We start from the raw sequence: 56,807 nt of genomic DNA, 5'->3' as shown, positions 1-56,807 counted from the left end.
AGGGGATCAAAGAAGGCCTTAAAGAATCAAGCTATACCGAAGGGGACAACTTGACGATCGAATTCCAGAACGGTCAAGCGGATCAAAGCAAATTGGCAACGATGAGCCAGCAGCTGCTAAATAAAGATGCCGACGTTTTGGTTGGGGTAGCAACACCCGCAGCACAAGCGTTGGCGAATGTCACTCAGGATGTACCGATCGTTTTAGGAGCGGTCACTGATCCAGTTGGGGCAAATCTGGTGGCAGATATGGATCAACCCGGCGGCAATATCACTGGTGTTTCCGATAAAGCACCAGTTGCTGCACAAATCAAACTAGCAAAAGATTTGCTGCCAGAGGCAAAAACAGTCGGTATTTTGTATTCTTCGACCGAAGACAATTCGAAATACCAAGTGGCAGAAGCAGAAGCTGCTGCCGAAGAAAATGGCTTGATCAGCAAATCGTATGCCGTTCCTTCAAGTAATGAAATTGCGCAAATGGTGCAAGTGATGGCACGGGAAGTCGATTTTATCTATATTCCGTTAGACAATACGATCGCAAATGCTATGCAGACCGTAGTTCAAGAAGCCAATAAATCAAAAACACCAATCATTACTTCCGTAGACACGATGGTGGAACAAGGCGGTTTGGCAACGGTCGGACAAGATCAATTTACGATAGGCGTGGAAACTGGGAAGATGGTGGCAGCAATTCTTGATGGGACAGCAGAACCTGCGACAACACCGATCTATACATTCAGCGATGGCGAAACGATCATCAATGAAACTCAGGCGCAGTTATTGGGCATCACTATCCCAGAAAACCTCAAAGACGAGGCGAAACTGATTACAACGACGCCAGAAAGCGAAGCAAGTGACGAGTAACAACCAAGAACGGCGACCACCTGCGATCATCGAGAGGGTCTTGAAAGAGAAAACTTGTAAGAATATGGAGGAAGAATGATGATTGTTTCAGCAATAGGGCAAGGACTACTTTGGGGAATCCTGGGATTAGGGATTTTTATGACCTATCGAATTTTGAATTTCCCGGATATGACGACGGAAGGGTCCTTTCCGTTAGGCGGTGCTGTCTGTGTGACAGCGATCACCCATGGGGTGTCGCCCGTCTTAGCGACTTGTTTAGGAGTATTGGCTGGGATGTGTGCGGGCTGTGTGACAGGACTTCTTTATACAAAAGGCAAAATCCCCGTGATTTTAGCTGGAATCTTGGTGATGTCTTCATTGAACTCGGTCATGCTGTTTGTGATGCGCTCACCCAACCTCTCTTTATTAAACCAACCGAAGATTCAAGATTTTTTTACTAGAATGAATTTACCGAACTATTATGATACGGTGATCATTGGATTGATCATGGTCTTGTTGATCGGAGGCGTCTTGGTTTACTTTTTCCATACGAATTTGGGTCAAGCTTACATCGCTACAGGGGATAATGAGCATATGGCAAAATCGATGGGGATCAATACCGATCGAATGAAAATCATTGGATTGATCGTCTCCAATGGCGTGATCGCACTCTCAGGCGCATTGATTGCGCAAAATGACGGCTATGCCGACATTAGCAAAGGTATCGGTGTTATCGTTATCGGACTGGCGTCAATCATCATTGGTGAAGTGTTATATGGGGAACTGACCTTGCTGGAACGTTTGATCGCTATTGTGATCGGCAGCATTATTTACCAATTATTGATCCTATTTGTGATCAAAGCTGGATTTGATACGACCTACTTGAAGATCTTCTCTGCAATCGTCTTGACGATCTGCTTGTTGATCCCTCAATTTAAACAAGCCTTGCATCTACGCACTGGTTTTGAAACGGAGGACGAATAATGTTAGCCTTAAAAAAAGCCTTTAAAGTTGTCGGCAACGGACCAAATGAGAAAAAAGTACTCTTGAATAAAATCGATCTTTCTTTAAAGCCAGGAGAATTTGTCACGGTCGTTGGAGGAAACGGCGCCGGCAAAAGCACGTTATTCAACTGCATCTCAGGCACCATGCCCTTGACGAGTGGGCAAGTGATGATCGATGATCAAAATGTGACTACACTTTCGGAAGAAAAACGCGCACGCTTTTTGGCGCGGGTTTTCCAAGATCCGAAAATGGGCACTGCTCCCCGTATGACAGTGGCAGAAAATCTGCTGTTAGCACAAAAAAGAGGGCAAAAACGGTCACTTGGTCTTCGACAACTCCAAGGACAAAGGGAAATGTTCTTTGCGCTTTGTAAAGAAATCGGCAACGGGTTGGAAAATCATTTGGATACGCCAACGGGCAGTTTATCTGGTGGTCAACGACAGGCACTAAGTTTATTGATGGCAACGATCCAAACTCCAAAACTGTTGTTGCTAGATGAACATACGGCTGCGTTAGATCCAAAGACCTCCAAACAGCTGATGCAAATCACTGCAAAACGCGTGGAAGAACAAAACCTGACCTGTCTAATGATCACCCATCGGATGGAAGATGCATTAAAATACGGAGACCGCTTGATCCTGCTCAGAAAAGGGGAGATCGTCAAAGATCTTTCAGCAGAGGAAAAAGCGCAATTAAGCTTACCTGAACTATTATTGTTCTTTGAGGATGACTTATAAACCCTTGATAGAACAGTGTTTTCAAAAAAAACAATCAAATAAATGAAAAAAATAAGAAAAAATCATTGACATCTTTCAAAGTTAAACCTATACTTAGGTCAATCTTACATCAGTTTGGAGCGAACGACTATGCAAAAATTATTGCTAACGAACCCCACACAACTGAATAAATATTACTTTAGCTATTTTAGATAGGTTTGTATTCATGAAGGCATGGGTACAAACGCTAAGTTTGTATCTATGATGGCTAGAGCATTTCGTAATGAATTCGCAGCCACGTAGATCGTAAAATCTATAGTGGCTATTTTTTATATTCACATATCGGCTCTGTCGTTATGTAATGTTTGAAGGTGTTCACTGTAGATTCTTAAATTTACGGTGGACATCTTTTTTTGTTGAAAGGAATGAACCAGATGAAACAAATGATAACCGGACACACACGGTTGGCGGCACTATTTGCCAAACCAGCCAAACACAGCATCTCTCCAGCGATGCACAATCTTTCTTTTGAAGAACAAGGGATCGACGCCGTGTATCTGGCCTTTGATGTTGAGCCGGATGATTTAGCCGCTAGTATCCAAAGCATCCGTCAGTTGGACCTCTTAGGTGTCAATTTATCGATGCCTCATAAAATGGCGGCTGTAGCGCTGATGGATGAATGTTCACCAGCAGCCGAGTTGATCGGCGCAATCAATACGATCGTCAATCAAGAAGGTCGCTTGATTGGGCACAATACAGACGGCATCGGCTTTATGCGAGCTCTTGAGGACATTCAAGTATCCATCATTGGCGACACCATGACGGTGATTGGAGCTGGTGGAGCGGCGACAGCGATCATTAGCCAAGCCGCACTAGACGGCGTCAAAACGATCCATGTCTTTAACCGCAAGGATGAGTTTTATCCAATCATCCAAGAAAAATTAACACAGATTGCACAAAAAACAGCTTGTGAAATTACCTTAACCGACTTAGAAGATCAGATGGCTTTAAAAACAGCCATCGATCAAAGCAGCTTATTGGTAAATGCCACGGGCGTGGGAATGAAACCAAATGATACCGTAAGTCCTCTGAAAGATAAAACACTCCTGCGGGAATCATTAGCTGTCTATGATGTCATCTATAATCCAAGAGAAACGCAGCTTTTGAAAGATGCGAAAGCAGTCGGCGCCAAAACTGCAAACGGCTTAAGCATGCTACTCTATCAAGGTGCAGCCGCATTTGAACTTTGGACTGGCAAAGCGATGCCTGTTGAAAAAGTCAAAGCACTCATCGAATCCATGTAAAAAATAAAAAACAGAAAAAAACGAAAGTAGGAAGAAAAAATGATCGTAATTATGAAACCAGGCGCTACGCCAGAACAAGTTGAAGTTGTTGTAACAAGAATCAAAAAAGAAGGCTTAGATGTTCAAGTCAACCAAGGAAAAGAACAGGTCGTTATCGGCTTAAAAGGGGATACCCGCCGCATCCAAGATGTTGCTTTTCGCAGCTACGAGGGTGTCGAAGATGCCATTCGGATCTCAAACACCTACAAATTGACCTCTCGTGAGTTCCATCCGCAAGATACGGTTGTGGATGTAGATGGCGTGAAAATCGGTGACGGCAACTTTGTTACGATGGCTGGTCCATGTTCGATTGAAGGCTTAGACCAAATTCGTGAATGTGCCCGAATCGCTAAAGCTGGTGGTGCACAAATCTTACGTGGTGGTGCCTTCAAACCACGCACGTCGCCATACGCATTCCAAGGGCTGGAAGAAGAAGGGCTAAAATACATTCGTCAAGCAGCGGATGAAACGGGCATGAAAGTCATCACAGAAGTCATGGACGAAGGACATATCGATATGGTTGCGGAATACAGTGATATTTTGCAGATTGGTGCTCGGAACATGCAAAACTTCAAATTGCTAGCTGCCGTTGGGAAAACTGGGAAACCAATTGGCCTTAAACGAGGCATCTCTGGCACGATCGACGAATGGTTGAATGCAGCGGAATACATCGCCGTTCAAGATAAAAGTGAAGTGATTTTCATTGAACGTGGGATCCGAACTTACGAAACAGCAACCCGTAATACCTTTGATCTAAGTGCGGTACCAATCATCAAAAAACTGAGCCACTTCCCAATAATCGTTGATCCTAGTCATGGGACAGGTATCTGGGATCTCGTACCGCCTATGGCTAGAGCGGGTGTTGCTGCTGGCGCCGATGGAATGATCGTTGAGATCCATCCAGATCCAGCCAATGCTTGGTCTGATGGTCCTCAATCACTTAATGAAAAAACGTACATGAACATGATGAAAGAAGTCCATATCATGGAAAAAGCGATGAAAGAAATCAAAGCGTTGCAAGACTAAGCGTCAAGACAACCAATAAAAGAGGTGCAAAAATCAATGTTACACATTCATTTAGAAGAACATTCCTATGATATCCTCATCAAACGAGGGGCGTTTCAAAAAGTCGGAACCTGGGTGCAACAGTTGTGGGACAAACAGCGTATTGCCGTCATTACAGACAGCAACGTCGCACCCCTGTATGGCGGACAAATCGTCGATTCCTTAACCGCTGCAGGGTTTGAGGCAACACTGTTAGTCGTACCAGCTGGCGAAAAAAGCAAATCACTAGAGCAAGCAGCTAATTTATATGATGGTCTTGCCCAACTCGGAATGACCAGAAGCGATGGGATCATTGCCCTTGGTGGCGGTGTGATTGGTGATCTTGGAGGATTTGTTGCTTCTACTTATATGCGCGGCATTGATTTCTTGCAGATTCCAACGACGTTATTGGCACAGGTGGATTCAAGTATCGGCGGAAAAACTGCTGTAAATACTGGCAGTGCCAAGAATCTCGTCGGGACATTTGCACAACCAGCCGGTGTAATGATCGATCCAGATTTACTTACAAGTTTGCCCCTCAAACGCGTCCAAGAAGGCATTGCTGAAATCATCAAGTCAGCTGCTATTGCAGATCCTGAGCTTTGGCAAACGTTAGCAGGTTTGAAAGATGAAGTCGATCTTTTGGCACATGCTGAGAAAGTAATCACTGCTTCTTTAAAGGTAAAACAAAAAGTAGTAGAAGAAGATCCTTTTGATCATGGCAGTCGTCTGACACTGAACTTCGGTCATACGATCGGGCATGGCTTAGAAAGAACAGCCGCGTTTGACACCAGTCATGGGGAAGGGGTTGCAATGGGGATGATCATGATCACCCGTCATGCAGAAGCCATCGGATTAACACCAAAAGGTACGACCCAGCAGCTTACAGAAATGGTTGAGAAGTTTCATTTGCCGATCACACCAAGTGAAATAGATAAAGAGCAATTATACCAAGCAATCACTCATGATAAAAAAGCCCGTGGGCAACAATTGAAGATTATTCTATTAGAAGCGATCGGACAGGCGAAAATCGTGACGATCCCGACTGAAAAAATCAAAGACTACCTATTATAAGAAAGGAAGGTAACGGATCATGCGTTATATTACAGCAGGCGAATCACATGGACCAGAGTTGACCGCCATTATCGAAGGTTTACCGGCAGGATTGCCATTAACAGCAGAAGACATTAATTTTGAATTAGCGAGACGACAAACCGGCTATGGTCGCGGGGGACGGATGCTGATTGAAAAAGACCAAGTCCGTATCACTTCGGGTATCCGTCATGGAAAAACACTAGGCTCTCCTGTAACTTTAGTGGTTGAGAATAAAGATTGGAAAAACTGGACCAAGGTCATGGCGATCGAAGAGGTACCAGAAAAAGACCGCAAACTACGACGAGTGGCACGACCAAGACCTGGTCATGCTGACTTAGTCGGCGGCATGAAATACCATCATCAAGATTTACGAAACGTTTTAGAACGCTCATCTGCTCGTGAAACGACCATGCGGGTAGCCATCGGAGCAATCGCGAAGAAAATTTTAAAGGAGCTTGGCATCGATGTGGCGGGTCATGTAACAATGTTAGGCGGCATCAAAGCGGAAATTCCTGAAGGGTTGACCGTCAAAGAAATCGCAGAACGCTCTGAAGCTTCAGAAGTAAGGGTGTTAGATCCGTCAGTCGAAGAAGAAATCAAGCAGCTGATCGATCAAACGAAGAAAAATGGCGATACGATCGGCGGTGTAGTGGAAGTACTTGTTGGCGGCGTTCCTGCTGGTTTAGGCAGTTACGTGCAATGGGACAAAAAACTTGATGCGAAAATCGCCCAAGCCGTGGTCAGCATCAATGCCTTTAAAGGTGCTGAGTTCGGCGTTGGCTTTGAGGCTGGTGTTTTGCCAGGCTCCAAAGTCATGGATGAGATTTTATGGGACGAACAACGAGGCTATACCCGTCGCAGCAACAACCTTGGCGGGTTTGAAGGCGGCATGACGAACGGTGAACCAATCGTGGTTCGTGGTGTTATGAAGCCGATCCCGACCTTGTACAAGCCCTTGCAAAGTGTGGATATCGACAGCAAAGAACCGTATAAAGCAAGCGTCGAACGCTCAGATAGCACCGCTGTACCAGCAGCCAGCGTTGTTTGTGAGAGTGTGGTGGCGACAGTGGTGGCCAATGAACTATTAGAAAAGTTCCCAAGTGATTCATTCGCAGAATTGACCGCATCTGTTCAGGCGTATCGAGAATACTTGTTAACCTACTGATTAAAGAACCAGCAAAAATTCCAGTAGAAATGAGGATTCTTTTCATGAACCAAAATATCTTTGTCGCCGGTCTAGGATTGATCGGCGCTTCCTTAGCAAAATGTATCAAAAAGGCACATCCGCAAGTGCATTTGATGGGCTGGGATTGTCAGGAAACCAATGAGATCGCATTAGCAACAAGTTTAGTAGACGAAGTGCCCCCTTCATTTTCTGAAGGTGCTGTCCGTGCCGACGTGATTTTGTTGGCATTGCCGGTAGAGATCACCAAAAAATATCTTGCCGAACTGGGGGTACTTTCATTAAAGCCTTCGGTGCTAGTAACAGACACCGGCAGTACCAAAGCGGAAATCACCCAATTCGCCGAGTCCTTTTCCTTTGATTTTATTGGGGGCCATCCGATGGCTGGCTCTCATAAATCAGGAATCACAGCAGCCGATGAGAACCTTTTCGAGAATGCTTACTATATCTTCACACCGACGAAAAGTCAGCGGATGGAAGAGCTGCAAGAGCTTTTTCGCGGCACCAGAGCCAAATATGTGGCGCTTGCGCCAAAAGAGCATGATCAAATCACAGGGATGTTGAGCCATTTGCCCCATATTATTGCTTCTGGATTAGTCAATCAGGCAGACGCTTTCAACCAAGCCCACCCCAGAGCGCAACAACTTGCAGCAGGCGGTTTTCGCGATATCACTCGCATCGCTTCTTCAGATCCTCGCATGTGGACCGATATCTTATTGAGTAATCGACAGGAACTACTGCAGCTGATCGATGAGTGGCAAAAACAAATGACGACCATGGCTCACTGGTTGCAGGAAAAAGACGAACGGGCGATCTTTCGGTTCTTTGAATCCGCGAAGGAAACACGGGATCAATTGCCGGTTCATCAAAATGGCGCGATCCCGGCATTCTATGATCTATTCATCGATGTACCGGATCATCCCGGTGTTGTCGCTGAAGTGACGGGGCTATTGAGCGAACATCAGCTCTCTTTGATCAACTTAAAAATTCTTGAAACTCGAGAAGACATCATTGGTGTTTTACAGATTTCATTCAAAACGCAAAATGATTTGCTGCAAGCAGAGCAGCTGATCCAAAACAAGACGACCTATTCGTGTCGAAAAAAATAGGAGGCTGGGATGAAACTAAAAAAAGCAACACATTTAAAAGGGACGATAGCGGTCCCTGCTGACAAATCGATCTCGCATCGCAGTATCATGTTCGGGGCGTTAGCTGAAGGAACAACGACTGTCCGAAATTTCTTACGTGGAGAAGACTGCTATAGCACCCTTCATGCATTTCAATCATTAGGGGTTCCGATCCATGATGACGGTCAGACGATCACGATTGAAGGACAGGGCTTTAATGGTCTTAAGCCTGCTGACGAACCAATCGATATCGGTAATTCTGGCACAACGATTCGTCTAATGATGGGGATTTTGGCTGGACAGCCATTTACAACTACCTTATTCGGTGATGACTCATTGAATAGACGACCAATGAATCGCGTGATGCTGCCATTAAGAGAAATGGGTGCCAATGTGAGAGGGTATGAACAGACGGAGTTCCCACCGATCACCATCAATGGCACGGCTTCATTACATTCCATCAATTATCAGATGCCCGTAGCAAGTGCTCAAGTAAAATCAGCGCTGATTTTTGCGGCACTACAAGCACAAGGTACATCTACGATCATTGAAAAAGAAACAAGCCGCAACCACACCGAAGAAATGATCCGTCAATTCGGTGGTGTCATCACAACACAAGGCAAAACGATCACTGTGACGGGACCTCAAACACTCCAAGGACAAGAAGTAGTTGTTCCCGGTGATATTTCCTCTGCTGCCTTTTTCTTAACAGCTGGCGCGATTATGCCAGAAAGTGAGATCGTTTTAAAAAATGTCGGGATCAACCCCACTCGTACAGGAATTCTTGACGTGTTAGAGGAGATGGGTGCTTCGATTGCTTTTTCTAATCAAGATGATCAGAATCAATCAGCTGACCTTACCGTTCAAAGTTCTACCTTGCAGGCAGTAACCATCGCTGGCGATATTATCCCACGCTTGATCGATGAATTGCCGATCATTGCGTTGTTAGCCACGCAGGCGCATGGCAAAACGGTGATCAAAGATGCGGAAGAACTAAAAGTAAAAGAAACCAACCGAATTGATGCAACTGCCGAAGAGTTGACAAAACTAGGAGCGGACATCACTCCCACCGAGGACGGGTTGATCATCAACGGTCCAACCCCTTTGCATGGCGGACGTGTGTCAAGTCGGGGGGACCATCGCATCGGCATGATGCTGCAAATTGCCGCCTTATTGACAGATGAAGAGGTAGAATTAGAAAAAGCCGAAGCCGTAGCAGTTTCTTATCCTGATTTTTTTGAGGATGTCGCACGTTTGGCTAAAGGAGGAAACAGCGAGTGAAAAAAGTGATATTAATTGGCTTTATGGGTGCTGGAAAAACCACGATTGGTCGTCTTTTGGCTGAAGAAACGAAACAGTCTCATGTGGATTTTGATGACTTGATCGTTGCTGAGATCGGCATGACCATTCAAGACTTTTTCGATCAACACGATGAGGAAGCCTTTCGCAAAATCGAAACGGATATTTTAGCTAAAACTTTGGCAAAGGAACAAATTATTTCCACTGGTGGGGGCATCGTATTAAAAGAAGAAAATCGTCAGCTTTTAAAAGAGATGCCGCTCGTCGTGTATTTAAAAACAGATCCCGAGGAACTGATCCATCGCTTAAAGGCGGATACTGGCAGCATTCGTCCCTTAGTCGTCTCAAAATCACCAGAAGAAATATTGGCTGTTTACCGTCCTCGGATCCCTCTTTATGAAGAAACTGCTTCATTGATCGTTGAAACGACGAACAAAACACCAGAAGAAATCGTACAGGAAATTTTGATCAAAGCAGGTGCATAAAATGAAGATTGGTTATTTAGGACCGAAAAGTTCCTTTACGCATTTAGCTGCGCAAGAAGCGTATCCAGAAAATGCCTGTATCCCTTATGGATCGATTCCACTTTGTATTCAAGCGCTAGCTAATGGTGTGATCGATCGTGCGGTCGTTCCGAACGAGAACTCATTAGAAGGGTCTGTTCATGCCACGATTGATACGCTCTTTCGTCAAAATAAATTGAGCATCGAACAGGAAATTATTTTACCGATCAATCATCAATTGTTAGTTTCTCAGCAAATAGCAAAAGACAACCGTCCTATCACTAAGATAATTTCTCATCCGCAAGCCTTGGCGCAATGTGCCGACTTCATCGAAGCCCGATTTGCTGGAGCTACTGTTGAGGCGGTTGCTTCCACAACGACTGCAGCAGCCTACGTAGCAAAACATCCAGAAGAAGCAGTTGCGGCGATTGCTTCCAAAGAAGCCGCTTTGGCTTATCAGTTAACGATCAAAGAAACCAATATTCAAGATGTTGCCTTTAATCAAACCCGTTTTTGGGCTTTGACGAAGAAAGCAGCAAACACCCAATTACCAGAGCAGACCGTCGAGAAAGCAACGATTTTTGTGACGCTGCCAGCAAATCGCCCGGGAATCTTGCACAAAATCTTAGCAACCTTTGGCTGGCGAGAAATTGATTTAAGCAAAATTGAATCGCGGCCGTCAAAAACCACCTTAGGGGAATACTTTTTCGTGATCGATCTGGTGATGGACAAACCGTGGCAACTGATTGTAAATGCCTTTGAAGAGATTCAGTTGTTGGGTGGTCACGTCCATCTTCTCGGCGTGTATTCCGTAAATGTTGTTGAGGAAGTGACAAAAAATGACTCAAGTCAAAATAAAAATTAGCCAAGATGAAACACTTTTAGCAACGTTTCATAAAGAGATCCAAACACAGCACCATCAATGGTACCCAACGATTTTTAAGTCCTTTGATCAGTCAAGATTTGAACAAGCAATCACACAGCAGCTGCAAGAGCCAAGCCACCACTTTTTTATCGCTTGGTTGGCGGACCAGCCTTGTGGCTTTGTGCATCTTCAAGAGGTCTGTTTTCCACAAAATGCGATGATGCATGAACGAAAGTGGTTAGAAATTGCAGCGATCGCTGTTGACCCTCGGTACCAAGGGATGCATATTGGAAAACAATTGATGGCATTTGCTGAAAACGTTGCGTTGGAAAAAGGCTTCTATGATCTCTCACTAAACTTTTGGTCGGCAAATCAAGTGAAATCATTTTATGAGCAAGCAGGATTTGTGAGCACACGACAAGGAGCATCAAAGCATCTAAGGTAGAAAAATGAAGAAATTTCCTAGAAAAAGGTTAAAATTTCAGAAAATAGCTTTCTTTCTATAAGGTCTAGGGTATCCTTATAGACAGAGAGCTATTTTTTAGTTGGAGGATCAGAAGCAATGAGCAGGATGGAAAAAAATAAAAAACTGCATGAACGGCTAGAAAAGGAATCCAGTCAGGCAGCCAAAGAAAGTATCTTTGCCCGCCGAGAAGCCAAAAGAAGAAACCAGCGCGTCAGACCGAGTGATTCTACTTCGTCTGCTGATGAGCCAGTAAGAGACATTTTGTATCAAAACACCGAGCATCCTAGGGCAAGCGACCCCCGTGCGGCTCAAAGTTCCCGAGAACAGTCACAAGTAGGAATAAAAAAATCTGAGGGACGAAAAAGCGCAATCCCCCCGCTATCTGCTCAGGGACCTGCGATGCATCAAGGCCAGGAACAAAGCAAACAAAAACCGCAAAAGTTTAAGAAGACCAAGCAACCCAAACAAAAGAAAAAGCGGAAGCACCCAGTTCTACGTATTGTGGTTCGGGTACTATTGGTGCTTTTTGCCTATTCATTGATTGCGTTTCTTGTCGGTCAGCAAGTCGCAAGAAGTGACGCTGCTTTTGCTACGACTGATGAAGAGACCTTTAATGGTACGGCCGCTGCTAATGGTGCTCGTAATATATTGCTCATTGGTAGTGATAGTCGTGAAGGAGAAGCTGGACGCGCAGACACTATTATGGTTTTGCAATTAGATGGTCCCAGTAAGCAACCGAAGCTGCTTTCCTTTATGCGGGATACTTTAGTTACGATTCCCGGTTATGGCGAAAACAAGATCAATGCGGCGTATGCCTTTGGTGGTGCTGATTTAGTCAGACAAACGTTAGCGGAAAACTTCGGGCTAGAAACCAACTATTATGCAAAAGTTGACTTTCGTTCCTTTGAAAAAGTGATCGACACACTGTTTCCCTCAGGTGTTGCTATCAACGCGGAAAAAGATATGAGTAAAAATCTTGAAGTTGCCATCAAACAAGGGCAACAACAAATGAATGGGCTTGAGCTGTTGCAATACGCACGCTTTCGGATGGACGAAGAAGGTGACTTCGGTCGTGTAAGACGACAGCAGCAAGTAATGGATGCGATCTTTAGCGAAATGAAAAATCCTTTAGCTATTTTAAAATTGCCTTATGCAGCAGGAAAAGTCTTAGGCTATGCTTCCACCAACCTGCCAATGTCTTTCCTATTAAAAAATACCTTCTCGATTGCTCGAGGGGCGGGAGGAGTCGACAGCTTGACTGTCCCAGTCGCTGACTCTTGGCAATACGGTTCAAGTGCGAGTGCTGGAAGTGTGTTAGTCGTCAATCTTGAAACCAATCAACAAGCGATCAGGAATTTTCTTAATGAGTAAGCAGAATGAAAAGTTCTGAAAACCATTTGAAAGTAAGTAAATTTATGCTATATTATTAATGACGTTTGAAATTTGTTGAAACGAGGAAAAAGAATGAAATTAGCCGTTGTTACTGACAGTACAGCTTATCTGCCGGAACGGATCAAAAACCATGAAGATTTGTTTATCATACCGATTCCTGTTATTTTAGATGGAAAAGTCTACAATGAGGGTATCGACATTGAAGCTGATGAGTATTACGCTTTGCTGAAAAACAGCAAAGAATTCCCAACCACTTCTCAACCGGTATTAGGAGAAGTGTTAGCCTTATATGAGTCATTGAAAGATCGCGGTTACGACACGATCATTAGTATCCACTTATCAAGCGGTATCTCTGGATTTATCGGAACGCTGTATGGAATCACCGATGAAATCGAAGGTGTTCAAATCATTCCTTACGATTCGAAAATCACAAGTATGCCGATGGGTCACATGGTAGAAACCGCTCTTGATCTATCAAGTCAAGGCAAAACCGTCGAAGAGATCATTTCCCATCTGGACACTATCAGAGACAATACCTATGCCTATCTAATCGTGGACGACTTGAATAACTTGGTTCGCGGCGGTCGCTTAACCAATGGGGCAGCCTTGATTGGCGGATTATTAAAAATCAAACCGATCTTGACCTTTGATCAAGGAAAAATTGTGCTTTACGAGCGCATTCGTTCCAGTAAAAAAGCATTCAATCGCGCAGAAGATATCATTGGTCAACGGGAGCAAGAAATCGCATTGCCTGTTAAATTTTATGTAATCCACGCCAACAATTTAGAAGTAGCGAAAGAAGAAAAAGCGAAGCTACAAGCGAAATACCCAAATGCAGAAATTGAGATTGGACACTTCGGACCAGTTATCGGCACGCATTTAGGAGAAAAAGCCATTGGGATCGCTATTTCAGCGCAATAATTTTTATTTTTTCTATGTTTATCACGCCATTATCTTTTCAAGACGATGTATGTAAGAACCAGTTAGACGTTTGTCTAGCTGGTTCTTTTTTCTGCTTTTTTGAGATTCGCTTGTAAAAAATCACACAAACTCGTACAATAGGATCAAAATGAAGGACTGACAAAGGAGGAGTTGCTATGAAGTGTTCCTTAAGAAGGTGGCAAATGAGCGATGCGCAAGATTTAGCCCATGCGTTAAATAATCAAACCATCCACGATTATTTACGAGATGGGTTGCCATTCCCCTATACGGTCGCAGATGCACAAGCCTATATTCGATCTGTGGAGGAAGCAGAATTTGCCTTTGCGATCACTGTGGATGACCGAGCAGTCGGCAGTATCCGTGCTGTTCGCAAAGAAAATATCCATTATAGAACGGCTGAGATTGGCTACTCTATTGCACAAGAGTATTGGGGAAAAGGCTTGATGACGCAAGCCGTTCAGCAACTATGTGACTATGTATTTACTACATCAACTATCGTTCGTATTTCTGCTGAATCTTTTGCGAAGAATCATTCCTCTTGTCGTGTGTTGGAAAAGGCAGGTTTTACGTTAGAAGGCGTTTTGCGAAAGCATGCGGAGAAAAACCAACAGCTGTTCGACATGAAGCTCTATGCGTTGGTTCGTCAAGAGAAAGAGGGGCAAGATGACCACAATCAAAAAGGAGAAACCTATGAATGAACTGCAAAAATTACCAAATGTAGGTCAGGTTTTAGCGGATCACCTGGTTCGTATCGGCATCAATACTCCTGAACAACTACGCACAAAAACGGCCGAAGAGGTTTTTCTAGCTATCCGCCACCAATGTGATGCGGGCGCTTGCTTGCATATGCTCTACGGCATTGAAGGGGCGATCCAAGGCATTCCTAAAGCGCAGCTTACATATCAGAGAAAACAAGCGTTACGCCTTTTTTTCAATCAATTGAGTTAGTGAAGTAATGCGTCATAAAAAAGCACTTTTTAAGAGCGTTTGTTTTTAGATGCTTCTTATCAAGTGCTTTTTCTATAAACATCTGTCCCTAGCTACTAGAAAAGACCTTTTGCTTGTTCCAAACCAGCTTCCTCATTATACTTACTCTATCTAGTAAATTACTAATTTACTAAACAAGGAGTGAGAATAATGAAAATACCAGAAAACTTGAAACATAAGCCCGTCATTAAAGTGGAAGACTATGATACTGTTGACGGAAAAAATGCGTTACATACAGATGCAAAAGGCCTTTCCCTCGGATTAGCACAATGGAATGATCGCGGAAAAGTCGATATCTCAGGCAAGGTTTGGCGCCATACAGGTGAAAAATGGTCTCGTCAGTCAGAAGAACTACCCCTCACTAGAATCTTAGATCTAGCAATCTTAGTGGCGCAATCTAGTTTGTATTTTCAAGAGGCCTATCGCCATGAAAAGTTTTACGATCCTGAAAATCCGTTGATCGAGATCATTGGCCTGCAAGGAAATCGTATGACCGTTGAAGTAGACACCGAAAATCCTAAAATCGATGAAGACATTCTGCTTTTTTATGATTCCTTACAAAAAGATGGCGAGCTATACGGCGAACGCTTCAAAATCCTAAAGCGGCTTTTAGATGAGCTAGGTTATTAAGAAAAGGAGCAGATTGCCATGACACGAAATCAACCGTTTTTTGTCGTAACGAAAGGACGCGCTTTTAGCAAATTAGAACAAACCATGATTTGGAAAAAACCACAAAGTCATCAGACCAGTGCTGAAGAACTACGAATTGCTTCAGAGATCGCGTTGAATTGGGCGGATCCAGAGATGAAGATCTTCAATGTGTTGCTGGAAGGCGATGCTGGGTCTGGTAAGACCCAGTTGGCAAAGGCACTTTCTGCCGACTTGCAACTGCCTTACACCAAAATCACCTGCTTTGCGGATATGGATAAGTCAGATGTATTTGGTGCTTTATTACCAGTGATCAACACCGACCAAGAAGAGGACAAGGACTTGCTGGATGCGATTTATCAAAGTGATTGTTTTGAAGATGTCTTGGCATTGATCCAGCGGCATTTTTCCTTGACTCGTGAGCGGGCACGGGCGAAATTTGCGGAACTGATCGAACGGATTGAAACCAGTGATCAGCAACCGACGATTCAGTACAAATTTTATCCCTCCGAAATCGTACGGGCGCTGGAAAAAGGCTATTTGCTTGAGATTCAAGAACCAACGGTCATTCGTGATGCTTCGGTACTAGTGGCACTAAACTCGGCCCTTGAACAAAACGGGATGCTAAATATCCCGACTGGCTTTGTTCGACGACACCCTGACTGTGTGGTGATCATCACAACGAATCGGAATTACCAAGGTAACCGCCCCTTGAACGAATCCTTGCGAGATCGGATGCAGCACGCTGAAAAAATGGATTTACCTGAGCTAGCAGTCATGGTGCAGCGAGGCATTGCCAAAACCAGTTATCCGGACAAAACGACTGCAGAGAAAATGGCTGAAATCATACGCTTACTAGACGTGACCGCCAAAGCCAACGCTATCAAAGGGGTGGCGGGCATGCGTTCTTATTTTTATTGGTTAAATGCAGTCAAACAAGGACAAGATCCCTTTACAGCAATTGATAGCAAAGTGCTCTACAAAATCACTACCGATCCAAATGAGCTTTCTCTTTTACAACAGGCGCTAGAAGCTTCAGGGTTATTGGCGCAATTGCGGCTTTTGTTTTCTGGACAACCGCTAAATGCCTTTAAAGAACAAATCAAAGGTCGCAGAATCAGCAGCGAAGAGGCTGACCAACGCAATGTAGTGGAAGAAGGCACGCCCATCCTAAAAAATGAGCAAGTCCTTGAGACCGCCAATCAAGAAACTGAGGCGGAAACGATGGAAACCAGTGATTCTGACAAACAAGAAGCGAAAAGCGCAGCAACTGAGGCGACGTTTTCAGAAGAACTAGAACGCAATAGTCATGATGGCCAAGCAAAAGCTGGGAGTGAGACACAAGAGGCAGCTCCTGCTTCTCATTCTTTGTCGATCGAAGCGTATGAAGCCCAGGAGAAAGAAAAGAAAACCACGGCATCAAAGGCAGCACGACAAGCATTGAAAGAATCGATCCATGCCAAAGAAGGGCTGATCGTTCATCGACCACCCGTCGATTTAGAAAAAGCGACTGAAGCCCAACAGCGTTTGCAGCCGTTGCTGCCGATCGTAGAGTCATTGATCAAGCAAACCCAAGAAGTATTGGAAAACGAACAAGCTTCGGCATACAGTAAAGGTAAGTACAGCGGTACACGCTTTGATGCCAGCAAGGTTGCGTATCAGGATTTCCGGACCTTTGACAAGAAGAATCCACCTCACGAACAGCCTTCCTTAGCTCTTGCTTTGCGCATCGATGAATCAGGTTCGATGATTCGAGAAGATCGGATATTGTATGCCCAACAGGCGGTCTTAGCGGTGAATGCTTTTGCCGAACGTTTATCTTTGCCATTGATGATCTATGGCGATACAGCGGACGTGACCGCTCGTGAAAAAACCTCGCTTTTTGCATACAAAGAATTTAATGAAGGCTTTGAATTTGTGCCAGAGAAACTCATGACAATGAAGCCTCGGCAAAATAACCGTGATGGAGCTGTCTTGCGCGTGCTAGCTGAAAAGCTCGCTCATCAGCCGGCAACCACTAAATTACTCTTGAATATCAGTGATGGCCAGCCAAAAGCTCTTCCTGATTATACAGGGGGAAAAGCCAAAGAAGATATTCAGCAGGTGATCGCTGACTATGAACGACAAGGGGTGCTGTTTCTTGCAGCTGCTATTGGGCAAGACAAAGAGGTGATCAAAGCGATTTATGGGGAGGAACGCTTTATTGATCTTTCCAATCTAACAGAATTTCCGCAGCGTTTGTTGCAGCTACTGACAAGGTATTTGTAAACGTCGATAGCGAAAGGGAAAAGAGTGTGGACTGCATGCCGCACTCTTTTTTTGATCATAATTATATTATGTAAACAAGATGATATTTGTCTAAATTTGGATAGTTCTGTAAAATAGACGCCAAAAGGAGGGATATCATGAACAAATGGCGGTACTTCTACTATCCTTGCCAATTCGGCTGGCACGCAGCACTTCGTAGGCGCAGTTTGCTGATGAGTGGTGTGTTGGCGATTCTTTTACTGATCATCGCCATCTTTGCAGAGCATTGGTTAGTGTTTTTTCATCAATGGCTACAATATGAAACAAATAGCAGTGAGAATCAGATGGATCTCACGTATGCCAGTTGGCTTTTCTTTTTGCAGTTGCTACGCTTCGTACTAGGCGTTCTAACTGTAGGCTTGATCGCCGCCTTTTTATGGCACTGCAATCACATGTATCGTTTTCATTTGATGGGGGAGGAGCAGCAATCTCTGAGTATTCGGTTGTTGTTAGGACAGTCTCCGTTGTTAATCACCTTTGAAGAGCTTTTCTTTGTAGGCATTCAAAGCACTGTTATTAGTTTGATAGGGCTTGTCAGCGGTTTGTGGTTTAGTCAAAAAGCACTGCAGGATTTCTTCCATTTCTTTCATCTTCCCACAGGCTTTACTTTTGAATTTCCCTTTAAAGGTCTATTAATCGCTCAACTTGGTGTGCTCTTGTTGCTTTTTTTGTTACGATTCCGCGGTACAAAGAGGACGGTTGAAGAGATTCTCGTTAACGGATGCCCGAATGGGTGAGGGGATGATAGGCTGCTTTTATTTCCCTCTTCCAAAATGCGAACATATGTTTTATAATAGGTGAAACAAGACAAAGGTCGTGAATTTGTGAAGACATCCTTAACTTTAGAAATGGAAGAGGCACTTTATTATTATTGTCGTGAAAACAGTGATATTGTGGTAGAAGAGGTAGTCATGCCAGATGATCACGGCATCGTGGATACTTTGAGTTGTCGCTTGACGGCTGAAAATACCTTTGAATGGCGTTGCTACGAACTCAAAGTTAGTTTGGCAGATTTTCGCTCAAAAGCAAAACTATCCTTTATTGGGAATTATAATTATTTTGTCTTACCCAAGGCATTGTATGAGAAAGTCAAAGATCAGATTGGACCTACAATTGGTGTTCTGGTCTATCATGCATTTCTTGAAAAAGAAACGGGCAGCAAAGGGTATTTCAGTGTCGAAAAGAAGCCCCAACGGCAAGAGCTGCAGGTTCCAGAAAATGCCTTATTGTTTCGGTTGATTTCGGCACAAGCGCGAGAAGTCGGCAAAGCAAAACAGACTGCTCGAGGATTGCGGGTATTTTCAACAGAACGTTTGTACCAAGAACTGAAGAAACGTCAGCCTGAGTATGACTTGTTCGGTGGTGGAGTCAATTACTATGATCGATTTATTGAAGATACTCAGCTGCTAGCGATCGAAGCCTTGAAAGAAGAATTGGCCGCTACGAGAGCAGCCTATGAAGCGCTGGAAAAACGTTTTTTATCAGGCGAGTAAGAAGGAGAGAAGAAGATGTACTTCCCGTATATTCGTGGAAAACAATTTGATTTATTGGCGTTGAAAGCACTGTTGGAACAAGATTGTTTGTCAGACGCGATCCAGCCGATCATTGAACCAGTCAAGCAATCAAAAACGTTTTGGACGACCATTGACCTGTTTCAAAGGAAGCAGCATCCTTTTTATCTGGTTCGCAATCCACAGGCGGGGGCTTTTCTGACGGCAGAGGGGTTAGCAGAGTTGCAAAATGTTGCTGCCCCTAAAGCAATGATCGTAGATCGGCCCATTGAAACAGTGGAAGAAAAGCCTGATCTTTGGATCATCCATCAAGCAGACCAAGCACTCGCTAGTGATTGGCGGGAAAATACACTGCCGGTACTGGTAAGCAAAGAGTTTCGTTTGTTAAATAAAATCAACGGCCCGAAACTACTGATGGAAGATCCGTTTACCCGTTTACCTAAAAATAGTTTTTATACAGAATGTCCAGACGAAGGATTTTCAAAAACCCATCATCTTTATCATAAATTGGGCTATGCGGGATTTAGTGATTTTTCTGTCGATAGCAAAATTTATTATGAGCACAGTTATCCCTCAAAACGGTTGGTTTTGCATTGGATCTATCCAACAGCAGAGCAAGACTTGCGAATCGTTCACTTATTTTCTGAGGAAGAATTACCAAGTCAGAAAGAAAAGTTTTTCGAAGTCATGGAAGCTTTGTTACAGCATGAGGAAGAGTATCCTACGCAAACAGCTGGGCTGCAGCTATTAGTTGCTGCCTATCAGCAAAGGTCGTTTCCTGGTATGGGCGTTATTCGGAAAGCTGCCGTTATGAATCACTTGGAACTCGTCAGTCGTCTTATTTAGTCGCTATACGCATACGATTGTAGGCTCTAACAAAATACGGCCATTTATTGTACAAAACACCTTGATTGCACCCATTGTTTTCAGGATAGTGATAAAATCAGGGAAAAGGAGTTGGCGCTCGTGGGAACAAAAGATAGAGAATATTATCGAAATGAAGGAAAAGAATTTGAAAAAAACAAGAAAAACCTGCTTATTCGACGTTTAAATCAACTAATCGTTGTCTTGGTCATTTTGATCATTGTCTTTTCGGCGATCCTGTATTACATAGTTTGAAACTTTCCGTAGCTGTCATTGCTTTATTGGCAGCAACAAAACGAAACTTGTACTTAGATGACTGTGCACCCTTGATTAGAACTCGCTATGGGAATCTGATCCGTTTAGGTGAAAACTGAACGCAACGAAACGTTTCTTGTTTATCGTTGCTGGTTTGCCTGTGATCAAGATTCCCATTAGGCTATTAGTTAGCACAAATTTGCTGGGTTAAGTGCGAATCATTACTGATAAGATCGTGAACAACGATACTTGACTGATTCATTGAGTTTGGCCAGCAGCTTCAAACCAAAGCTTGAATTCAAAGATTCAAGAATCAACACGATCAAATACAGACAAAGGTTCAGAGATAATTTGTCAGTTGCATGTTGTTTCACTCGTAGAACCAACAAAAATCTAAAACTATCGCTCAAATGACCATTTTTTTGATTATGCTGCCAATTAGGTGAATTTGAAGGAAATAATCCTAAATAAGAGGGAGGAGAGCCGTAAAATTACCAGCCAAATACGGTGTTCGAAAAATTTCATTTTATAGTTTACATAATATATATTATACAAAGTTGTTTAGAATAAAATGCAGCTCATTTTTGTTTACTAAAGGATGTATTTTTGCTCATTTTGCCCTCCCTTCCTATGATATAATGAAGAAACAGGAGGATTTTTAAATGAGTAACCATGAAAATGAAAGTTTAAAATTATTTGTTGCGGGAATTTTAATGACCATTGGCTATTTTGTTTTTGATTGGCACTTTGCTCCCATATTGTATGTTGGACTCGTAATCAGCGTTTTAGGTTTATTTTCTACAATCTATCCAATAGTTAGCGAACGCAAACGTTTTGCTTCAGCGCAGTTAGATACTATCGATAAAATGTCTGGAAAGGAATTTGAGCAATACACTGCATTTTTGTTAAGAAAACTTGAATTTAACGGGATTAGCATGACCAAAGCATTTGGTGATCAAGGAATTGACGTGATCGCCTCTAAAAATGGGTGCAAGCATGGTATTCAGTGCAAACGTTGGAAAAATAAAGTTGGTAACAAAGCAGTTCAAGAAGTTTACGCAGGGATTGGTTATTATTCGTTAGATAAAGCGATTGTACTGACAAATAGTTATTTTACTGAATCGGCAAAACAATTAGCAGCAAAATTGGATGTTGAGCTTTGGGATCGTTCTAAATTGATCAAAATGATTGAAACTGTGCATACAAACGATAAGAACTAATTTTCGATAGGAATATTTAAAACCTACATACACCCCTTTAGTCCGAACATTCAAAATCAAAGGCGATAAGAACATAAAATAAGTTTAGGGATACATAGATCTGCTTTACTATAAGCTAACAATTATTAAGGAGAATAAAAATGAAAAAGAAGAAGCAATTAAAGCTAGTCTTTTTACCAAAAATCTGGGCGTCACTCCTCTACTTGCTTTTCGTGTTCACAGCCCTCTTCCTCTACTTATCAAAGTACTTGGACATTTCTTTCTTTACTTCGATGTATCCTGACTTTTATCTTCATATCTCCAATTTTTCGATTAGTTTGATTATTGGCTTACTGGGGTACTTTTGGCTTCTTGTAGGTGCGCCATTTAAAGCCGTCACGCTATTGACCCTGCTTTTGCTCATTGCCAATCTATTGAGTGAGACTGTCTTTGGCTTTATGAACACCCCTGATCGAATCGATTTACTTTTTGGTATTGCAGGAACGCTCATCGCATATTTTACTTTGGCAATGATCAAAAGACACGGTTTAGTCAAGAATCAATCGTTTTGATTTAAACAGTCATGACTTCTCCTTATATGATCCCCTCGTTACTTAGGTCTAACCTTTTTTTTTGGGAAAAGAAACACCTTGCTGCAGTTATTTAGCCGCAAAAAAGCACTCAATAAAGGGAGTGCTTTTTTGCGTTTCCATTGGCGATACTTTCGTATGGCTAGTCACTTGGTAGCCAATACAATGGACTTAGCTGTAGATTTTCCCAATACGGATTGTGAAACCCTATCAAATAGTGCATGGCTAAATACCCGAAAATCATAAAGCCAAATGACAAAGTCACGATCCGTCCCCAACGTGGTATTTCTTTGATAAATAAACCTAGCATACATATCAATAAGGGAAACGAATAATTAAACAGTAAATCACTTCTAATATTTTGGTTCAGAGGATCCTTCATTATTTTGTCATTTAAGCCCCAACTTATGCCGACGATCACAAACATAAGCGCCAGAATAGTCAATCGTTTGCGATCAAAAAGCCACTGTTCTTTATCTTTCCTACTTGCAAAGTAGATCGTAAGCAGGACCACGATTAATCCAGACATACTATTCTCCTTTTTCGCCAGCTATTTTCCAAATCGTTCATCGTCGCTTCAGGATAAATTATAACAGATATAGTGCAAAAAAACGATACCCACCACTAGCCCCTTGTTTGATGCCCTTTTTAGATGTTTCATAGAAGAATCAGAAATTTAAAAATCTGTTCGCTTTACAAAAGAGAACGTATGTTTGTATTATATAGATAAGAGGTGATTGCTATGGGTATGCTACAACCATATGAAGATCGAAAAAAGCTAAAGTGGCAAGGATTCTTTTTATCTGAGCATACAACTGAAATTGAAGAGGAACCGACACGTAAGTTTGATTGTCCACCTAAGCCGTCACTCACAACGGAAGAAATCAATCAGTGTTTATTTGAAGCCATGAAAAAGAACCTAACTGTGGCGATCCAACGAGAAGAAGTTAATGAAGAAGGCGGCTATCCTCCAGATATTATCGGGAAAATCAGCGGTTATGACCCATTAGGTATTTATTTGACGGGAGAAACAACGGAAAAAATCCATTATGATGAGATTCGTCACGTTGCTTTCTACGAAGAAAGAAAATGGTTTGATCTCAGCGAATAATACAACTGTTTACACTACTTAAACTAAAGGAGGAAGAAATGATGGAAACACAAAAAGGATCTGTCTCAAAAATAAGAATCGTCTCCTTTGCCCCCTCCCCTTTGGTCCGCTTTACACTAGGCACCACCAACTGTTTGATTGCGAAGCACAGTTTGAATTTTTTAGGGGATGTTGATGAGGGCATGTTTCTAACTGTGGGTGGCTATTGGAATAAGCGCCACCAATTCGTGGTGCAAAAGTATACGGTGTACGGCAAAACAAAAATCATGTTGGATATCGATGCCTATCGACAAAAAACAGTAAAGGCGGGTTCACTATGAGAGCAAGAGACCTCTTGACAGCACTGACAACGTCGTCGAGTGCTGCAGATTACCAAGGAATTTATTTAACTTACAAAGAAAACCTGATTCCTTTTACGACGATCGCACAAGATAGTCATAACCAATTGATTTTATTTTTCGAACCCAAAAAGCCTGCTCTGACTCTGAAAGAATTATATACACAGCTAATGCTGCATAAGAATTTGGACTTGCTCTATTGGGATGGCGAGTCACGACAAAAGGTATTGGGGTTTCGTGAACAAGAAGAAAAAATCATCCTTTAGTCCCCTCGCCTATTTTGGCACACAACAAACGTTGAAAATCTCGGCAAAAAGAAAAAAATGAAGTATACTTTGTGTAAAGACTAAAGGAGTTTATCATGAAAAATCAAAAGATTACCCAAATGAGTTTTGCGAAAGTCTATCCTCTGTATATTGCCAAAGTAGAACGGAAAAATCGGACAAAAGAAGAAGTAGATCAGATTATTACCTGGCTGACTGGGTATGACCAAGAAACACTCCAACAGATGGCTGATGATGTTTCTTTTGAACGCTTTTTTAAGCAAGCCCCTCAGCTCAATCCTGCACGAAAACAGATTACTGGTGTGATTTGCGGGATTCGGGTAGAAGAGATCGAAGAGCCAATAGTTCAAGAAATTCGTTACCTAGATAAACTGATCGATGAATTGGCGAAAGGAAAAGCCATGACGAAAATTCTGCGCTCTGCTGAATGAGGCGTTTTTTTCGAGTTGCTATTTAAGAATCAACGCTTTATACTAGAAATACCTTGGCAGGGGCAAATCATTGCTCAAAACACAGTGGGACAACACCCCACTGTGTTTTTTTATCCTGCTTTTCTTGACGACAGCTTGTAACCAGGCAGGCGATCTTAGTTTAGTTCAACCACTTAGCATGTAGTGCCCTTTGGAATTGGCCGCCTTTTCGTGAAAACACAAGAACGTTGGCTGCGGCTCTCCCTCTCCTCTTCTTTACTCAACAAGGCGCTCTTGACACGTACAAAAAAGCACTCCTCTTATAGAAAGGAGTGCTAACTATTACTTTTTCATTTCTTTGATCTGTTCTTTTCGTTTCAAATACGCCAGCTCTTTTTCCATTTTGCGATAGCGAGCGAAGGCTGCTTCTGAAAGCTCACCGGCAGCAATAGCTGCTTTTACCGCACATTTCGGTTCTGTTTCATGCTGACAGTCTCTGAAGAAACAACCTTCAGCATATTGACTGATCGCTTCAAAGGATTGCTCGATCGAAGCTGACCGAACGGTACTGATGCCAACTTCCCGCATGCCAGGAGTATCGATGATCATTGCGCCAGAGGGCAGTGTGAACAACTGGCGACTCGTCGTCGTGTGTCGTCCTCGACTATCCTCTCGTATGTCATTGGTTTTTTGAACGGCTTGTTCCATGAGCTGATTTAATAAGCTGGACTTCCCGACGCCTGACGAACCGATAAATGCACTGATTTTTCCGTCTGAAAAGTAGGCTTCTGTCAGCAATTCGTTCGGTTCATAAATAGAAGTAGCGAATGCTTTCACACCAAAAGCATCGTTTAATGCTTGCAGCAGCTCTGCTTTTTCATCAGCTGTGACTTGATCGGCTTTGGTCAAGAGAATCACTGGGTTAGCGCCACTGTCCCAAGCGATCGTGACAAAGCGCTCTAACCGAGCGAAATTAAATTCTTCATTGGCACTAGTAGCAATAAAAACCGTGTCAATGTTCGCAGCGATCCCTTGTTCATCCGTCCGATTTCCGGCTACTTTTCGTTGTAAAAAACTCTTTCGTGGGAGCAAAGCATCAATCAAGAAATGATCTTGATCATACACCTGCCCTTGGACAAAATCACCAACAATAGGATAATCCTTTGGCGCTCGTGCCTGTTGACGAAATTTTCCTGAAACGGTTGCTAAACATTCTTCTCCTGTAGTCAGGCGGACTTTTGCGATATCCTTAGCCTGAAAGACCACGATTCCTTGTTTTTCCATGATTTCCCTCCAGTTAATTAGGAGGCCGCACTTAAAAAGAGAAACCTCCGAGTTGATGTTGCTTCATTTGATTTGTCATAGGACATTTCCCCTTTCTATGTTGTGCTCATCATGTGATGTCGCTTTATTATACCACTGGAACGGACAGTATGCTAAAGCAAATGACCCAAAAGAACATTTACTGAAACGAAGTAGATAAACAAGCCAGCAATATCTTTGATCGAGGTGATGATCGGTGCCGAGCCGGCTGCTTGGTCGATGTTTAGTTTAATAAGTACAAACGGGACTAAAAAGCCAAGTGCTGCGGCTAAAGTCATAGCAAAAACTAATGAAATCCCAACAGCGACCCCTAACATCGGGATCCCTTGCCAAAGTGAAGCAGCGGTTCCAGAGATGATCCCGACGATCAAGCCTAGACTCAAACCGATCCAAACTTCTTTAAAGAAATGTCTGGTGAAGGTTGAAAGATCAATATGCCCTAACGACATCCCCCGAACAAATACAGTAGAGGATTGTGTACCAACGTTTCCACCCATATCCATGATCAAAGGAATAAAAATCGCAACGGCTGCCACCGACTCTAACGTTTGTTCAAATTCATCAATGACGACCCCAGCTAAAAGTCCAGCCACTAAAGTGATCACTAAGAATGGCAAGCGGACTTTCCAGATTTGCCACAGGCTGCCATTGATCAAAACATTACTACGGTCTGCTTCGTTGGAGGCGACATCGACCAAACCAGCGGCATTAAACATGTCTTCCGTTGTTTCCAACTCGATGACATCGATCGCGTCATCGACGGTAATGATCCCAACGATTCTTGATTCCTTGTCTACGACTGGCAGCGCAATGATATCTAGTTCATTTAGCAAACGGGCTGCTTCTTCTTGGTCGGTGTCAGTGGTCACATAAATAACTTTTTGGGACATGATTTCACTGATGCGTTGATCCCCTTGTGCCATTAAGAGATCTTTCAGCGACAAAACACCTTCTAACGTTTTCGTTTGATCAGTAACATAAAGCGTATAGATCGTTTCTTTTTCTTTGGCTTGCATTCGCACTTTTTCTAACGCTTGATTGACCGTCATATCTTTCTTCAATGTGATGAATTCCGGTGTCATCAAACGTCCAGCAGTTTCAGCTTCATACCCTAGTAAGAGGTTTGTTGCAGCTCGTTCATCAGGCGCCAACGATTGTAAAAGTTTTTGTGTTACGGTCGCTGGCAACTCATCTAAGAGTCTTACCCGGACATCTGGTGCCATTTCGTTCACAAACTCGGTTGCCCGTTCATCGGTGAAAGAGCGTAATAAGTGTTGTTGGGTAGCTGGTGTCAAATCTTCAAACAGGATAAGTGCTTTGTCTTTCGGTAACAGTCGGAAAACGATCACTTTTTCATCCGCGGATAAATTGCTGAACAATTGTAACAGCGGCAGCTCTTCCATTCCTGATACGAGTTCTTTTAACTTTTCAGAGTCTTTCTTATTTAAATAATGTAAGATGGTTTCTTGCTGGTTCATGGGATACACTCCTTCTCCTATAATTTTGGTCAAAGAAAGAAAGGCAATCGTTCAGAAAATTGTCCAGTTTTCTTTCGTTTGAACGTTGTCTGCTAGACAGCTGAAAGTTTGTTCCGCAGCTGGAGATGACTGTTATTAAAACAAGCATCAAAGGGATAGAGCAGCAACTTTATTCATTATATCACATAGTTTTTTTAAAATATGAAAAATATCACTCGCAGACGAAAAATTCTTTTAAAGGACGTCGCTTGTAAAGAAAATTGACTGAAGTTTGTCAAGAACAAAAGGCAAAAGAAGCTAGCAGACGCTGTAAAACAACCCCCGCAAATGGTATGATAAACTAGTTGTGATTTTTTTACTCACCGTTTATTCTAAACCTATATCAATGAAAAGAGAGGCAATAAAGAGATGGCAAAGAAAAAAACATTGATCGGATCGGTCACTGCGCTTCTCGCACTCGCAGCAGTTGGCTTTGGTTTCCTACAAAACAATGACCTATTTTCAAAGCAGGAAACGCAACAATCAGAGGTAAGCACCCCTTCTGCTAAAGATATTCGCGCAGACGAATTGGCACAGCTAACCTACCAAGGCACCCAAACAATTGAAGTCAATCAAAACATCCCTGAGTTTTCAGAAGACGACCTTTCACTTGAAAATGGTGCCTGGGAAGCATACGGCGACCTTGACCACCTCAATCGAGCGACTTCGGCTGAAGCAATGTTGAATCAATCCTTAATGCCTACGGAAAAACGTGGCGATATCTCCAGCGTGAAACCGACAGGCTGGCGTAATAAACAGCTCCCCAATGGGAAATATTTATACAATCGGACGCATTTGATTGGGTTTGCTTTAGCTGGCGAAAATGCAAACTGGAAGAATTTGATCACGGGAACTAGTCAATTGAACAATCCAGAGATGTTGCGCTTAGAAATGGATATCAACTACTATCTCAAGCAAGATAAAAACCATTATGTTCGATATTCTGTCACTCCAATCTATCGTGATGATGAGCTGGTTGCCCGTGGGGTACAGATGCAAGCCCAATCTATTGGCGACGATACAATCCAATTCAACTATTATATCTTCAACATCCAAGATGGTGTCACGATCAACTATGCGGATGGCAGCAGCGAGATTTCAAACGGAGATATGACGCAACAGGAGAATGCGACAAGTAGTGAAAGCAACACAATAACAGCCACTTCTCAAAGCAGTGAAACAGAGGAGAAACAGAAAGAATATGTCGATCAACAAGGAAATGGTTTGATCAAAGGATCAAGAAGCGGCATCTATCATTTGCCAGGATCTAAATACTATGATGATACGACGAATCCGAAAGAATGGTTCAAAACGATCGCTGAAGCGGAAGCTGCTGGCTACCGTGCACCAAAATAAAAAAGCCTCTAGGCTTTTTTATTTTGGTGTTAAGCTATTCTTCATTGCCATGCGTTTGTTTTTCGTCTGCTAAAAGTGCTTGTCGCAACGCTTTGACATAGGCCTTCCCTTCGTCTGTAAAACGAACCGAACGTGACTTAAAGCGATAAGCTCGGTAAATTAGGCCTCTTTTTTCGAGACGCAGCAAATGACGATAAACCAAAGAGGTCGTTTTTATTTCTTCATTGGCACAGATTTCTCGTATGGTAGGTGCGCAACCTTGAGCTTGCATATATTCATCAATGAAAAGTAAGATTCGATCTTTTCTAGGCATAAGTCCTCCTTTCCGCAAAACAGTCTTCACTGCTGCAAATTCGTAAAAACCGATAAACTGCTGCCTGGTCTGCTTTTTGTCCGATCAATACACTGAAAATCTATTGATCTGTCTCTTTTCCCCTTCTTCCAACGAGTAAAAGTTCTTTTTATACGCTGAAATTTTCCCCTTAACGAGAAAAGCATCGGCTAGCAGCGCTCTTTGGTATTGATTTTATCAAATTTAGCAGCAAAAAATAGCAAATTTCAAAATTATTTTCCTTTTTATTGACATAAAAATAAATAGAGCTATTATTTTTTTTTAGAATTTGTTATTCTAAATTTAAGTAAAGGAGGATTTTATGTTAGGGATCGGTTTATTTTTTGTAGGAATTACTTTGATAATCAACGGCTGGGGCAGCTTACTTCACATTGACTACCGCTCACTTGCTTTGATCAATCTTTTTACAGGTACGTTATCTTTTATTATCAATCTAATCTATATGCTTCAAGGCGCTTATTATGAAGCAGGCACTGGCTTTCTCTTTGCCTTCACGTATTTGTTGGTAGGGATCATTTACCTTTTTGATTTAGATCTACGTATTTATGGAATTTTTGCGCTATTCGTAGCCATCAATACCTTGCCTTTTGCCTGGGTCTCTTGGCAATGGGAGCAAGATCCCCTCTTTGCATTGATTTGGTTAACATGGGGAGCGTTATGGTTTTGCGGCTTTTTGGATACGATCGTGAAGGTAAACTTTGGTCGTAAGATTCATTATTTTGCGATCGCTTGTGGTATCTTCACTACGTGGGTCCCAGGCTTGCTGATGCTAGTAGATCTCTATTAAAAAAGAGTGATTATCTCAATGATAATCGCTCTTTTTTAATAGGAAAATTTAGAAAAATTGTTTTTTTCTAAAAAGTGTTCAATCTCCTGCATCGCTTTCTGAGGACCATTTGTCGGGAAATCCTTCTTTAACTGATAGGCTTGTTGGCAAATCTTCGGAGCACCAACCTCAGTCAGGGCAGCTTCCAGCTTTTTCTCAGTTAAGGGTTTTGTCAGTGCGATTGCATTGCCATACGCCACGCAGTACTGAATATTGCAGCATTGCTCATAGTGCATCCCAATTCCGATAAACGGCTTCCCAGATGCACAAGCTGTTTGAACAGTCCCTTCCCCACCATGGATAAAAGAAAAATCGATATGCTCATGCAATAGATGACTTGGTAGATATTCGGTCAAGAACAGATTCTCTGAGTCGTTGTGTTTCCCCTTGAGTAGATGTGTAACCGGAGCAATGATCGCTAGTTCCGAACGGTTTCGCAAGAAAGCTAAGATTTTTCGCACCATGCGCGGATTTCCCGAACTGCCCATCGCAAAATAAACGATTCGTTTTCTTTCCCGCCGCTTTTGTTGAATAAAAGTCAACACTTCGTCTGGTAAAGAAGACCCGAGCTTCGCAAAAATCGGCCCAACGATTTGATAATTTTCTGGCAGCTGCTCTTTCGTTAAAAATAAATCAGGAGTGGTGATGAGATTTAAATCAGCGTCCATCATTCGTAAGCTCGTTTCAGGCATAGAAAGTTTTTCTGTTTGGGCAGCGTGTTTGAATGCTCGGGGCATCCAGCGGGATTTTACCAATTGTTTTCTTGTCCGATACCAAAGTGGTTTCCTTAACGGTCCGAAGAAACGCAAACTAGAAGGGATAAACGCGCTATCTGATCGAAAAAAGGGATCACTCATCGCATAGGGTTTTACGTAGACTAAGGGAATCTGTTTGCTGCGAGCAGATAGAAAGATCGTGACATTCGATCCAGTTACAATGACCTGAGGAGCAAGTTTATCGATCAGCTTTTGTTCGCTCAGAATACGCGCGGCAACCATCTCTTTGGTGAAGGGATTTTTGATTGAGCGTAGTTGATCTAATTTTATGATCTGTTCCTCTTGTTTTTCTGTCAGAGTCGGCGTCAGCAAATGGTACGTAAAGCCACTTTCAGTGATAAGTGAAGCAAAGGTTTTTGAAAAACCAAAGAACTCGCAGTGGTGATTTCCTTGCATTTGTTTAGCGACTTCGATCATCCTTGTCGTTTCAGCCAAGTTGAATACCGCAGGCGCAAAAAGAATCGTTGGCATGAAATCCTCCTTATGTATCGAGTCCATCCACTCGTTTCTTTCAAGTATACTAAAAGAGCGCGCATTTAGGAGAAGTTTTTTTGCAGACCTTCTCGTTCATCTTTTTACATTATTTAATTAAAAATTTGCTATAATAAAGAAAACCTTTCTAGGAGTAAACCAATGCGAAAAAAAATATCTTCCTTGCGGCTTAGTACATTATCAAGCGGGCCCATTCTCTTTGCTTTCTTTTTCTTGATTCAACAATTTTGGGAAATGGTTGTTTCTGACTTTGCACTTTTGCCTTCGCTGGCATTCATCCAAATTCTCTTGATGATCCTTTCAACCTTTCTCATTAGCAAGTTTGTTAAAAAACGCTCGTGGCGGCAATTGCTTTTTGGCAGCTACCTATTCATCATCGGCTCGCTATTTTCTTTCTGGCTAGCAAATAATCCATTGGAGCTGCAAGCAGTCATTCTTTATATGATAGGCGCTTTTTTTGGCGGCATTCTTTGGGAATATTTGGCCCAGCGCTTGGCAACAGATCTTCTGGCCAAAGAACATGAACCTCGTTAACAGAGGTTTTTTCTTTTTCTGATAGAAAAGGCAAACATTCTTCGTATATAGTGTGAAGGGGTGAAAAAGGTGCAGGATGAAGAAATCATTGAACGAATCAAAAAGAAAGACTATGCCGGCTTAGAAGAACTGTTAGCTGTTTATGGTGATAGCATGCTGAGGACGATTCATAGTGTCCTCTCCCAACCGCATGAAGTGAGCGAGCGCCAAGATGTAGCGAACGAAGTGTTTTACGAGGTTTGGCAAAAGATTGCTGCGTACCAACCAGAAAGAAGCCGCTTGATTACTTGGCTGCTTTTGATCAGTCGTAGTCGTGCGATTGACCACAAGCGGAAGTTGAACAAGCGCTCACTAGAAGAAAAACCTGTTGATGAGCAGGAACTAGCTATTGAAGAATCACCTTTGACAAAGGAAAACTTTTTGTGTTTTATTGAAGACCTTGAAGCCCTCGATCAAAGGATCTTTCTGCTCTACTATTTTTACCAAGAGTCACCCGAAACCATCGCAGAGCAGACGGACTTAAATGTCTCAGCAATCTACAATCGTCTTTCCCGTGGCCGCAAACGCTTAAAAGAAAGGATGACTATCGATGGATTTTAAACAGTTAGTCTTAAATGAAAACAGTTCACTGACAAAAATATCTGAACAAGTAAAAGCAACAACTTTCGAGCTATCCAAACAATATGTTTTCTTGCAAGATCTATTAGAGGAGCTTCAGACGCTTTTAGCAAAAGACGAAACGATTCTTGGCTATCTGCCTTTGACGCCAGATGGAAACCTCGCCTTCGCCAATCAAGGACTTGGCGCCTATGCCTATGCAACAACCGAGAAAGCAAAAGCATACCGTGACATCTTTCATGATACCCGCGGCAATCGTTTGTTAGTTTTCACAGAAACCCGAATGCTTTTTCTGGTCATCATCGACTATTTAGAAAGTAACACCTATTTCAGTTACCCCTATGAGACCATCAAGGCGTTCACAATCAAGCCAAGAAAGCTGATGAAGCACGAATCACCAGAGGATAAAGAACAATTCCATTGGGGCTATTTCGACTTTCAGGCAGGGACGCACATTTTCTCAGAAGTACTGACGAAAAAAGACTACGAATTATTTACGTCCTATCATGAATCGATCCCTGCACTCAAGAAAATTCCGATTCAAAACAAAGTTTACCGAGCAGCGAAATATCAGTATTTCCTGAGTAATTGGCATTTCAGTTTTCGCTTGATGACCGCTTTCAACCTGCTTTTCCTGCTGCTGTTTGTATTAATGATTCTCGGATTTTTCTTACACATTGGTCCACTGAAAGGATTTTATTATAAGGATCTGTTGGACATAGGTATGGTCATTTCCCTTTTTTATAGTAAGAACATCTTGCCATAAAAAAAGGCTGCCGTTCCTTCCTAATCATTTCTTTGATATCAATTGAATAAAGCACCAGATTTTCTACAAAAGAGTACCCCTTGCAGGATTCAAGTGAAAACGAATGCTGCAAGAGGTACTTTTTTGTCTCGGACTATTGGGACATTCCTAACCGCTCGTTTTTTTCATTTCCTTTTGAAATTCTCAGATTTCTTGTGAACTTTTCAGAAGACTCCACTCATAATTTCATACATGCCTAATGGGATTATTTTTTCCTTCACGCTTGCTTTTTAGGAAGAAACGTTATGATGATTTTACTTGCTAGGAGGTGTGAAAAATCGAACTTATCGGACATCTGATCTTCTGGGTCCCATTTTGTCTTTTTCTAGTGATTGGATCGTTTTTCATACAATGGCGGAAACGTTTCGTTTCAACCCTTATTGCAGCGATCCCGTTTCTCTTTTTTATGATAAAAATATTCAATTATCGGCATTATGAGCCGGATTTTATTTTCATCATCTATTTGATCGGACTCTTCTTGTCGGCGATCTTACTGATTGCAGCTGTCCGCCGACTGTCAAAAAAAGCCTAAACCTAGGGTTACTAGAAAACAAAGACATTGCCTAAATGAAACCCAGCCTAACTTTAAGGTTCATTTAAGGTTCACGGACTATAGTCAATACGGACATAATAATTTAGAGCCTGTGCTAGCGGAAACTAGCGCAGGCTTGTTTGATTATTTATAGAAAATAGGACAAATCGCTAGCAGGTGTTGGGTAGGCAAAAATCATTTGGGCCAGCGCTTCTTTCGATAGCTGATTCTCCAACACAAAAACGAAGTGGTTGATCAACTCATCGGCCAATGCAGAAACAATCGTGACCGCAACGATGGTATCAGATGTGTCATAAACCAATTTGATTTTTGCATCTTGATCATTGATTCGTCGATAGGTATACCAAGAAGAAAGATCCATCACCTCGCTATGATACTCTGAGGCATTATCGGCAATCTCTTGCTCACTGATCCCGATTCTTGCTAGTTTTTCCGCACCAAAAACCAGCGTAGGGATCAGCGGATAGCGGATGGGTGTTTTCTGGTCATCTATATGATCGACAAGATAGGCGGCTTCAAAGCTGGCAACAGGCGTCAGTTTGGGCTGCTTTTTCGCTAGCACATCCCCAATTGCATAGATGTGTCTTTGACTAGTCTGCAAAAACTCATTTACTACGATCCCTTGTTTTGACGTTTCTACCCCTGCCTTTTCCAGTTGCAGCTGATCGCTATTGGGTCTGCGTCCCGTGGCACCAATCACTGCTTCTACGGTGAGAGACAATGCTTGTGTCTGGATCGTATAGTGGTTTTGTTCTTTCGTGATTCGCCGCGTGTTCTGATTAAAGTGGAACGAAACGCCTTGGTCCTGCATTGAACGAACCATTCCTGCGGTCAATTCAGCATCAAATCCTTTTAGCGGCTGGTCATTATGATGGATCACATGAACTTCAGCACCTGCTGCTTGAGCGATCATCGCCAATTCGAAGGTAATATACCCAGCACCTATGAAAGCAATCGTTGCTGGCATCTTTTCAAAGGAAAGAAAATCAGTACTGCTTTGTAAATGCTCCTTGCCGACGATGGGCAGTACGGCTGGACGCTGTCCTGTCGCAATAATTATTTTTTCTGCTTGAATCTCTTCTGCGTCCACGACGACCGTATGGGCATCAAGAAAAGCGGCTTGTCCGTAGTAAGTAGTGATCCCTTCTGCTAGTAACCCTTGTTTGGTTGACTCTGGCACCCGATCGGTATACGAGCGCTTAAACGCCATCAGTGCCGGCCAATCAATGGCTACCTGTCCTTGAACACCATTGCCTTGCATACGTTTCGCCTCTGTTTTGACTTCTACGCCTCGCATCAGTAGTTTTTTTGGATCGCACCCGCGATTGGGGCAAGTGCCACCCCATAAATCGGCTTCAACGATCGCCACTGTCTTACCTTTGGCTTTTAACCCATAGGCAGCAGCCGTTCCAGCTGGACCCGCTCCGATAATCAGTACATCCACCTTTTTCATCTGTCTCCTCCTTCTCCTAAAAAAATATTCCTGCGCTTTCTCTTCCCTTCAAGTATAGCGAATCACGGTCAGCCAACAAAACAATTCGCCTTTTGCGGCTCCTGCGAATGATCACAATCAGACCTTGAAGTTGCGTTTGATGTGGTATACTTTTCTTGTCAGTTTAACGACAAAGGAGAATGAATGACTGTGAGTTTTAAACGTTTTTTTCAGCTCTTTCTTTTTTGTTTTCTCTCGATTCTTGTGGCATATGGCCTGATTGCATTTCTAGCAGTAGATAACTTTTGGCTGGTGGTCTGTTTGATGACGATTGTCGGCTACCTCACCTTGGGTATCCCACTAACCTTATTGAGTTTAAAGAAGAAAAAATAAGACAACAGACAAAGACACCAGCAACTTTTCTAAGAAGCTGGTGTCTTTCCTCATTGATGCGATTATCCTAATACGATCTGGGCATCTGCCAATGCTTTTTCCACGACTTCCATCACCAGCTTGCTATGGGCAAGACGTTCCTTGACAAAGGCCTGATCATTTTCGTGAATGGCTTGTGCAAAACGGACAAATTCTTCAAACATACGATGTCCGTGAACGCTGCGATCCTGATGGCTTTTTGCCCCATGGACCGGTTCAACGTCATAGCTGGCAAGCATATTCGTCGGCCCATTGACGATGATCGATCCTTTCGTCCCTTGGATCGTTGAACGAATCGTCGCTGTCGAATCTTTGGCGCCGATACAAACGACTTTTGTTTGTTCATAGTCTAAAAACAGCATGCCAGAAGTATCGATCCCCTGTTCGACATTAGCAAAATAGCGGACACTTTTTGGTTTTCCTAAAAGCCCGACGACAAAATGAATATTATAGATATTGATATCCATCAATGCCCCACCACCCATTTTCGGGTTAAATGCAGGTAAAACGGTTCCCTCTTTGAATAAATCATAACGAGAAGAATACTGCGAATAGTTGCATTCAATCACTTTCAGCTCTCCCAATGTTTCAAGCTGCGCTTTTATTCCTTGATAGTTGGCTAAGTACTGATTTGTGATGGCTTCGATCAAAAGCACCTTGTGGGCAGCAGCCAATTCTGCTAATTCTACTAATTCTCGTGTTTGCAACGTAAATGGCTTTTCACAAATGACGTGTTTGCCAGCGAGGATTGCTTCTTTGGCAAAGGAATAATGCAAATGATTGGGCAGTGCGACATACACGGTGTCAACGGATGGATCCGCCAAACATGCCCCTAACTCTGTGTAGACGGTTTGAATCCCGTATTGCTGTTTTAAGTGATTCATTTTTTCTAAATCATTTTCTGTCCCAAAAATAGCGGACAGTTCAAGTTGTGGGACATCCCCTGCCACCGTCAAAAAATCATGGACGATCATGCCTGCCCCTAAAATCGCTAAGTTCATCTTGCTTCCCCTTTTCTATCTTCTTAAATCATTTGTTTCAATACTTCGGTGATCACTTTATGATCCTCTAAATGAGCCAAACCTGACACACAGATAGCACCCGTGACTTTTCTGTCTTCGATAATTGGAAAACCACCACCACAAATTGCATAATGTTCGTCTTGTGCCCATTTAGTAAATTGTATATCTCTATCTTTTTGCGCATAGACGTATAGTGAACTATGCCCGCTTTCTAGTACCGTTCGTTCTTTTCTTTCAAGCCAAGGGCTCTCTTTTCGCCCTGCCATTAAAAATCGAATGATCGGCAAGCCCTGATGAACAACTTTGATCCCTATCGGCTTCGGGTAATTCCTTTTAACGTACTGATCGATGGCAATAACCAACCGCAATGCGAGGTCATTGTCAAAATGAGCAAACTGCAGCTGCTGTTCTTCTTGCAGGATTTCTGAAGGTTCGATTCGGATCTACTCCTTTACGTTGAGTCAGTTGATGCCTTCAGGCGCTTTGTTTGTCAAAAGCCCCATAATCACTCTGCCTTATGACTCAGTGATCACTTGATTGATGCCTGTTTCTAGCATTTCGATTTGTAAAATCGTTTCTTCGTCTTTCACGATTTTCTCTTTGCCATGGATGATCGTTTCATAGACGCCCTCATACACACGGCTATAATCACCAATTTCAGAGATGACTTTTTCTTCATGGTAGTTCCCGTTAGCATCCATATAAGTTAGTGTGCCATAGTGCTCTGGCAAATCGATCCCAAAATCGGCATGATCTGGGAGATAAAACTGTTTTAGATGCTCTTCTTGTCGATCCTTCGTTTGTTTTACAAAAACGCCGTTTTCGCCATAAACGACAAAACTAGGCCGCTCTTTTAATCGGAAGTAACTAGATTTGACTGAGACTTTCATTCGACCATAAAACAGATCCAAATCGAAGTAATCATTCATGCGATTTTTTCCAAGCAATTGCCGAACCTCATAATGGACATCGTCTGGCTGTCCAAAATAGGAGATCACTTGGTCCAGTGTATGACAAGCGTGTCCGTACAAGTAGCTAGTATTCAATGAAAATTCGGTCACTGACCGTGGAACCTCTGGACGAAAATAATCATAATGCATCTCTACTTCTAAGAGATCTCCGAGCACGCCGCTTTCGATCACTTTTTGCGTAGTCAAAAAATCGGAATCAAAGCGGCGATTTTGATAGCATTGCACAAACAAGCCTTTCTCCTGCGCCAGTGCGAACAATTCCTTTGCTTGTGCCGAAGTTTCCGTAAAAGGTTTTTCGATCAAGACATTTTTCCCATGAAGCAAGACATCCTTGCCTAAATCATAATGCAAATGACTAGGGGTCGTGACCACAACTAATTGAATTTCAGGATCACGGTAGATATCCTCTAAGTCAGAGGTGTAATGAACGCCTTCTAGTGTTGGCCAGGTCAGCTTTCCGCTTGGTGAATAGATCGTCTTTACTTTGATCTTATCCTGTAGCTTGGTTGAAAAAGGCAGATGGTAGCGATTGGTGCTTTTTCCGTTTCCGAGATATGCGATAGTTAACATTGTGACGCCTCCTATGAATTGATAGCTTGATTATTGCTGATATCCTTCGAAATGAGAAGTCTTTTGCCAAAAACAGGTTCTTTTGACCAGACTTTTTCGCAAACTGCTCAGTGGTTCTGAACATTTTTACCAAATTGCCAAAAAGGTACAGTTTTTGCTTTTGGTTTTCTTTGTCCTAGGCTATGATTAGAAAGAGGTGGTTTGATGTTATTAGGAGATAAATTACGGCTTCAAGAAGGATTGACCAATACGGAGAAACGGATTGCCGATTATATTTTGCAAAATATCAATGATGTGCCTTCGTTGACGATTGAAGTCATCGCCAAGCATACATACACATCCCACTCTTCCGTCATTCGTCTAGCCAAAAAGATGGGGTATGAAGGATTTAAAAGTTTTCGCTTAGGTCTGGCTGAAATTGCCCATAATCAGATGTTCAACCCAACCTTTGTTGACGCGAATTTTCCTTTTTCGCCTAAGGATCAAACACCTGATATTTTGAAAAAAATGGCCGATCTAACGATCAACTCGATTCACAAAACCCACGCTCAGGTTGCCCCAGAAACGATGGAAGCAGTGGTGCAATCGTTGGAAGCTGCGCAACGGATTTTCTTATTTGCTCGCGGCGATTCTCAGATCCGGGCAAGAAGTTTTCAAAATAAGTTGGTCAAAATCAATAAGTATCTGATCGTTGCTGATGAATATGGGGATGATGCGTGGAATGCATCGAACGTCACAAAAAATGATTGTGCCGTGTTTATTACCTACCGTGGGAAAAATACGCAATACGAAAAAATCATGCAGCACTTTCGTGATGTCGGGGTTCCGGTGATCGTGATCTCTGGCAACGCCCATGCAAAAATCATCCCATTAGCGACCCATGCGATCATCGCTTCTCATGATGAACGTGATTTCCTCAAAGTCGGCACCTTTTCTTCACAGGTCGCCTTTGAGTATATTTTAGATTCACTGTTTGCATTGCTGTATGCCAAAGAATACCAAAAAAATATTGTCGAGTTAAGAAAAAAACAAACTGTTTTGGAATCAGGGATTCTCTCAGAATACCCGTCAATTGAAGAAAAGAGGGAAATGAAATGATCAATTGGGGAATTATTGGTGCCGGAAATATCGCCAATCGCTTTGCTGCAAGTTTAGAAAATTTTCAAGACGCCCAGCTTTATGGGGTTGCTTGTCGTACGATGGAAAAAGCGCAAGCGTTTCAAGCAAAATTTCCGTGTGATGCCGTCTTTGATGACTACCAAAACCTATTAGATGATCCAACTATCGATGTCGTTTATATTGCTTTGCCACATTTGTATCATTATGAATGGATCATCAAAGCCTTTCAAGCGAAAAAAGCTGTTTTATGTGAAAAACCAGCAACCTTGACTGCACAAGAAATGCGTGATGTACAAAAACAAGCTCAAGCACACGAAGTCTTCTTTATGGAAGCCATGAAGCCACGCTTCACCCCAGCGTATCGCAAACTAAAAGAACTTGTGGATGGTGGTCATATCGGTGAGCTAACAAGTGTCATGACTACTTTTCGCCGCCATTTACCAGTCGAAGGCAGTTCTTACCATTATCTGCCAAAACAAGGGGGTGCTTTACTGGATATGGGGATCTATAACTTAGCCTTTATCCAAGATTTTTCACCAGAAAATTTAACTGCCGAATTGATCGATTACAGCCTGTATGAAACTGGGGTTGATACCTACGTTGAAGCACGCTTTGTCAGTGAAGACTTTGTTGCAGTGATTGAGACCGGATTTGACCAAACAAAAGAGACGGTGGCGGAATTACAAGGAACAAAAGGGAAAATCACGATCCCCAACTTCCATCGCCCCGCTTCTTTTACCGTGACGAATGACCAAGAAGACACGGTCTATGATATTGGGTACGAGATCGATGATTTCCATTCAGAGATTCAAGCAGTTCACACCGCTCTTGCACAAGGACAACTCGAAAATCCCCTGATGTCCTTAACGGATAGTATTGCCTGTATCGCTTTAGCTGATGAACTAAGAAGCTTACTAGATGCGGAAAAAAAAGACAATTAAGATCATGCCCCATCGTTTTTGAATAGAACTGACCAGTGGCTACCACCCGGTCAGTTTTTTTGTGTCAAAAATTGAGCGCTTTCTTTGACGGTATCGGAATGGTTATATTATATTTATTGAGTATATTTTTATACAATTAAAAAAAGAAAGGAAAACGCTTATGACTCCAGAAATTATAACGTATCTTATTTGTTTATTGACCTTCGCTTATCTAGCTGTGACGGTTTTTACTTTTGTAAAAAATCGCCGGACAGGTGACGGCTATCGCCTCCGTATTTTTTACGTGCTGGCAGCAGCCCTCGTCTTTTTGCTTTCCGTTTATGCAATCGCTACCGGTCAAACCTATGACGATTTGGTTACATCGATAAATGATCTTTTTCAATAAAACAACAACGGCACGAACCTCTGCGGATCTCTTCGTTTGTGAAGCTGTGGTTGAGGGAAGGATCAAAACAGAAACGAACCAATGAAAGACTGCTAATCGATGGCTTTTCCATCAGGATCTGCTAAGCCGAATCAATGTCTTTCAATAAATGATGTCTGATTTTTTATGGAGGTGTGCATGCTCATTCAGCTTAAAGAAGCGAAGCTTTCCGATCTGCTTTCAATCTACTTGATACAAAAAGCGGCCTTCAAACCACTCTTTCTCCGTTATCAAGACAAAGAAACTTCTCCCTATTTACAAAGTTTCGAGAAGCTAAACGCAAAGTTTTCGGCGTCGAATACCACTTATTATTTAATCATGACCGCTCAGAAAACCGTGGGCTTTATAAAACTGACGGTTGAGCAGGAACATACGACGAAGCTATCTTCCATCGCCCTTCTTCCCTCCTACGAGAACCGCGGGATCGGTAGACAAGCAATGACCTTGATTGAAAGGCTCGTTCAAACAGATACGTTACGTTTGAATACGATCCTGCAAGAACCTAAGCTGGTTCACTTTTATCACTCGTTAGGGTATTCAGCAACAGGGATGTTTCAAAGCCCCTCTTCAGCAATCTGCTTTGTCTCCTTTACGAAAAAAATTGCTGCGAAATAAAAAAGCCATCTCGCCTTTCATCGGCAGAGATGGTTTTTTCTATCAATTGCCATCCTTTACAGCAATCATTTTTATTGGTCCTGCAAGGTGTCATCGGATTTTTTACGCAATCGCGGAATCTCTTTCACATTCATTAAATCTAAAAAGAAAGTGAACAATGGGATCCCGATGATCAATCCCCACAAGCCAAAGAGATGTTCGCTAAGATACAGGAGAATAAACGTGTAAAACATCGGGATCTCTGTTTTATTAGCCATCAAGCGCGGATTTAAGATATAGGATTCCAACGCATGAACAAACACTATGATCAATAGAATGTAGATCACGTCATTAAATCCGCCGATAGAATAGGCAATAAACGTCAATGGAATACACGAGATGATCACACCAGCAACAGGAATCAAGCTGAGAAAGAAAATCATCAACGCCAAACTCAACAGCTGCGGAAAGCCCATCACCGCTAAGGCGAAAACAGTGATCGCTGTATTGACTAAGGCGATCACCAACTGCGTCTCGATCACATTTCCGAAAGCCCGCGTAAACTTAGCTCCTAAATAGTAAACATCTTCAAAGAACCACGCCCCTCGCCCTTGCAAAAACAGCCGAGAAAACGCAACGGTCTTTTTGTTATCGATCATAAAGAAGAAGCTAAGCAGAAAGGAGATCAGCACAGTCAACGCCAACTCACCGAAATTATACAGATAATTGATCACGACTAGAACGCCGCTTTGTAATTTCTGGATGTATTCGCTGGTCTGCAATAAATTCAAGACATATTCGATCAATTCATTATTGGAGTCTGTCCGTTGGTAGAAATCAGCAACGGAATTGACTAATTGGACGGATTGTTTGATGATGATGGGTACATAATTTGTTGCTACTAAATAAAGAACAAAAACAATCAAGCTGTAGGTCAGGATGCTCGTAAGCTTGATGGGCAGATGGCTTTTTCGATGGAGCAAAAGAACCAGCCGATAAATCAGATACGTAAAGATAAAGGTCAGCAAAAGAATGGTCATCAGACTGCGAAACAAAAAAAGAATGCCCGCAAGCATAAACAGGACCGTCCAGCGCCGCAACACAAGATTTTGAAGAAAAGCATTATAGTATTTCATCTGTAACTCCTTTATTCGTTGCAATGGAGCAACGAAGCATTTCAGTAGTGCCTAAGAATTATCTAATCATTAAACTATGCAAATAGCAAGAGATTTTATTTTTCTTAATCGAGCGAAAAAATGAAACAAAAAAATCCTTAGAAGAATCGTTGCCTTTCTTCTAAGGAAAAGAGTTATTGGTAAACGGTCTTTCCTTCGTTTACGGGTAAAACCGAGTTGATGGACAATAAAAAGAAGCTGGCAGCCAACAGATCAGCACTGCCGCCTGGAGACACATTTTCTGACTGGCAGAAGGCTGCTAGTGCATGAAATGCTGGGTTCGGCAACGCTTGCTGATTGGCTTTTTGTGCGAGTTGCTGAACCAGTGCCAGTACCTCTTGATTGCTGCGGTATAAAATACACGTATCGTCCAGCGTAGCGATGATCGCCAACAGCATGTGGAGCCTTTTTTTGGTCTCATTGGAACAATCCCGAGAAAAATAATCTGCTAGAGCGATTTGAACATGAGGGAACCCAGCAGCAGCTTCCCCATACGCACCGAGATGTCCATATTTGGCTTGAACAGTTTTGCCATGACTTTCTGTTTGTTGAATCAGCGCACGATCAGGAAATGCAGTGAGAAGCTGGATGTCAGAAAAGACTTCTGGTAAAAAAATCCGCTGTTTGCGACTAAGTTGGCTACTGACGGCGCTGATGAGCAAGCCTAATGCCCAGATGGCTCCTTTATGAGTGTTGATGCCACCAGTGGCTGCCAACATCGCCTGTTCTGCCTTCCGACCGATTGAAGCGATTGCTTCCCGCAACTCTTGAGACATGCTGCTTCCCCAAGACACCAAGGCCATTTCTTCAAAGTATGGCGTCAATGCTCGAGCTGATCGCAGAAAGAGTGCTTGATCCATATCGTGATGGGCACCTGAATCAATGGCATCCACCAATCCAGGTTTTGGGGACAATGTCACTTCTGCAATCAAGGCTTCTTCTACCAATTGGGCGAGTCGTCGACAATTTTCTTCTACAGCTAATGCAAACATCCAACTCCTCCTCTAGTTTTTGATTTGACCTTTGATCGTTACCCATAAAACATGCAAAACATAGCTTGTTAAAAAACCACAGCTGGCAGTTGCCAAATAAGCGACGATGATCATGATGCCCATTGGCAGTTGCAGCAACAAATCTTTGAAGCATAGCAACAAGACTTGAAAGACAAAAACATTGGCAAGATAGGTTCGATACGCATAAGTAGACAGCCACTTAAACGTCCCTAACTGTGGGGCATTGTTTTTGATCATGGTTGATCCAAACATAAAGACTGCAAAAATCAATACTAAGCTATATAAGCTTTGCAATGTATTTAAATACGGTGCATGAGCGAAACTTAGATCACCTGCATAATGTAGCAGATGATTGGCAGATAATAGCCCTAATGCTAAGCCCACTGGCAAGAAAGCATAGCGAATCTTGTATAGGAAGCGATAGACGGTTTCGTGATAAATCAAAGCGGCTTCGCCATAGATCCCATAGATCACAAAGCTAAAGACAAACCGATCCAATAAATACCAGCTTTCATGATGCGGTCCTTCAAAAACTTGGCGATCGTAAAACACATACCAAGCGACATACAAAGCAGTTGCGACGATCAATACTGGCCAAACAGCTTTTTTCTTCGTCAACACTTTGTAACCTAACCAGACAAAAAACGGCATCAACAATTGGATCTGCAGCATCATGATCGTATACCACAAGTGTGGCGCCGCATCCCCCGTCACATATTTCAGTAAAAACGTTGCTGTATCAGTATAAGGTTTTCCTTGTTGGACAGCGGGAAACAGCCATAAATAAGCCGTCGTCCAAAGCACATATGGCACGACAAGTTCAAAAAACTTTTCTTTCAAAAATTCTAGATAAGACAGATGTTGACTTGTCTTAACCATGTTATAAACAATAGCAAAAATAAACAGGGGTGCGGTAAATTTCACCAAGACATAAAAGGTACCGATGAATGCTGCAGTCTTTTCATCTTGGGTATTGGATAAGGCAAAAGTCAAAATCGTTTGCATCATTACTGCTGTCACGGCAAATACTTTTTGGAAATCACTGATGTTGATTTTTAAATCGTTGTTCTCAAACATGTTTTTCGCTCACTTTTCTAATAATTACCAAATCTCAGTGGTGAGTTTTGGCCCTTCGTCTGTTTTTACTAAGATTTTTTTTGATGGATGTTCCAAATACTCCTTTAAGGCAAACCCGCCTTGTTTTGTGATAACTTGAACATCGATTTGTTGAAAAAAGGCTGCATGCTTTTCCAATAGTTCCAGTGGCAGCTTTTCTTTCGTGTCGGCATAAAGCAACAGATCTAAATCACTGGTCGGCTTGATTGCTGCCTGTTTTGCAGCCAATTCAAAACCCAAGCTGCCACCGATTCCCCAAGAATAGTGCTTCAATAAAAGCCGTGCTTGTTGATAGTTGCGGTAAACTGGATAATTGGCTACTTCATTGAATCGAAAGCTCTCACGAGTGATCAATTCCCAAGGATGGATCGTTCGTTTGATCATGTTGCAGGGTGCCTCAAAGGCAAACCGTTCTTGCCGCTTTTCCCCGCGCAACCCCACTGGTAAATAGCTGGGGTTACGGGGTTTCCCACGACGGACGGTCGCAAAAAGCTGTTCTTTTTCAGAAAACCATTTGGGAATATCAATCATATCAAGAACTTCTTTATCTAATTGAACGATATCGTGGGCACGGTTCATTCGTTACTCATTCCATTCTGCATTCATTTTTTCAAATACGTTATTCGTTTCCAGCCGGCCGCTCTTTTTAGCGATCGGATTGGTGTAGCGACTGGTCAACATCGTGTCATTCGTTTTACGCACATCATCAATCGCCTCATTGATCGCTTCGATTACAGTCGCTTTGCTTTCAGAGGTGACAGACTGATCCGTAATGGAGGATAAGAAAGTGAAGATTGCCCCAAGTTTCGTATAATTTTTGATATCATAAGCAATACTTGGTACTTTTTCCGCAGCGGCTTCAATCGCGGCAATCGACCGTTTGGTGACCCGACTTGCACTTTCTTTTGACATTGCTTGAACAGTGATCTTTTCACTATTTAATGCGATCAGACGACTTGATTGCAAGCCATGCGCTAAGAAAGCCCCAGAGATCGCATTACCAGCGATAAAACCGATCACTGGATGACCCGCTTGGCGTAGTTTGGCATAAGCTGCCGCACTATTTGCTAAAGCTGCATGAATACCAATCAATTCTTCATTATAGCCATACGCTTGGCTAGGGACATCGATGACCGCAACGATTGGCCGTTTGATTGCTTTATCTTTGTCTTCGTGATAAACAGTTTCTAACAGATGGCCCATCTCGTACCCTTCGACTAAACCAACTTCTCCATTGCGTACCCGATACATCGGATTATTTGGGTTTGGCACGATTGCTGTAACAACGACTTCTTCAGTAAAAAGGTCAGATGCAGCTGCATAGACTGTTGCACTAGTTGAGGTTGGGAACTGCAGATTCGTCAATGCTGAAAACCAATGATAACCGATACTGTCAGCAGCAGCTTCTTGGCCTTCTGTTACAGTAATAGGTGCCACTTCAGTTGCTTTATGCGCTGCAATAGCCTTATTGAATGCCTCGATAGCCAGCGGTTTTGATAGATCAAGTTTGTTTAAAAGAGAAAGATAAAAACCACTTTTTTCGCTGCGATGACTGTCTTTCTTTTCAACCATCGCCGCAATCACAGCTTCTTGGATCGATTCGACACTGTCAGTCACTAGTTCATCGATCATCTGTGCTTCCAAACGTTGTTTGGCGCCAATGGTATTCCAAATCAAATCTTTATCACTGGAATCAAATTCTCTCACGCCAGCTTCTTGCTCGATGACTTCAGGACCGTTCAAACCGATACGGGCTTTCTTCGTCGCTATCAAGTAACTCATAAGTGCTGAGGTAATCGACATACCGCCAAAAGAACCCACCCGACCTGGCACTAAACCAATCACTGGCACATACGATTTTATTGCAACGATCAAATTGCCGATTTCTGCGATCGACAATAAGCCGTAATTCGCTTCTTGGAGGCGTACCCCACCAGTATCGAGGATGATGATCGGTGTGATCGGATTGCCCTTTTGGTTTTCTTCCAACACATGCGTCAATGCAGCGATGATTTTAGCACCAGAAACTTCACCGATCCCGCCACCTTGGAATTTCCCTTCCATAGCGATCACGACTACGTTTTCTCCAGAAATCGTTCCACGACACACAACGATCCCATCATCGCTTTGTGGCACGATGTCTTGAGCCACCAGATTGGGTGCGATCATTTGGTCGAATGGATCGATCAATTCACGACCGCTCTTGGCATCCAATAAGGCGTGCACCCGTTCTCGAGCATTTAATTCTACAAAACTATTCTTCATCTGCTAGTTCCTCCATTGCTTGGGTTAATCGTAGGTAAACCACACCGGGAGTGGCGCCAAAGTCGTTGATCACTATTTGCGCACTGATTGGATAGCGCTCAAAAAAACGCGTCAAGACATTTTGCCACACATCGCCAAAGCCGTCACTTCCTGTGCAAACTGAAACGGTGGTTTCTTGTTTGTCTGTTGGAAAAAGCAGAATTTCCAAGTCACCAGAACCCACCACGCCAACATGGACTTTTTTGGTGACTGGTTTCGTTGTTTGATACGTATAAGCTAATTTTTCCATCTCTTCTTCTCTCCTCTTGCTCTTATTAAGACCACGTTCTGAATTTCATTGGCGGTTCGTACAACCCATCGGACCATTCGATCAAATCATCAACGGTTTGAGCTGCTAGCAATGATCGTTTGGCATCACTGCGTTTGATCCCTAAGTCTTCTGGTAATTTCACGATCCCCGCTTTGCGCAAGGCATCCAGAGAAGCTTTTGTGCTGGTCATTCCTAGTGGAGTTACACCGCCGATGGCTGCGATGGCTGCTTGTTTTTCCTCTTTTGATTTTGCTTTATAAAGATAAGCGATGCCTTCTTCTGTCACGATATGCGTCGTATCTTCGCTATAGATCATAATTGGGGCATTGGCTAAACCAGCTTGCTTTTGGACAGCCAACGCATCTAACGTTTCTACAAAAACAGGTTTTTTATTGGACCCATACGTTTCAACCATTTGAACGACTAATTTTTGTCCTTTTGCTAAAGGATCTGTTTCATCCCGCAAGGATTGCCAAGCTGGAGTCGAATGCCGACGGCCCCCCGGATTATGCCCCATATTTGGTGCACCACCAAACCCAGATAAGCGGCCTTTCGTCACTGTAGAAGAATTTCCATGATAATCTAGTTGTAAGGTCGAACCGATAAACATATCGATGGCATATTGACCTGCAGTTTGTGATAATGCTCGATTGCTGCGCATCGTGCCGTCTTTTCCGACAAAGAATACATCGGGTCGAGCGGCAATATATTTTTCCATACCAACTTCCCCACCAAAACTGTGGATGCTTTCGACCCAACCAGATTCGATAGCTGGAATCATCGTTGGATGAGGATTCAAGACCCAGTTTTTCGCTACTTTTCCTTTGATTCCAAGCGTTTCTCCATAGGTTGGTAAAAGTAACTCGATCGCAGCGGTGTTAAAACCGATCCCATGATTCAACGATTGTACTTCATGTTCTGCATAGATTCCTTTTAATGCCATCATCGCCATCAAAATTTGTAATTCCGTAATGTTCTGTGGATCTCTCGTAAAGAGGGCTTCTAATTGATACGGTTGGTCTGCTACCACGACGACATCGATCCAATCGCTGGGAATGTCGACCCGCGGCAAACGATCGACCACTTCATTAACTTGGACGATCACAATCCCATCTTTAAAGGCTGCTGCTTCGACGATCGTTGGCGTTTCTTCCGTATTGTAACCTGTATAAAGATTTCCTTGGCGATCGGCTTTGTCCGCCGCCACAAGGACCACATTCGGAATCAAGTCGATAAATAAGCGACCATATAATTCCAAATACGTATGAATGTCCCCTAATTTCATAGTTTTGTCTTCAATCATTTGGGCAACGCGCGTACTTTGTGCGCCTGCATAAGAAAAATCGATTTTCGCTGCAATGCCTTTTTCAAATATCGTCAAATGTTCTGGACGGGAGATACTCGACATGATCATATGCAAATTATTGACTTTTTGAGCATCGACTTGTTCTAAGCTTTTTGATAGGAAGCTTGCTTGTTTTTGATTGTCGCCTTCAAGGACCACTTTGTCTCCCGGACGGATCAACTGTTCTAAGACTTCAATGATCGCTTCCGTTGGGACATATTTTCCATCGAGAAGATGCTCGATTTTTTTCATGGTTTGGGCCTTCTTTTCACGTTTACTTGCCCAGTTTCTTGCAGGTTTTTCCATTCTATTCATCTCCATTTTTGATATAGGAATAAAGCATCATCCAAGCCATGTTGATCCAAATTGATCACACGGATCGCTTTGTTTTCACCAAATTTTGCTTGGATCAGTTTTGTTAGGGTATTGCCAGGAGGAAATTCAAGAGCCAAATCAAGTCCTGCTTCGTAGGCAACATCCATGATCTTGTTCCACTGCACCGGATAAGCAATATTTTGCAACAAATCTCGACGGATCTCTTCAGGGTTCATGGTCATCCGACCATCCGTATTTTTGAGGTACGGACAGATAGGCACATCAAGGAATACCGTGTTCATAAATGGCGCAAACCGTTTCACGGGTTCTGCCATCAACACACAATGGGACGGGACAGGCACTGCTAAAAGTTTGGCGGTTTGCGCATGATAATCTTTCGCTTGAGCTAGCGTCTTGCGCAAGCCTTTGATATGACCAGAGATCGTATGCTGCATGGGGCAATTTTCATTTGATAAATAGACGGGAGCAGCAGGATCAAATGTTTTTGCCACGAGCGCTTCTGCTTCACTTCTCGTTACACCAACCAGTACCCCCATGGCATAATCAGTCGGATAGGCTTCTTTCATCAATGTCGCCCGATGATAGACCAAGCTAGCGGCATTTTCGAAACTCAAGCTTTCACAAGCTAACGCAGCGGAAAAAGCGCCAATCGAATGCCCCGCCACAAGCTGAGGTTGCACACCAGATGCTTTCATCTGGTCCGTGTAAAAAGCCGCTTTTACTAAAAGGGCCAACTGAATAGAGACGGTATCTTGTTTGAGATCCCCCGATACAGGGTGTAAATCAAAGCCTGTCGCCTGTTCTAGCCGATGGAAATAACTGGCAGGCACGTCCTCAAGCATCTTGCTGGTCTGACTGCCTTGTCCTGGGTATAAGAAACCTGTACTCATGAAACACCTCCTAAACAATTTCTCTTTCCTGTGTCATAATAACGGAAGTTTGTTATAATAAAAAATACCAGTTTCGTGAATATCCATAACCAAAAGGTATGGAAAGAGGAGTATCTGATGAACCTTGATCATTTACGCTACTTTAAAAAAGTAGCCGAATCGAAAAATATTACCCAATCTGCACAAGAATTATACATCTCACAACCTGCCTTGAGCCGTGCCATGAAACACCTAGAAAGTGAACTAGGCGTTCCTTTGTTCTATCATGCCGGTCGGCATATCGAGTTGACGATGTATGCTGAAGAATTTTATCCCTATGTCGTTGAGACGTTAGCACGTTTCGACGAAGGAATGAGTGCGATCCAAGCCTTAAATGGAGAAATGGTCCCTGCAGTGACGATTTACTCTGAAGTCGCTTCTGTTTCCTTGCCCAACTTGGTGGCGACATTCGTTGAAAAGCACCCTGAGATCCAACTTTCGATCAAGCAGCACGGCAGTAAGGAGACCAACAAAGAACAAGCCTTCTACATTACCTCTGAGCCAAAGAACGGCTTGACCAATCTGCCAATATTCACGGAACCCATCTTACTGGCGATCCCCCAAAAGCATCCCTTGGCAGAAAAAAAAGACTTGCAAGTTGCCGATATCCAACACGTGCCTTTGCTGATGCTGGTTGAAAACAGCCCGCTGCGTAGAACCATCGACGAAACTTTTGAAGCAAAAAAAATCAGTTTGGCTATCGGTTCAACGACGGACGATCCAGCGACACTGCGCTCCCTTATCAATCAAGGACTAGGAATCACGTTCTTTCCTAAAATTACTTGGGGCTATGAAGATCAGGCGCCTTTCGTTTTACGTGAACTAGCAGATTTCCCCTTATCAAGGACCATTTATTTAGCATCAAGCTTTACTAAAGGTCATCCCATGACAAAACTAATTGCAAAAACGTTGATTGAATTTTATCTTGGCTAAACAAAAAGAAGCGTCCATTCGCACGTTAGCTGTGCAAGTGGACGCTTCTTTTTTCTCTCCTATTTACAAAGGTTGAATCATCGGCTCGACCGTACATTCATTCACATTGATCACTCCGATCTCTTTTGACTCGCCACACTATTGGCTGCCCCAGTCAGATGAGACCCCATAAGATTTGTTACACGCCTTCCAGTACGGCTGCCTTATCATCGCTTATGCATCGAGCAATTGATCGTATTCTTCATCACTGACTGCTTCTAACCATTCTGAAGCACCAGCAGTAATCGCTACATGGGCAAACCAACTATTTTTTGATGCACCATGCCAATGTTTGACCCCTTCCTTGATGACTACGACATCACCAACAGTAAGTTTTTGCGGTTTCTTGCCTGCTTCTTGGTACCAGCCTTCTCCTGAAGTCACCAACAACAATTGATACCCACCATCAATATGCCGATGCCAATTGTTGCGGCAACCTGGTTCAAAAGTCACATTGCCAACGTTGACTGGAATCGCTGGATCAGCTACTAAAGGATTCAAGTAACTCTGACCGCTAAAATATTGTGCATAGGCGTCATTTGTGTTCCCTAATGAAAAGATTCCAGCTTCTTTTGCTGCATCGAGTTCTGACATTTATTTTTCCTCCAATTCAGCTAGCTCTTCTTGATAAACCGTTTTGGCGATGTTAAAAGCAGACCAAGCTTTGGGCCAGCCAACATAGAAAGCCAGATGAGTGATTACTTCTGCAATTTCCTCTACAGTGATCCCGTTTTCTTTGCCAATCGTCAAATGGGCAGTCAATTGTTCAAAATTGCCACCCGAAATCAAGGCAGATATCGTTAATAAACTTCTTGTATGAGGAGCCAATTCTTCCTCACGTGACCAAACTTCACCAAATAACACATCATCATTTAATTGCGCAAATTTCGGCGCAAATGTCCCTAGATTATCTCTTCCTGCAGTTTGTTTCTTTACCATATCGATCGACTCCTTCTTCTATTGTGATAAAATGCTGGCTCACCCAATTTTGAATGGCAGTATCCGCCTTATTCACTCGTGAACCACGGATGGCTAATCCAGGATAAATGAGGGCTTCAGGACAAGTTTTTTTAAAGTCTTCTAGGCTATTGCCGAATCCTGAGCCTTCATGAGTACAAAAGGGAAAAATAATCTTCCCATCGAAATGATGGTCTTTTAAAAAACTCGCCACGATCATCGGATAGGTCCCCCACCAGTTGGGAAATCCAACAAATAGTATCCGTTCTTTAAAAAACGCAGACGGTACTGTTTGATAGCAGGGAAAATCATTAGCAGCTTTTTCTTTTTTTGCATGTTCGACCATCGCCCGATAACTTTCAGGATAAGGTTCCACAGGGTCAAGAGTATAAAGGGGGCATTGCAGCTGCTCTGACAGCTTCTCTGCTAGAATCTGCGTATTTCCTATGCCCAGTTTTTTGAGCTGTCCCTCAATCAGATTTTCACCAGCTCGTGAACAAACAAGTATTGCCGCCATTGTGTCACCTCCTACTCTTTATTTCCTGATAGATTTAATGGTAAGCCAATCGAGTTGGATTGGCTAATGCTTTTTCACACAAGACCTTATGCTTACAAAGCATAGCTGGTTTCGATATACAAAAAAGAAGCGGATATCACCGCTTCTTTTGATGTTTACACTGAGACTATTGAAAGGAATCGCGAAATCGTCGAATAAACTCGATAACGACTGGAGACAGTACACGATTCTTTTTCCAAACCAATACACAGCTGGTCTCGATTTGTGGTACTAAAGGCAGAAACTTGATTGCCTCATTCCTTCGCTGACCAACAGCGCCACTAACAGTCAGTGCCGAACCAACATGGTTTTCTACTAAGGAAAAGACATTGAATATTAAATTGTAGGTACCCACGATCGGCAACTCTTCCACTGGTGTCTTCGACCATTGGCTGAACATTTGCTGTACTTCTGGACGCTTGGAGATCAATAAAGGCACACCTTTGATGTCTTCGGGTGTAATTTCTTCTTTATGCGCAAGAAAAGAATCAGCCGAAGTCAAAAAGCCCCATGTTTCTTTTCGTGGAAGAACGATTTTTTCATACTTCTCGATTTCAATCGGTTCGATCAAGATCGCTAGATCCAACAAGCCTTTCTCTAGACGATCGCTGATATCATCTCCGGTACCACTATGAATATGAAAGCGAACATCCGGATAATCATTGATAAATTCTTCCAACATCAAGGAAAGCGTATCGGAATTATCTGCTTCCACACAACCAATCGTGAAGTGACCGCTAAATAAATGTTTTTTACGATCTTCAAACGCTTGCATTGTCTGGTCTGTCAAACTCAAAATCTCTTCCGCACGGCTTTTTAAAAAACGTCCCGCTTCCGTTAAAACCATTTTACGATTATCACGAGTGAATAGTGCCGTCCCTAACTCGTCTTCTAATTCTTTTAATTGTCGACTCAATGTCGGTTGTGTGATGTGGAGCACTTCTGCAGCTTGAGAAATCGTCCCTTCCTCCGCAATCGTGTAGAAATATTTTAATAACCGAATTTCCACAAAATCTCCTCCTCATTTTTTTCTTTTGCATTCAAGGTGTTCGAAACAAAAGAGAACCTCCCTCTCCAGTCTTCTTATCAATTCTTATGATAACAAAGAATCACTGTTCCAGCGAATCTAGCTAAAAAAGCGTAGGAAATTGCAGAATTGTAAAAAGATTCGTCAACAACATGTAAAAACTGTTCGCTTAAACGAACAGTTTTGTCAGCTGCTTGCTTTTTACGGCTTTTGGCGTAGGATGTATGAGTATCTTGGTATGAGTCCTCATACAATGATTTGGAGGAATATGATGTTAAATTTATCAATTCTTTTATTTTGTGTAGCGATCGCTTTACTCGGACTTGGAGGATTCATCTTTAGAGTGCGTGCGTTGCTGAACAAACGTCCGTGGAATGGTCCTGTATTGCCATTGTCGGTTATTGGTGTGATTCTATTAATCGTCTCTTTGGTCATGATCTACCTTTCTTATCCTAAATAACACGATTGTAGTCAACCTAGAACGAATAAATTGGAAAAATTGACTCTTCTCGGGAATAAGTGGAAGCTCTTGCTTCTAATCCATCAACTCATCTCAAATGATTCATAAATCAACCGCACTAGTTTACCATAATTATATTATGATTATTTCGATTTGTGGTACATCATGAACATGTAGCCAATTGAGAAACGGCTACTAAACTTGAATTTTGCTAATATCCTAGTTGATCGAGCCAATTCAACAGATTCGGTTCAGCCTCTTCAACACTTCCCGCTCTTGCTACAAAGCCTTCAAGAAAGTCATACGCTGGATACAACGTTTGAAGTTCATTTTGACTATTGGTCAATCCACTTCCCCCATGGGTTGCAAAAGGAATGATTTGTTTATCCGTAAGATCATAGGTTTCAAGAAATGTTAAAACGGCTCTTGGGGCACGGTTCCACCAAACGGGAAAGCCGATAAAGAGAACATCCACTTCAGTCATTTCGGCAACGTCAGTCATCAACGTTGGTCGGGCATCTTCTTCCACCTCTCTAGTCGCAAAAGCTGTATGTTCATCGTAAACGTTAGGGTAACCTACTTCTGTTTGAATCGAGAACAACGCACCGCCGGTCTGTTCAGCAATCATTTCTGCTATCACCTGGACATCTCCTACTAAGGTGTCATCGATTACATTAAAACTACTTCCAGAAACTGCTTCGACTGCTGGTTCATGCTCTAAATTTTCTGGTCTTGTGAAGTAGGCGATCAAAATATCGGCATCCCCATCAATCCCTGTTTCTCTCATTTGTTGCGTAATGGTGTCACTAGTACTTGTTTCTGTTGTACCAATGTCTGGCTCGTCATTCATTGAATCACTGCTACATCCTGTTAGAAAAAGCATTGTCAGAAAAAGTCCTTTTGTCCATTTGTTCATTGAATTGCTCCTTTCTTTTACCATCAAAAATGGTAGTTCCAGTATAATTCTTGAAGTGGACTTTAAGGCAAGGCAAAAAAAGATTTTTAGGGTTTCCTTTCCCTTTCTCTCACAGAATCAGCACATTATAAGAAGCCTTAAAACATTAAGCGTAGCTTTACGGCTCTCCCCTGTCTTATCTTTCATTTTTCCTCGTGATCTATATTTTTACAAGGTAATACCTAATGAAAACAGTACCTTGTTTGAAATGTTAGAAGTAGTTAAAGGATCAGAAAGCGTTTCGTGTCAGAAAATGACCATATATTCATAGAAGTTCGAAAGTCGCTGCTTCACCTTCTGCAGAATTTTTCCCAATAAATAAAGTAAACAATCCAGGTTCGACGCCAAAAGTCAGATCTTTTTGATAGTAAAAAAGATCTTCTTTAGTTATCGTGAACAAAACGGTTATTTCTTCGTATGGAGACAACGGAATTTTTTTATATTTTTTTAATTCTTTCACTGGCCTAACTACCGATCCAACGTGATCTCTGATATAAAGCTGGACTGTCTCCAATCTGGAGTAAGCAGAATTGTTGCGGATCGTAATTTCAGCTTCCAACGTTTCATTCATGGTTGAATCACTCAATTTTAACGAATGGTATGATGCTTCCCCAAAACTCAAACCATAACCAAATGGAAAGAGCGGCTCGTTTGAGCAATCCAGATACTTCGAAACGAAACGTCCTGTATGTGTCTTGCTGTTCAATGGTCTTCCAGTATTGAAGTGATTGTAGTAAAGTGGCAGCTGCCCTACATCTTCTGGGAAGCTCATACTTAAACGACCAGAAGGATTGACCTTCCCAAAAAGTATGTCAACGATTGCTTGTGCTCCTTCTGTACCGGGAAACCATGCCTGTAATATTGCATCCATTTGTTTTGTTTCTTCTTTTAACACCAGTGGGCGACCACTGAAATTGATCAAGATATTTTTTTTACCAAGAGCGGTCATTTTTTTAATAAAAGCTCTTTGAACAGCTGGTAAATGAAGGTCCGTTCGACTGCCAGCTTCCCCACTTTGCAAACTGTGTTCCCCCATAGCAAAAAGAATAATGTCTGCCTCAGTGCCAGCTTTCAACGCTTCTTTCAGCCAAAGATCTTGCTGTGCAGCTGATGAGGAGTTGCCACTGGCAGTATAGCCAAAGTCTCCAAGTATAGAATCATCTTCTAAAAGCGGACAACCTGGTTCGTAATGAACATATTTTTCCGACACTGTATTTTGGAGCGCCGTTTTTAATGTTGTGACATCCTCTGTTTTTCCGTGTACTGCCCATAAACCAATCATTGCTTGGTTGTCACCATATGGACCAACGAGTAATATTTTCTCTTTTTTTGGAGTAAGAGGAAGTACCTCTTGCTTATTCTGCAATAAAACGATCGCTTCGGAGGCAACTTTTCGTGCAAGTTTCCGGTTCTCTTCGGATAAGAGTATTTGAGCTTCTACTTCTTCTGAACTGCCACGGAAGGGATCTTCAAACAGCCCTAAATCCTTTTTAAGTTTCAAGACATGATACACAGCGTCATCGATCAACCGCTGATCGATCGCACCACTTTCCAGCAGCGGACGAAGCTCTTTCGCATAACATCGGGTTTTCATATCGATGTCATTTGTTGCTTCGATCGCTAATTTGGCCGCTTCTCGATCATCCGTAGCAATCCCATGAGGAATTAATTCTTGAACAGCTGCATAATCCGAAATAACGACTCCATCAAACTGCCATTCTTCTCTTAAAATTTGTTTGATCAAAAATTGATTAGCAGTAGCGGGAATACCATCATACGTGTTAAAAGAAGTCATGACTAGTTTGCATCCTGCCTCGACAGCCGCTTTATAGCCGCTTAAGTAGTCTTGACGCAGTTTGCGTTCGCTCATATCAACTGTATTATAATCTCGTCCTCCTTCTGCTGCACCATAAGCAGCAAAATGTTTAACACAGGCAGCGATTCCGAGCAGTGTTCCCCCTTTTTCTTGCTGAATGCCTTCTACCATTGCTTTCGCAAAATCAGCATTTAACAGCGGATCCTCTCCTGTCGACTCCAAGCATCGCCCCCATCGAGCATCGCGTACTAAGTCGACCATTGGTGCATATGTTACGTGTGCGCCAGCCGCTCTTGCTTCTTGTGCTGCGGCTTGATAGGCGCTTTGAATCAATGCTGGATTCCATGTTGCTCCCAATCCCAGAGGGATCGGAAAGACTGTTCGGTATCCATAGATGATATCTGCCATGAACAATAGTGGGATTTTGTGTCGACTTTTTCTTAAGTAGTCTGTTTGAATCTTTCGAGTTACATGGGCACCTGTGACGTTTAATACCGAACCGACAACATCGATGGTTTGTTGTTCGATGCCAAGTTTTTGCTGAGGACCCAAAGACAAATCGCTTCCGTGAAAGAATTCTCCAGATAACTGC

General features: G+C 42.6%; 62 protein-coding genes (2 of these 62 only partly in view). 39 read left to right on the top strand and 23 right to left on the bottom strand.

Annotated elements, in window-relative coordinates:
- From trpX to IGI82_RS08965, 24 genes are all read left to right on the top strand, one after another.
- Window positions 1–863, top strand: the 3' portion of a protein-coding gene (gene trpX, locus IGI82_RS09080) for a tryptophan ABC transporter substrate-binding protein (RefSeq protein ID WP_438842082.1). It extends 190 nt beyond the left edge of the window; the window shows 863 of its 1,053 coding nt (coding positions 191–1,053); its start codon lies off the left edge, out of view; the stop codon is at window positions 861–863.
- A gap of 78 nt (window positions 864–941) precedes the next feature.
- A complete protein-coding gene (locus tag IGI82_RS09075; protein WP_010748362.1) occupies window positions 942–1,826 on the top strand; it encodes an ABC transporter permease in 885 nt (294 codons plus the stop codon).
- Window positions 1,826–2,584, top strand: coding sequence for an ABC transporter ATP-binding protein (locus tag IGI82_RS09070; RefSeq protein ID WP_005226102.1), 759 nt, complete (start codon window positions 1,826–1,828; stop codon window positions 2,582–2,584). The genes IGI82_RS09075 and IGI82_RS09070 overlap by 1 nt, the downstream gene beginning before the upstream one ends.
- Before the next feature lie 413 nt (window positions 2,585–2,997).
- A complete protein-coding gene (locus IGI82_RS09065; protein ID WP_015509715.1) occupies window positions 2,998–3,867 on the top strand; it encodes a shikimate dehydrogenase in 870 nt (289 codons plus the stop codon).
- A gap of 39 nt (window positions 3,868–3,906) precedes the next feature.
- Window positions 3,907–4,932, top strand: coding sequence for a 3-deoxy-7-phosphoheptulonate synthase (gene aroF / locus IGI82_RS09060; protein ID WP_005226100.1), 1,026 nt, complete (start codon window positions 3,907–3,909; stop codon window positions 4,930–4,932).
- A 36-nt stretch (window positions 4,933–4,968) separates the two neighbouring features.
- Window positions 4,969–6,024 carry a 3-dehydroquinate synthase gene (gene aroB, locus IGI82_RS09055; protein WP_015509713.1) on the top strand — a complete coding sequence of 352 codons (1,056 nt, stop codon included), beginning with the start codon at window positions 4,969–4,971 and terminating at the stop codon, window positions 6,022–6,024.
- 19 nt (window positions 6,025–6,043) lie between these two features.
- Window positions 6,044–7,210, top strand: coding sequence for a chorismate synthase (aroC, locus tag IGI82_RS09050; RefSeq protein WP_005226098.1), 1,167 nt, complete (start codon window positions 6,044–6,046; stop codon window positions 7,208–7,210).
- A gap of 44 nt (window positions 7,211–7,254) precedes the next feature.
- A complete protein-coding gene (locus IGI82_RS09045; RefSeq protein ID WP_034868604.1) occupies window positions 7,255–8,337 on the top strand; it encodes a prephenate dehydrogenase in 1,083 nt (360 codons plus the stop codon).
- Between the two features lie 9 nt (window positions 8,338–8,346).
- Complete coding sequence (gene aroA / locus IGI82_RS09040; protein ID WP_438769876.1) at window positions 8,347–9,636, top strand: 3-phosphoshikimate 1-carboxyvinyltransferase; 1,290 nt, start codon at window positions 8,347–8,349, stop codon at window positions 9,634–9,636.
- Window positions 9,633–10,139, top strand: coding sequence for a shikimate kinase (locus IGI82_RS09035; protein ID WP_438842081.1), 507 nt, complete (start codon window positions 9,633–9,635; stop codon window positions 10,137–10,139). The genes aroA and IGI82_RS09035 overlap by 4 nt, the downstream gene beginning before the upstream one ends.
- 1 nt (window position 10,140) lies before the next feature.
- Complete coding sequence (gene pheA / locus IGI82_RS09030) at window positions 10,141–11,022, top strand: prephenate dehydratase (RefSeq protein WP_438842080.1); 882 nt, start codon at window positions 10,141–10,143, stop codon at window positions 11,020–11,022.
- A complete protein-coding gene (locus IGI82_RS09025) occupies window positions 10,997–11,467 on the top strand; it encodes a GNAT family N-acetyltransferase (RefSeq protein WP_438842079.1) in 471 nt (156 codons plus the stop codon). The genes pheA and IGI82_RS09025 overlap by 26 nt, the downstream gene beginning before the upstream one ends.
- 117 nt (window positions 11,468–11,584) lie before the next feature.
- Window positions 11,585–12,859 (top strand): LCP family protein, encoded by a 1,275-nt coding sequence (locus IGI82_RS09020; protein ID WP_438842078.1) that lies wholly within the window; start codon window positions 11,585–11,587, stop codon window positions 12,857–12,859.
- A gap of 93 nt (window positions 12,860–12,952) precedes the next feature.
- Complete coding sequence (locus IGI82_RS09015) at window positions 12,953–13,801, top strand: DegV family protein (RefSeq protein WP_005235946.1); 849 nt, start codon at window positions 12,953–12,955, stop codon at window positions 13,799–13,801.
- A 176-nt stretch (window positions 13,802–13,977) separates the two neighbouring features.
- Entirely contained in the window at window positions 13,978–14,520 is a 543-nt protein-coding gene (locus IGI82_RS09010; protein ID WP_010748353.1) for a GNAT family N-acetyltransferase, read from the top strand.
- A complete protein-coding gene (locus IGI82_RS09005) occupies window positions 14,513–14,770 on the top strand; it encodes a TfoX/Sxy family DNA transformation protein (protein ID WP_074933839.1) in 258 nt (85 codons plus the stop codon). Before IGI82_RS09010 ends, IGI82_RS09005 begins: the two co-directional genes overlap by 8 nt.
- A gap of 189 nt (window positions 14,771–14,959) precedes the next feature.
- Window positions 14,960–15,439, top strand: coding sequence for a DUF6530 family protein (locus IGI82_RS09000; RefSeq protein WP_005235941.1), 480 nt, complete (start codon window positions 14,960–14,962; stop codon window positions 15,437–15,439).
- A gap of 18 nt (window positions 15,440–15,457) precedes the next feature.
- Window positions 15,458–17,725 carry an AAA family ATPase gene (locus tag IGI82_RS08995; RefSeq protein ID WP_438842077.1) on the top strand — a complete coding sequence of 756 codons (2,268 nt, stop codon included), beginning with the start codon at window positions 15,458–15,460 and terminating at the stop codon, window positions 17,723–17,725.
- 137 nt (window positions 17,726–17,862) lie between these two features.
- Window positions 17,863–18,501, top strand: a complete 639-nt coding sequence (locus IGI82_RS08990; RefSeq protein WP_438842076.1) for a hypothetical protein — start codon at window positions 17,863–17,865, stop codon at window positions 18,499–18,501.
- Window positions 18,502–18,588: 87 nt separating this feature from the next.
- Window positions 18,589–19,257, top strand: a complete 669-nt coding sequence (locus tag IGI82_RS08985; protein WP_438842075.1) for a hypothetical protein — start codon at window positions 18,589–18,591, stop codon at window positions 19,255–19,257.
- 15 nt (window positions 19,258–19,272) lie between these two features.
- Entirely contained in the window at window positions 19,273–20,121 is an 849-nt protein-coding gene (locus IGI82_RS08980) for a sce7725 family protein (protein WP_118215209.1), read from the top strand.
- Window positions 20,122–20,241: 120 nt separating this feature from the next.
- Entirely contained in the window at window positions 20,242–20,394 is a 153-nt protein-coding gene (locus tag IGI82_RS08975) for a hypothetical protein (RefSeq protein WP_010748347.1), read from the top strand.
- A 662-nt stretch (window positions 20,395–21,056) separates the two neighbouring features.
- A complete protein-coding gene (locus IGI82_RS08970) occupies window positions 21,057–21,614 on the top strand; it encodes a restriction endonuclease (protein WP_438842074.1) in 558 nt (185 codons plus the stop codon).
- A 140-nt stretch (window positions 21,615–21,754) separates the two neighbouring features.
- Window positions 21,755–22,165, top strand: coding sequence for a hypothetical protein (locus IGI82_RS08965; protein ID WP_438842073.1), 411 nt, complete (start codon window positions 21,755–21,757; stop codon window positions 22,163–22,165).
- A gap of 160 nt (window positions 22,166–22,325) precedes the next feature.
- Here the strand turns inward: IGI82_RS08965 and IGI82_RS08960 are convergent, their stop codons facing one another.
- On the bottom strand, window positions 22,326–22,712 hold the full coding sequence (locus tag IGI82_RS08960) for a hypothetical protein (RefSeq protein WP_121261340.1): 387 nt from the start codon (window positions 22,710–22,712) through the stop codon (window positions 22,326–22,328).
- Between the two features lie 213 nt (window positions 22,713–22,925).
- On the opposite strand from IGI82_RS08960, the gene IGI82_RS08955 reads away from it, so the two are divergent.
- The 4 genes from IGI82_RS08955 (at window position 22,926) to IGI82_RS08940 (ending at window position 24,347) form a co-directional block, all read left to right on the top strand.
- Complete coding sequence (locus tag IGI82_RS08955; RefSeq protein ID WP_008379938.1) at window positions 22,926–23,294, top strand: hypothetical protein; 369 nt, start codon at window positions 22,926–22,928, stop codon at window positions 23,292–23,294.
- A gap of 41 nt (window positions 23,295–23,335) precedes the next feature.
- Window positions 23,336–23,614, top strand: a complete 279-nt coding sequence (locus IGI82_RS08950) for a hypothetical protein (protein ID WP_438842072.1) — start codon at window positions 23,336–23,338, stop codon at window positions 23,612–23,614.
- The gene (locus IGI82_RS08945; RefSeq protein WP_005226077.1) at window positions 23,611–23,898 is read left to right on the top strand and encodes a hypothetical protein; all 288 of its coding nucleotides are present in this window, start codon (window positions 23,611–23,613) and stop codon (window positions 23,896–23,898) included. The genes IGI82_RS08950 and IGI82_RS08945 overlap by 4 nt, the downstream gene beginning before the upstream one ends.
- 95 nt (window positions 23,899–23,993) lie before the next feature.
- Window positions 23,994–24,347 (top strand): DUF2200 domain-containing protein, encoded by a 354-nt coding sequence (locus IGI82_RS08940; RefSeq protein WP_213357124.1) that lies wholly within the window; start codon window positions 23,994–23,996, stop codon window positions 24,345–24,347.
- Window positions 24,348–24,668: 321 nt separating this feature from the next.
- Here the strand turns inward: IGI82_RS08940 and rsgA are convergent, their stop codons facing one another.
- A complete protein-coding gene (rsgA, locus tag IGI82_RS08935; protein WP_015509693.1) occupies window positions 24,669–25,610 on the bottom strand; it encodes a ribosome small subunit-dependent GTPase A in 942 nt (313 codons plus the stop codon).
- Between the two features lie 152 nt (window positions 25,611–25,762).
- Window positions 25,763–27,127 (bottom strand): magnesium transporter, encoded by a 1,365-nt coding sequence (gene mgtE, locus IGI82_RS08930; protein ID WP_015509692.1) that lies wholly within the window; start codon window positions 27,125–27,127, stop codon window positions 25,763–25,765.
- Window positions 27,128–27,535: 408 nt separating this feature from the next.
- On the opposite strand from mgtE, the gene IGI82_RS08925 reads away from it, so the two are divergent.
- A complete protein-coding gene (locus tag IGI82_RS08925) occupies window positions 27,536–28,522 on the top strand; it encodes a DNA/RNA non-specific endonuclease (protein ID WP_438842071.1) in 987 nt (328 codons plus the stop codon).
- A 34-nt stretch (window positions 28,523–28,556) separates the two neighbouring features.
- Here the strand turns inward: IGI82_RS08925 and IGI82_RS08920 are convergent, their stop codons facing one another.
- On the bottom strand, window positions 28,557–28,835 hold the full coding sequence (locus IGI82_RS08920) for a LexA family protein (RefSeq protein WP_005226072.1): 279 nt from the start codon (window positions 28,833–28,835) through the stop codon (window positions 28,557–28,559).
- A 340-nt stretch (window positions 28,836–29,175) separates the two neighbouring features.
- Here IGI82_RS08920 and IGI82_RS08915 point away from each other — a divergent pair, with 340 nt between their 5' ends.
- Window positions 29,176–29,661, top strand: a complete 486-nt coding sequence (locus IGI82_RS08915) for an AmiS/UreI family transporter (RefSeq protein WP_005226071.1) — start codon at window positions 29,176–29,178, stop codon at window positions 29,659–29,661.
- A gap of 35 nt (window positions 29,662–29,696) precedes the next feature.
- On the opposite strand, the gene IGI82_RS08910 is transcribed toward IGI82_RS08915, so the two are convergent.
- Window positions 29,697–30,947, bottom strand: a complete 1,251-nt coding sequence (locus tag IGI82_RS08910) for a glycosyltransferase (protein WP_438842070.1) — start codon at window positions 30,945–30,947, stop codon at window positions 29,697–29,699.
- Between the two features lie 162 nt (window positions 30,948–31,109).
- Here IGI82_RS08910 and IGI82_RS08905 point away from each other — a divergent pair, with 162 nt between their 5' ends.
- The 3 genes from IGI82_RS08905 to IGI82_RS08895 are packed head-to-tail and all read left to right on the top strand — an operon-like array spanning window position 31,110 to window position 32,886.
- Window positions 31,110–31,502: a hypothetical protein gene (locus IGI82_RS08905; RefSeq protein WP_438842069.1), complete on the top strand. Its 393-nt coding sequence runs from the start codon at window positions 31,110–31,112 to the stop codon at window positions 31,500–31,502.
- 60 nt (window positions 31,503–31,562) lie between these two features.
- Window positions 31,563–32,102, top strand: a complete 540-nt coding sequence (locus IGI82_RS08900; RefSeq protein WP_151195237.1) for a sigma-70 family RNA polymerase sigma factor — start codon at window positions 31,563–31,565, stop codon at window positions 32,100–32,102.
- A complete protein-coding gene (locus IGI82_RS08895; protein ID WP_375819898.1) occupies window positions 32,092–32,886 on the top strand; it encodes a hypothetical protein in 795 nt (264 codons plus the stop codon). The genes IGI82_RS08900 and IGI82_RS08895 overlap by 11 nt, the downstream gene beginning before the upstream one ends.
- A gap of 719 nt (window positions 32,887–33,605) precedes the next feature.
- Here the strand turns inward: IGI82_RS08895 and IGI82_RS08890 are convergent.
- From IGI82_RS08890 to IGI82_RS08875, 4 genes are all read right to left on the bottom strand, one after another.
- Window positions 33,606–34,931 carry a dihydrolipoyl dehydrogenase family protein gene (locus IGI82_RS08890; protein WP_438842068.1) on the bottom strand — a complete coding sequence of 442 codons (1,326 nt, stop codon included), beginning with the start codon at window positions 34,929–34,931 and terminating at the stop codon, window positions 33,606–33,608.
- Window positions 34,932–35,365: 434 nt separating this feature from the next.
- Complete coding sequence (locus IGI82_RS08885) at window positions 35,366–36,343, bottom strand: Gfo/Idh/MocA family protein (protein ID WP_005226062.1); 978 nt, start codon at window positions 36,341–36,343, stop codon at window positions 35,366–35,368.
- 23 nt (window positions 36,344–36,366) lie between these two features.
- A complete protein-coding gene (locus IGI82_RS08880; protein WP_438842601.1) occupies window positions 36,367–36,765 on the bottom strand; it encodes a heme-binding protein in 399 nt (132 codons plus the stop codon).
- A gap of 114 nt (window positions 36,766–36,879) precedes the next feature.
- Window positions 36,880–37,905 carry a Gfo/Idh/MocA family oxidoreductase gene (locus tag IGI82_RS08875; RefSeq protein ID WP_438842067.1) on the bottom strand — a complete coding sequence of 342 codons (1,026 nt, stop codon included), beginning with the start codon at window positions 37,903–37,905 and terminating at the stop codon, window positions 36,880–36,882.
- Window positions 37,906–38,109: 204 nt separating this feature from the next.
- Here IGI82_RS08875 and IGI82_RS08870 point away from each other — a divergent pair, with 204 nt between their 5' ends.
- The 4 genes from IGI82_RS08870 (at window position 38,110) to IGI82_RS08855 (ending at window position 41,004) form a co-directional block, all read left to right on the top strand.
- Window positions 38,110–39,003 (top strand): MurR/RpiR family transcriptional regulator, encoded by an 894-nt coding sequence (locus IGI82_RS08870; RefSeq protein WP_438842066.1) that lies wholly within the window; start codon window positions 38,110–38,112, stop codon window positions 39,001–39,003.
- Window positions 39,000–39,965 carry a Gfo/Idh/MocA family protein gene (locus tag IGI82_RS08865; protein WP_438842065.1) on the top strand — a complete coding sequence of 322 codons (966 nt, stop codon included), beginning with the start codon at window positions 39,000–39,002 and terminating at the stop codon, window positions 39,963–39,965. Before IGI82_RS08870 ends, IGI82_RS08865 begins: the two co-directional genes overlap by 4 nt.
- A 160-nt stretch (window positions 39,966–40,125) precedes the next feature.
- A complete protein-coding gene (locus IGI82_RS08860) occupies window positions 40,126–40,350 on the top strand; it encodes a hypothetical protein (RefSeq protein WP_005226057.1) in 225 nt (74 codons plus the stop codon).
- A gap of 177 nt (window positions 40,351–40,527) precedes the next feature.
- Window positions 40,528–41,004 carry a GNAT family N-acetyltransferase gene (locus tag IGI82_RS08855; protein ID WP_208788281.1) on the top strand — a complete coding sequence of 159 codons (477 nt, stop codon included), beginning with the start codon at window positions 40,528–40,530 and terminating at the stop codon, window positions 41,002–41,004.
- Between the two features lie 71 nt (window positions 41,005–41,075).
- Here the strand turns inward: IGI82_RS08855 and IGI82_RS08850 are convergent, their stop codons facing one another.
- The 8 genes from IGI82_RS08850 to IGI82_RS08815 form a co-directional block, all read right to left on the bottom strand.
- Window positions 41,076–42,119: an AI-2E family transporter gene (locus tag IGI82_RS08850; RefSeq protein WP_087627497.1), complete on the bottom strand. Its 1,044-nt coding sequence runs from the start codon at window positions 42,117–42,119 to the stop codon at window positions 41,076–41,078.
- A 173-nt stretch (window positions 42,120–42,292) separates the two neighbouring features.
- A complete protein-coding gene (locus IGI82_RS08845; RefSeq protein ID WP_438842064.1) occupies window positions 42,293–43,150 on the bottom strand; it encodes a triphosphoribosyl-dephospho-CoA synthase in 858 nt (285 codons plus the stop codon).
- Window positions 43,151–43,162: 12 nt separating this feature from the next.
- Entirely contained in the window at window positions 43,163–44,248 is a 1,086-nt protein-coding gene (locus tag IGI82_RS08840) for an acyltransferase family protein (protein ID WP_010748325.1), read from the bottom strand.
- Window positions 44,249–44,272: 24 nt separating this feature from the next.
- The gene (locus IGI82_RS08835) at window positions 44,273–44,866 is read right to left on the bottom strand and encodes a malonate decarboxylase holo-ACP synthase (RefSeq protein ID WP_438842063.1); all 594 of its coding nucleotides are present in this window, start codon (window positions 44,864–44,866) and stop codon (window positions 44,273–44,275) included.
- Between the two features lie 3 nt (window positions 44,867–44,869).
- The gene (gene mdcD, locus IGI82_RS08830; RefSeq protein ID WP_438842062.1) at window positions 44,870–46,552 is read right to left on the bottom strand and encodes a biotin-independent malonate decarboxylase subunit beta; all 1,683 of its coding nucleotides are present in this window, start codon (window positions 46,550–46,552) and stop codon (window positions 44,870–44,872) included.
- Window positions 46,542–46,841, bottom strand: coding sequence for a malonate decarboxylase subunit delta (locus tag IGI82_RS08825; protein WP_005226050.1), 300 nt, complete (start codon window positions 46,839–46,841; stop codon window positions 46,542–46,544). The genes mdcD and IGI82_RS08825 overlap by 11 nt, the downstream gene beginning before the upstream one ends.
- A gap of 25 nt (window positions 46,842–46,866) precedes the next feature.
- Window positions 46,867–48,513: a malonate decarboxylase subunit alpha gene (gene mdcA / locus IGI82_RS08820; protein ID WP_438842061.1), complete on the bottom strand. Its 1,647-nt coding sequence runs from the start codon at window positions 48,511–48,513 to the stop codon at window positions 46,867–46,869.
- Between the two features lie 5 nt (window positions 48,514–48,518).
- Complete coding sequence (locus tag IGI82_RS08815; RefSeq protein ID WP_010748321.1) at window positions 48,519–49,433, bottom strand: ACP S-malonyltransferase; 915 nt, start codon at window positions 49,431–49,433, stop codon at window positions 48,519–48,521.
- Window positions 49,434–49,550: 117 nt separating this feature from the next.
- Between IGI82_RS08815 and IGI82_RS08810 the strand changes: the two genes are divergently transcribed.
- Window positions 49,551–50,405, top strand: coding sequence for a LysR family transcriptional regulator (locus IGI82_RS08810; protein ID WP_087627493.1), 855 nt, complete (start codon window positions 49,551–49,553; stop codon window positions 50,403–50,405).
- A gap of 213 nt (window positions 50,406–50,618) precedes the next feature.
- Here IGI82_RS08810 and IGI82_RS08805 read toward each other — a convergent pair whose 3' ends face one another.
- The 4 genes from IGI82_RS08805 to IGI82_RS08790 form a co-directional block, all read right to left on the bottom strand.
- Window positions 50,619–51,038 (bottom strand): cupin domain-containing protein, encoded by a 420-nt coding sequence (locus tag IGI82_RS08805; protein ID WP_015509674.1) that lies wholly within the window; start codon window positions 51,036–51,038, stop codon window positions 50,619–50,621.
- The gene (locus IGI82_RS08800; RefSeq protein WP_005226045.1) at window positions 51,039–51,383 is read right to left on the bottom strand and encodes a carboxymuconolactone decarboxylase family protein; all 345 of its coding nucleotides are present in this window, start codon (window positions 51,381–51,383) and stop codon (window positions 51,039–51,041) included.
- On the bottom strand, window positions 51,352–51,918 hold the full coding sequence (locus IGI82_RS08795) for a flavodoxin (protein ID WP_332282695.1): 567 nt from the start codon (window positions 51,916–51,918) through the stop codon (window positions 51,352–51,354). The genes IGI82_RS08800 and IGI82_RS08795 overlap by 32 nt, the downstream gene beginning before the upstream one ends.
- A gap of 166 nt (window positions 51,919–52,084) precedes the next feature.
- Window positions 52,085–52,966 carry a LysR family transcriptional regulator gene (locus IGI82_RS08790; protein WP_010748315.1) on the bottom strand — a complete coding sequence of 294 codons (882 nt, stop codon included), beginning with the start codon at window positions 52,964–52,966 and terminating at the stop codon, window positions 52,085–52,087.
- Window positions 52,967–53,255: 289 nt separating this feature from the next.
- Here IGI82_RS08790 and IGI82_RS08785 point away from each other — a divergent pair, with 289 nt between their 5' ends.
- Window positions 53,256–53,444, top strand: a complete 189-nt coding sequence (locus IGI82_RS08785; protein WP_086295347.1) for a hypothetical protein — start codon at window positions 53,256–53,258, stop codon at window positions 53,442–53,444.
- Window positions 53,445–53,655: 211 nt separating this feature from the next.
- On the opposite strand, the gene IGI82_RS08780 is transcribed toward IGI82_RS08785, so the two are convergent.
- Window positions 53,656–54,360, bottom strand: coding sequence for a flavodoxin (locus IGI82_RS08780; RefSeq protein ID WP_438842060.1), 705 nt, complete (start codon window positions 54,358–54,360; stop codon window positions 53,656–53,658).
- Between the two features lie 304 nt (window positions 54,361–54,664).
- A protein-coding gene (gene bglX / locus IGI82_RS08775) for a beta-glucosidase BglX (RefSeq protein WP_438842059.1) crosses the window boundary here: on the bottom strand, window positions 54,665–56,807 show its 3' portion. It continues 68 nt past the right edge of the window; 2,143 of the gene's 2,211 nt are visible here — the last part of the coding sequence; its start codon lies beyond the right edge, outside the window; it ends in the stop codon at window positions 54,665–54,667.

Origin of the sequence: Enterococcus sp. AZ067 (assembly GCF_051715005.1) — a bacterium.
Taxonomy (GTDB): Bacteria; Bacillota; Bacilli; order Lactobacillales; family Enterococcaceae; genus Enterococcus_D; species Enterococcus_D casseliflavus.
This window is presented reverse-complemented; position numbering and strand designations above follow the sequence as displayed.

Excerpts from the sequence above, each read along its gene's own strand:
- IGI82_RS09075 (WP_010748362.1), top strand. The coding sequence starts at position 942 with ATGATTGTTTCAGCAATAGGGCAAGGACTACTTTGGGGAATCCTGGGA.
- IGI82_RS09070 (WP_005226102.1), top strand. The coding sequence starts at position 1,826 with ATGTTAGCCTTAAAAAAAGCCTTTAAAGTTGTCGGCAACGGACCAAAT.
- IGI82_RS09065 (WP_015509715.1), top strand. The coding sequence starts at position 2,998 with ATGAAACAAATGATAACCGGACACACACGGTTGGCGGCACTATTTGCC.
- aroF (WP_005226100.1), top strand. The coding sequence starts at position 3,907 with ATGATCGTAATTATGAAACCAGGCGCTACGCCAGAACAAGTTGAAGTT.
- aroB (WP_015509713.1), top strand. The coding sequence starts at position 4,969 with ATGTTACACATTCATTTAGAAGAACATTCCTATGATATCCTCATCAAA.
- aroC (WP_005226098.1), top strand. The coding sequence starts at position 6,044 with ATGCGTTATATTACAGCAGGCGAATCACATGGACCAGAGTTGACCGCC.
- IGI82_RS09045 (WP_034868604.1), top strand. The coding sequence starts at position 7,255 with ATGAACCAAAATATCTTTGTCGCCGGTCTAGGATTGATCGGCGCTTCC.
- aroA (WP_438769876.1), top strand. The coding sequence starts at position 8,347 with ATGAAACTAAAAAAAGCAACACATTTAAAAGGGACGATAGCGGTCCCT.
- pheA (WP_438842080.1), top strand. The coding sequence starts at position 10,141 with ATGAAGATTGGTTATTTAGGACCGAAAAGTTCCTTTACGCATTTAGCT.
- IGI82_RS09025 (WP_438842079.1), top strand. The coding sequence starts at position 10,997 with ATGACTCAAGTCAAAATAAAAATTAGCCAAGATGAAACACTTTTAGCA.
- IGI82_RS09020 (WP_438842078.1), top strand. The coding sequence starts at position 11,585 with ATGAGCAGGATGGAAAAAAATAAAAAACTGCATGAACGGCTAGAAAAG.
- IGI82_RS09015 (WP_005235946.1), top strand. The coding sequence starts at position 12,953 with ATGAAATTAGCCGTTGTTACTGACAGTACAGCTTATCTGCCGGAACGG.
- IGI82_RS09010 (WP_010748353.1), top strand. The coding sequence starts at position 13,978 with ATGAAGTGTTCCTTAAGAAGGTGGCAAATGAGCGATGCGCAAGATTTA.
- IGI82_RS09005 (WP_074933839.1), top strand. The coding sequence starts at position 14,513 with ATGAATGAACTGCAAAAATTACCAAATGTAGGTCAGGTTTTAGCGGAT.
- IGI82_RS09000 (WP_005235941.1), top strand. The coding sequence starts at position 14,960 with ATGAAAATACCAGAAAACTTGAAACATAAGCCCGTCATTAAAGTGGAA.
- IGI82_RS08995 (WP_438842077.1), top strand. The coding sequence starts at position 15,458 with ATGACACGAAATCAACCGTTTTTTGTCGTAACGAAAGGACGCGCTTTT.
- IGI82_RS08990 (WP_438842076.1), top strand. The coding sequence starts at position 17,863 with ATGAACAAATGGCGGTACTTCTACTATCCTTGCCAATTCGGCTGGCAC.
- IGI82_RS08980 (WP_118215209.1), top strand. The coding sequence starts at position 19,273 with ATGTACTTCCCGTATATTCGTGGAAAACAATTTGATTTATTGGCGTTG.
- IGI82_RS08970 (WP_438842074.1), top strand. The coding sequence starts at position 21,057 with ATGAGTAACCATGAAAATGAAAGTTTAAAATTATTTGTTGCGGGAATT.
- IGI82_RS08965 (WP_438842073.1), top strand. The coding sequence starts at position 21,755 with ATGAAAAAGAAGAAGCAATTAAAGCTAGTCTTTTTACCAAAAATCTGG.
- IGI82_RS08960 (WP_121261340.1), bottom strand. The coding sequence starts at position 22,712 with ATGTCTGGATTAATCGTGGTCCTGCTTACGATCTACTTTGCAAGTAGG.
- IGI82_RS08955 (WP_008379938.1), top strand. The coding sequence starts at position 22,926 with ATGGGTATGCTACAACCATATGAAGATCGAAAAAAGCTAAAGTGGCAA.
- IGI82_RS08950 (WP_438842072.1), top strand. The coding sequence starts at position 23,336 with ATGGAAACACAAAAAGGATCTGTCTCAAAAATAAGAATCGTCTCCTTT.
- IGI82_RS08945 (WP_005226077.1), top strand. The coding sequence starts at position 23,611 with ATGAGAGCAAGAGACCTCTTGACAGCACTGACAACGTCGTCGAGTGCT.
- IGI82_RS08940 (WP_213357124.1), top strand. The coding sequence starts at position 23,994 with ATGAAAAATCAAAAGATTACCCAAATGAGTTTTGCGAAAGTCTATCCT.
- rsgA (WP_015509693.1), bottom strand. The coding sequence starts at position 25,610 with ATGGAAAAACAAGGAATCGTGGTCTTTCAGGCTAAGGATATCGCAAAA.
- mgtE (WP_015509692.1), bottom strand. The coding sequence starts at position 27,127 with ATGAACCAGCAAGAAACCATCTTACATTATTTAAATAAGAAAGACTCT.
- IGI82_RS08925 (WP_438842071.1), top strand. The coding sequence starts at position 27,536 with ATGGCAAAGAAAAAAACATTGATCGGATCGGTCACTGCGCTTCTCGCA.
- IGI82_RS08920 (WP_005226072.1), bottom strand. The coding sequence starts at position 28,835 with ATGCCTAGAAAAGATCGAATCTTACTTTTCATTGATGAATATATGCAA.
- IGI82_RS08915 (WP_005226071.1), top strand. The coding sequence starts at position 29,176 with ATGTTAGGGATCGGTTTATTTTTTGTAGGAATTACTTTGATAATCAAC.
- IGI82_RS08910 (WP_438842070.1), bottom strand. The coding sequence starts at position 30,947 with ATGCCAACGATTCTTTTTGCGCCTGCGGTATTCAACTTGGCTGAAACG.
- IGI82_RS08905 (WP_438842069.1), top strand. The coding sequence starts at position 31,110 with ATGCGAAAAAAAATATCTTCCTTGCGGCTTAGTACATTATCAAGCGGG.
- IGI82_RS08895 (WP_375819898.1), top strand. The coding sequence starts at position 32,092 with ATGGATTTTAAACAGTTAGTCTTAAATGAAAACAGTTCACTGACAAAA.
- IGI82_RS08890 (WP_438842068.1), bottom strand. The coding sequence starts at position 34,931 with ATGAAAAAGGTGGATGTACTGATTATCGGAGCGGGTCCAGCTGGAACG.
- IGI82_RS08885 (WP_005226062.1), bottom strand. The coding sequence starts at position 36,343 with ATGAACTTAGCGATTTTAGGGGCAGGCATGATCGTCCATGATTTTTTG.
- IGI82_RS08875 (WP_438842067.1), bottom strand. The coding sequence starts at position 37,905 with ATGTTAACTATCGCATATCTCGGAAACGGAAAAAGCACCAATCGCTAC.
- IGI82_RS08870 (WP_438842066.1), top strand. The coding sequence starts at position 38,110 with ATGTTATTAGGAGATAAATTACGGCTTCAAGAAGGATTGACCAATACG.
- IGI82_RS08865 (WP_438842065.1), top strand. The coding sequence starts at position 39,000 with ATGATCAATTGGGGAATTATTGGTGCCGGAAATATCGCCAATCGCTTT.
- IGI82_RS08860 (WP_005226057.1), top strand. The coding sequence starts at position 40,126 with ATGACTCCAGAAATTATAACGTATCTTATTTGTTTATTGACCTTCGCT.
- IGI82_RS08855 (WP_208788281.1), top strand. The coding sequence starts at position 40,528 with ATGCTCATTCAGCTTAAAGAAGCGAAGCTTTCCGATCTGCTTTCAATC.
- IGI82_RS08850 (WP_087627497.1), bottom strand. The coding sequence starts at position 42,119 with ATGAAATACTATAATGCTTTTCTTCAAAATCTTGTGTTGCGGCGCTGG.
- IGI82_RS08845 (WP_438842064.1), bottom strand. The coding sequence starts at position 43,150 with ATGTTTGCATTAGCTGTAGAAGAAAATTGTCGACGACTCGCCCAATTG.
- IGI82_RS08840 (WP_010748325.1), bottom strand. The coding sequence starts at position 44,248 with ATGTTTGAGAACAACGATTTAAAAATCAACATCAGTGATTTCCAAAAA.
- IGI82_RS08835 (WP_438842063.1), bottom strand. The coding sequence starts at position 44,866 with ATGAACCGTGCCCACGATATCGTTCAATTAGATAAAGAAGTTCTTGAT.
- mdcD (WP_438842062.1), bottom strand. The coding sequence starts at position 46,552 with ATGAAGAATAGTTTTGTAGAATTAAATGCTCGAGAACGGGTGCACGCC.
- IGI82_RS08825 (WP_005226050.1), bottom strand. The coding sequence starts at position 46,841 with ATGGAAAAATTAGCTTATACGTATCAAACAACGAAACCAGTCACCAAA.
- mdcA (WP_438842061.1), bottom strand. The coding sequence starts at position 48,513 with ATGGAAAAACCTGCAAGAAACTGGGCAAGTAAACGTGAAAAGAAGGCC.
- IGI82_RS08815 (WP_010748321.1), bottom strand. The coding sequence starts at position 49,433 with ATGAGTACAGGTTTCTTATACCCAGGACAAGGCAGTCAGACCAGCAAG.
- IGI82_RS08810 (WP_087627493.1), top strand. The coding sequence starts at position 49,551 with ATGAACCTTGATCATTTACGCTACTTTAAAAAAGTAGCCGAATCGAAA.
- IGI82_RS08805 (WP_015509674.1), bottom strand. The coding sequence starts at position 51,038 with ATGTCAGAACTCGATGCAGCAAAAGAAGCTGGAATCTTTTCATTAGGG.
- IGI82_RS08800 (WP_005226045.1), bottom strand. The coding sequence starts at position 51,383 with ATGGTAAAGAAACAAACTGCAGGAAGAGATAATCTAGGGACATTTGCG.
- IGI82_RS08795 (WP_332282695.1), bottom strand. The coding sequence starts at position 51,918 with ATGGCGGCAATACTTGTTTGTTCACGAGCTGGTGAAAATCTGATTGAG.
- IGI82_RS08785 (WP_086295347.1), top strand. The coding sequence starts at position 53,256 with ATGTTAAATTTATCAATTCTTTTATTTTGTGTAGCGATCGCTTTACTC.
- IGI82_RS08780 (WP_438842060.1), bottom strand. The coding sequence starts at position 54,360 with ATGAACAAATGGACAAAAGGACTTTTTCTGACAATGCTTTTTCTAACA.